Annotated in this window: 41 protein-coding genes and 1 tRNA gene; 20 read left to right on the forward strand and 22 right to left on the reverse strand. The window is 70.7% G+C overall.

The annotated features are described in order from the left end of the window. Position 1: 1 nt before the first annotated feature. Positions 2-1,615: a CpaF family protein gene (locus tag D7V80_RS16795; RefSeq protein WP_233585415.1), complete on the reverse strand. Its 1,614-nt coding sequence runs from the start codon at positions 1,613-1,615 to the stop codon at positions 2-4. Positions 1,616-1,746: 131 nt separating this feature from the next. Between D7V80_RS16795 and D7V80_RS16800 the strand changes: the two genes are divergently transcribed. The 5 genes from D7V80_RS16800 to D7V80_RS16820 all read left to right on the forward strand — a co-directional run bounded on the left by D7V80_RS16800 (position 1,747) and on the right by D7V80_RS16820 (position 6,839). Further along, positions 1,747-2,427: a uracil-DNA glycosylase gene (locus tag D7V80_RS16800; RefSeq protein ID WP_120589122.1), complete on the forward strand. Its 681-nt coding sequence runs from the start codon at positions 1,747-1,749 to the stop codon at positions 2,425-2,427. A 38-nt stretch (positions 2,428-2,465) separates the two neighbouring features. Further along, a complete protein-coding gene (locus D7V80_RS16805; RefSeq protein WP_120589123.1) occupies positions 2,466-3,095 on the forward strand; it encodes a TPM domain-containing protein in 630 nt (209 codons plus the stop codon). Beyond that, positions 3,092-4,732 (forward strand): TIM44-like domain-containing protein, encoded by a 1,641-nt coding sequence (locus D7V80_RS16810; RefSeq protein ID WP_120589124.1) that lies wholly within the window; start codon positions 3,092-3,094, stop codon positions 4,730-4,732. The genes D7V80_RS16805 and D7V80_RS16810 overlap by 4 nt, the downstream gene beginning before the upstream one ends. A gap of 2 nt (positions 4,733-4,734) precedes the next feature. Continuing rightward, positions 4,735-5,970 carry a hypothetical protein gene (locus tag D7V80_RS42790; RefSeq protein ID WP_233585417.1) on the forward strand — a complete coding sequence of 412 codons (1,236 nt, stop codon included), beginning with the start codon at positions 4,735-4,737 and terminating at the stop codon, positions 5,968-5,970. A 65-nt stretch (positions 5,971-6,035) separates the two neighbouring features. Next, on the forward strand, positions 6,036-6,839 hold the full coding sequence (locus tag D7V80_RS16820) for an acyl-CoA thioesterase II (protein ID WP_120589125.1): 804 nt from the start codon (positions 6,036-6,038) through the stop codon (positions 6,837-6,839). On the opposite strand, the gene D7V80_RS16825 is transcribed toward D7V80_RS16820, so the two are convergent. The 3 genes from D7V80_RS16825 to D7V80_RS16835 form a co-directional block, all read right to left on the reverse strand. Then, positions 6,840-7,565, reverse strand: a complete 726-nt coding sequence (locus D7V80_RS16825) for an endonuclease/exonuclease/phosphatase family protein (RefSeq protein WP_120589126.1) — start codon at positions 7,563-7,565, stop codon at positions 6,840-6,842. A 23-nt stretch (positions 7,566-7,588) separates the two neighbouring features. Then, positions 7,589-7,948, reverse strand: a complete 360-nt coding sequence (locus D7V80_RS16830; RefSeq protein WP_014393501.1) for a response regulator — start codon at positions 7,946-7,948, stop codon at positions 7,589-7,591. A gap of 148 nt (positions 7,949-8,096) precedes the next feature. Beyond that, a complete protein-coding gene (locus D7V80_RS16835; RefSeq protein WP_120589127.1) occupies positions 8,097-9,431 on the reverse strand; it encodes a Xaa-Pro peptidase family protein in 1,335 nt (444 codons plus the stop codon). Between the two features lie 274 nt (positions 9,432-9,705). On the opposite strand from D7V80_RS16835, the gene D7V80_RS16840 reads away from it, so the two are divergent. The 3 genes from D7V80_RS16840 to gyrA all read left to right on the forward strand — a co-directional run bounded on the left by D7V80_RS16840 (position 9,706) and on the right by gyrA (position 14,457). Next, the gene (locus D7V80_RS16840; protein ID WP_158616652.1) at positions 9,706-10,551 is read left to right on the forward strand and encodes a class I SAM-dependent methyltransferase; all 846 of its coding nucleotides are present in this window, start codon (positions 9,706-9,708) and stop codon (positions 10,549-10,551) included. Positions 10,552-10,611: 60 nt separating this feature from the next. Further along, a complete protein-coding gene (locus tag D7V80_RS16845; protein WP_120589129.1) occupies positions 10,612-11,376 on the forward strand; it encodes a tetratricopeptide repeat protein in 765 nt (254 codons plus the stop codon). A gap of 264 nt (positions 11,377-11,640) precedes the next feature. Continuing rightward, positions 11,641-14,457, forward strand: a complete 2,817-nt coding sequence (gene gyrA, locus D7V80_RS16850) for a DNA gyrase subunit A (protein WP_120589130.1) — start codon at positions 11,641-11,643, stop codon at positions 14,455-14,457. A gap of 84 nt (positions 14,458-14,541) precedes the next feature. On the opposite strand, the gene D7V80_RS16855 is transcribed toward gyrA, so the two are convergent. Further along, positions 14,542-15,171, reverse strand: coding sequence for a nuclear transport factor 2 family protein (locus D7V80_RS16855; protein WP_120589131.1), 630 nt, complete (start codon positions 15,169-15,171; stop codon positions 14,542-14,544). Between the two features lie 177 nt (positions 15,172-15,348). On the opposite strand from D7V80_RS16855, the gene D7V80_RS16860 reads away from it, so the two are divergent. Continuing rightward, entirely contained in the window at positions 15,349-16,404 is a 1,056-nt protein-coding gene (locus D7V80_RS16860) for an ABC transporter ATP-binding protein (protein ID WP_120589132.1), read from the forward strand. 93 nt (positions 16,405-16,497) lie between these two features. Continuing rightward, positions 16,498-16,791: a YkvA family protein gene (locus D7V80_RS16865; protein WP_233585419.1), complete on the forward strand. Its 294-nt coding sequence runs from the start codon at positions 16,498-16,500 to the stop codon at positions 16,789-16,791. Between the two features lie 3 nt (positions 16,792-16,794). Here D7V80_RS16865 and D7V80_RS16870 read toward each other — a convergent pair whose 3' ends face one another. The 4 genes from D7V80_RS16870 to D7V80_RS16885 all read right to left on the reverse strand — a co-directional run bounded on the left by D7V80_RS16870 (position 16,795) and on the right by D7V80_RS16885 (position 21,927). Further along, a complete protein-coding gene (locus tag D7V80_RS16870; RefSeq protein ID WP_120589134.1) occupies positions 16,795-17,433 on the reverse strand; it encodes a phospholipid scramblase-related protein in 639 nt (212 codons plus the stop codon). A gap of 42 nt (positions 17,434-17,475) precedes the next feature. After that, positions 17,476-18,624 (reverse strand): hypothetical protein, encoded by a 1,149-nt coding sequence (locus tag D7V80_RS41815; RefSeq protein ID WP_120589135.1) that lies wholly within the window; start codon positions 18,622-18,624, stop codon positions 17,476-17,478. Between the two features lie 103 nt (positions 18,625-18,727). Next, positions 18,728-21,442: a VIT domain-containing protein gene (locus tag D7V80_RS16880; protein ID WP_120589136.1), complete on the reverse strand. Its 2,715-nt coding sequence runs from the start codon at positions 21,440-21,442 to the stop codon at positions 18,728-18,730. Next, positions 21,439-21,927: a MerR family transcriptional regulator gene (locus tag D7V80_RS16885; RefSeq protein ID WP_120589137.1), complete on the reverse strand. Its 489-nt coding sequence runs from the start codon at positions 21,925-21,927 to the stop codon at positions 21,439-21,441. The genes D7V80_RS16880 and D7V80_RS16885 overlap by 4 nt, the downstream gene beginning before the upstream one ends. 117 nt (positions 21,928-22,044) lie before the next feature. Here D7V80_RS16885 and D7V80_RS16890 point away from each other — a divergent pair, with 117 nt between their 5' ends. Then, a complete protein-coding gene (locus tag D7V80_RS16890) occupies positions 22,045-22,536 on the forward strand; it encodes a DUF2721 domain-containing protein (RefSeq protein WP_120589138.1) in 492 nt (163 codons plus the stop codon). 97 nt (positions 22,537-22,633) lie between these two features. Then, positions 22,634-23,149, forward strand: a complete 516-nt coding sequence (locus D7V80_RS16895; protein ID WP_120589159.1) for a peptidylprolyl isomerase — start codon at positions 22,634-22,636, stop codon at positions 23,147-23,149. Between the two features lie 65 nt (positions 23,150-23,214). Here D7V80_RS16895 and D7V80_RS16900 read toward each other — a convergent pair whose 3' ends face one another. Next, complete coding sequence (locus D7V80_RS16900) at positions 23,215-24,036, reverse strand: slipin family protein (protein ID WP_120589139.1); 822 nt, start codon at positions 24,034-24,036, stop codon at positions 23,215-23,217. Further along, positions 24,033-25,367: a nodulation protein NfeD gene (locus tag D7V80_RS16905; protein WP_233585421.1), complete on the reverse strand. Its 1,335-nt coding sequence runs from the start codon at positions 25,365-25,367 to the stop codon at positions 24,033-24,035. The genes D7V80_RS16900 and D7V80_RS16905 overlap by 4 nt, the downstream gene beginning before the upstream one ends. A 247-nt stretch (positions 25,368-25,614) precedes the next feature. Between D7V80_RS16905 and D7V80_RS16910 the strand changes: the two genes are divergently transcribed. Further along, on the forward strand, positions 25,615-25,836 hold the full coding sequence (locus D7V80_RS16910) for a hypothetical protein (RefSeq protein WP_120589141.1): 222 nt from the start codon (positions 25,615-25,617) through the stop codon (positions 25,834-25,836). Positions 25,837-25,847: 11 nt separating this feature from the next. Beyond that, on the forward strand, positions 25,848-27,446 hold the full coding sequence (locus D7V80_RS16915; RefSeq protein WP_120589142.1) for an amidohydrolase: 1,599 nt from the start codon (positions 25,848-25,850) through the stop codon (positions 27,444-27,446). A 6-nt stretch (positions 27,447-27,452) separates the two neighbouring features. Here the strand turns inward: D7V80_RS16915 and nhaR are convergent, their stop codons facing one another. Beyond that, positions 27,453-28,352, reverse strand: a complete 900-nt coding sequence (nhaR, locus tag D7V80_RS16920) for a transcriptional activator NhaR (RefSeq protein ID WP_120589143.1) — start codon at positions 28,350-28,352, stop codon at positions 27,453-27,455. A 124-nt stretch (positions 28,353-28,476) separates the two neighbouring features. Between nhaR and D7V80_RS16925 the strand changes: the two genes are divergently transcribed. Then, positions 28,477-29,277, forward strand: a complete 801-nt coding sequence (locus D7V80_RS16925) for a sigma-70 family RNA polymerase sigma factor (protein ID WP_120589144.1) — start codon at positions 28,477-28,479, stop codon at positions 29,275-29,277. Between the two features lie 91 nt (positions 29,278-29,368). After that, positions 29,369-29,441 (forward strand) — tRNA-Phe (locus tag D7V80_RS16930). Between the two features lie 63 nt (positions 29,442-29,504). Here the strand turns inward: D7V80_RS16930 and D7V80_RS16935 are convergent. Further along, entirely contained in the window at positions 29,505-30,524 is a 1,020-nt protein-coding gene (locus D7V80_RS16935; RefSeq protein WP_120589145.1) for a radical SAM protein, read from the reverse strand. Positions 30,525-30,758: 234 nt separating this feature from the next. Here D7V80_RS16935 and D7V80_RS16940 point away from each other — a divergent pair, with 234 nt between their 5' ends. Further along, positions 30,759-31,616 (forward strand): flavoprotein, encoded by an 858-nt coding sequence (locus tag D7V80_RS16940; RefSeq protein ID WP_120589146.1) that lies wholly within the window; start codon positions 30,759-30,761, stop codon positions 31,614-31,616. A 42-nt stretch (positions 31,617-31,658) separates the two neighbouring features. Further along, positions 31,659-33,539 carry an ABC transporter ATP-binding protein gene (locus D7V80_RS16945; RefSeq protein ID WP_255417643.1) on the forward strand — a complete coding sequence of 627 codons (1,881 nt, stop codon included), beginning with the start codon at positions 31,659-31,661 and terminating at the stop codon, positions 33,537-33,539. 19 nt (positions 33,540-33,558) lie between these two features. On the opposite strand, the gene D7V80_RS16950 is transcribed toward D7V80_RS16945, so the two are convergent. The 8 genes from D7V80_RS16950 to D7V80_RS16985 form a co-directional block, all read right to left on the reverse strand. Further along, on the reverse strand, positions 33,559-34,752 hold the full coding sequence (locus tag D7V80_RS16950) for a hypothetical protein (protein WP_120589147.1): 1,194 nt from the start codon (positions 34,750-34,752) through the stop codon (positions 33,559-33,561). Between the two features lie 25 nt (positions 34,753-34,777). Then, the gene (locus D7V80_RS16955) at positions 34,778-35,842 is read right to left on the reverse strand and encodes a hypothetical protein (RefSeq protein WP_120589148.1); all 1,065 of its coding nucleotides are present in this window, start codon (positions 35,840-35,842) and stop codon (positions 34,778-34,780) included. Next, positions 35,832-37,127, reverse strand: coding sequence for a cupin domain-containing protein (locus D7V80_RS16960; protein ID WP_158616653.1), 1,296 nt, complete (start codon positions 37,125-37,127; stop codon positions 35,832-35,834). The genes D7V80_RS16955 and D7V80_RS16960 overlap by 11 nt, the downstream gene beginning before the upstream one ends. A 196-nt stretch (positions 37,128-37,323) precedes the next feature. Then, positions 37,324-40,032, reverse strand: coding sequence for a thiopeptide-type bacteriocin biosynthesis protein (locus D7V80_RS16965; protein WP_147447122.1), 2,709 nt, complete (start codon positions 40,030-40,032; stop codon positions 37,324-37,326). Further along, positions 40,029-40,571, reverse strand: a complete 543-nt coding sequence (locus tag D7V80_RS16970) for a 2OG-Fe(II) oxygenase (RefSeq protein ID WP_120589151.1) — start codon at positions 40,569-40,571, stop codon at positions 40,029-40,031. Before D7V80_RS16970 ends, D7V80_RS16965 begins: the two co-directional genes overlap by 4 nt. Before the next feature lie 62 nt (positions 40,572-40,633). After that, positions 40,634-40,903, reverse strand: a complete 270-nt coding sequence (locus D7V80_RS16975; protein ID WP_120589152.1) for a hypothetical protein — start codon at positions 40,901-40,903, stop codon at positions 40,634-40,636. A gap of 4 nt (positions 40,904-40,907) precedes the next feature. After that, positions 40,908-42,182: a JmjC domain-containing protein gene (locus D7V80_RS16980; protein ID WP_120589153.1), complete on the reverse strand. Its 1,275-nt coding sequence runs from the start codon at positions 42,180-42,182 to the stop codon at positions 40,908-40,910. A gap of 16 nt (positions 42,183-42,198) precedes the next feature. Continuing rightward, on the reverse strand, positions 42,199-42,666 hold the full coding sequence (locus D7V80_RS16985) for a hypothetical protein (RefSeq protein WP_120589154.1): 468 nt from the start codon (positions 42,664-42,666) through the stop codon (positions 42,199-42,201). Between the two features lie 313 nt (positions 42,667-42,979). On the opposite strand from D7V80_RS16985, the gene D7V80_RS16990 reads away from it, so the two are divergent. Continuing rightward, a complete protein-coding gene (locus tag D7V80_RS16990; RefSeq protein WP_120589155.1) occupies positions 42,980-44,023 on the forward strand; it encodes a sulfotransferase in 1,044 nt (347 codons plus the stop codon). On the opposite strand, the gene D7V80_RS16995 is transcribed toward D7V80_RS16990, so the two are convergent. Further along, positions 44,020-44,790, reverse strand: coding sequence for a hypothetical protein (locus D7V80_RS16995; RefSeq protein ID WP_147447123.1), 771 nt, complete (start codon positions 44,788-44,790; stop codon positions 44,020-44,022). The genes D7V80_RS16990 and D7V80_RS16995 overlap by 4 nt on opposite strands. 298 nt (positions 44,791-45,088) lie before the next feature. Here D7V80_RS16995 and D7V80_RS17000 point away from each other — a divergent pair. Next, the coding region (locus tag D7V80_RS17000; RefSeq protein ID WP_120589157.1) for an ABC transporter permease at positions 45,089-46,103 on the forward strand (1,015 nt) is incomplete at its 3' end.

Consider the following 46,103-nt stretch of genomic DNA (forward strand, 5'->3'; position numbering starts at 1 on the left):
CTCACGCCGCAGGGCGGTGGTTTGAGCTTCGCCGGGACGTGGCAGTGAGCACGGGGAAAGCCATGCGGAACCTCTGGAAGGTCGGCGCGCTGGGCGCGGTGTTCGGTGCGGTGCTCAGCGCGGGCGGCGCCTCCGCGAGCAGGTCCTCGGACACCTGCACCAGCGGCTCGGACGCAGGCGACGCGCGGGTGTCCTCCTGCTCCGCGAACGGGTTGCGCGTGGGCGGCGGCGTCTTGTCGTCGTCCTGCGGCGGTGGCGGGCGCGGCGGCAGCGAGGGGCGCAGCGCCGGGGCGGCCTTCGCGGGAGGCGGAGGCGCCGCCGGCTTGGGCGGGGTCGCCGCCGGCTTGGGGCCGCCGACCGGGCCGTCCGGGGCGGCGTTGCGGAGCACCTGCTCGAACCTCGCCCAGTCCTCCTTGAAGTGCGCCGGGTCCGGCAGCCCCTGCTCGCGGTGCTTCAGGGACGGGGCCCAGCGCAGGGTGTACGCCTCGCCCACGTGGAAGCTGGGCGGGGGCGGCACGCCGTAGGTGGCGGGGTCGAAGAAGGCGTCGTCCAGGTCGTCGAAGCCGTACGCGCGGGCCTTCTGGATGAAGTTGGGGATGATGCCGGTGGGCGCGTGGTAGCCCAGGATGTTCTCGTGCTCGTCCTTGGCGACGGGCGTGAAGACGAAGATGTCCTGGGTGCGGTACTCGCCCTTCTCCGTGAGGGGCAGCACCTCCGACAGGGCAATCGTCTTGCGGCTGCCGTCGTGGAGGCGCTCGCAGCAGATGATGAAGTTGATGGCGCTGGCCACCTGGGCGCGCACGGCGACCATGGGCAATTCCACGGACGACATGAGGCACAGGGACTCAATGCGGCGCAGCGTGTCCGTGGGCGTGTTCGCGTGCGTGGTGGCCAGCGAGCCGCCGTGGCCGGTGTTCATGGCCTGCATGAGGTGGAAGGCCTCGCCGCCGCGCACCTCGCCCACCACGATGCGGTCGGGGCGCAGACGCAGCGCGGAGTGCAGCAGGTCTCCCATGTCCACGGCGCCCTTGCCGAACTTGTCGGCGGGGCGGGATTCGAAGGCCACGATGTGGGACTGGTTGAGCTGGAGCTCGGCGGAGTCCTCGATGGTGAGGATGCGCTCCTCGTCCGGGATGAGGGACGAGACGATGTTGAGCAGCGTCGTCTTGCCGGAGCCCGTGCCGCCGGCCACCAGCATGTTGAGCTTGGTGGCGATGCCGGCCTCGATGAGGCGCGCCATGGGCTTGGTCAGCGACTTGAACTTCAACAGCGAGTCGATGGTCAGCTTGTCCTTGAAGAACTTGCGGATGGAGATGGTGGTGCCGTTGCGCGCGATGGGCGGAATCACCACGTGGATGCGGCTGCCGTCGGGCAGGCGCGCGTCCAGGCGGGGGCGCTCCTCGGACAGGGGGCGGCCCACGAACTGGGCCATGTTGCGCGCGGCGCCCAGCAGGCCTTCATCGGAGAAGGAGGCATCCGTCTTGATCAGCCGGCCCTTGCGTTCGATCCACACGTCGGTGGGGCCGTTGATCATGATTTCCGACACCGACTCGTCGTCCAGGTAGGGGAGGACGGGCTTGAGGAAGGCGCGGAGCGACTCGGTGTACATCGTCATGGCGGGCGCAAGGCTAGCGCGCTCCGGCCCGGGCCCCAAGCTCCCGCCTTGAGTGCCTGCTCGCTTTCCGGTGCGGCGGGCCGCCTCAGAACGCGCGCCCTGGTCTAGGGTGCGGCCCTGGGAGGGACACAATGAGCCTGGCGGACGGATTGCCCGAGGATTGGAAGGAAGTACTGCATGACGCCATCCACGCTCCGTCGTTCAAGGAGCTGGAGAAGTTCGTGCGCAAGGAGCGCCAGGAACACACCGTGTTCCCGTCGGAGGAGGACCTGTTCTCCGCGTTCCGCTTCACTCCCTACGCGGACGTGCGCGTGCTGCTGCTGGGCCAGGACCCCTACCACGGCCCGGGTCAAGCCCACGGCCTCGCCTTCTCCGTCCAGCCCGGAGTGCCTCCTCCGCCCTCGCTCGTGAACATGTTCAAGGAGCTCCAGAGCGACGTGGGCGCGCCGAAGCCTCGCGACGGGTCGCTCATCCCGTGGGCGAAGCAGGGCGTGTTCCTGCTCAACACCGTGCTCACCGTGCGCCAGGCCTCCCCCAACAGCCACGCGAAGCACGGCTGGGAGCCCTTCACCGACGCCGTCATCCGCGCCGTCAGCGCCAAGGAGGACCCCGTCGTCTTCCTGCTCTGGGGCAAGCCCGCTCAGAAGAAGAAGGCCCTCATCGACGCGAAGCGCCACATCGTCCTGGAGGGCGTGCACCCCTCGCCGCTGTCCGCCAGCAAGGGGTTCTTCGGCAGCAAGCCGTACAGCACCACCAACGCCGCGCTGAAGAAGCACGGCCAGCACACCATCGACTGGGAGCTGCCCTCGTAAGAGCGTGTCGCCTGGGTTGGCTATAGTGCCCGCCCACGATGGCCACGACCTTCCTCGAAGACGCCGCACGCACGCAGGCCGCCGAAGCCGTCGCGGCCATTGAGTCCCAGACCGCCGCGGAGGTCGTGGTGTCCGTGCGCCGCGCCTCCGGCGACTACGCCCACACCGATGCCCGGCTGGGCGCGGCCGTCGCCTTCGTCATGTTGCTGGTCCTCCTGTTCATCCCGCAGGAGGTCCACCTCTTCGCCTTCCCGCCCGTCGTGCTCCTCTCCTACGCCGCGGGCGTGATGGGGGGCCGCCTGCTGCCGTCGCTGCGCCGCGCGCTCACCCCGCGCAAGCTCCAGGAGGACTCCGTGCGCACCGCCGCGAAGGCCGCCTTCACGGAGCTGGGCGTTTCGCACACGTCGCGCCGCACCGGCATCCTGGTGTTCGTCTCCCTCTTCGAGCGCCGCGTGGAGGTCGTCACCGACTACGGCGTGGACACCTCGCTCATGGGCGCCGAGTGGCAGGAAGCGCTCACGCAGCTGTCCGCCGTGCTGTCCGCGTCCCCCGCGCCCGAGCCCTTCTTCCAGGCCCTGCGCCGCGTCCAGGCACCGCTTTCGCGCGTGCTGCCCCGCCTGGAGGATGACGTGAACGAGCTGCCGGACATGCCAGGAGCCGTGGCGTGAGGCGCTCCCATTCCGTCCTCCTCCTCGCCGTCGCGCTGTTCCTGGGGCTGGGCCTGGCCTCGCTCCCCGACGCCGAGGCGCGCCCCGGCGGTGGCAGCTCCTATCGCGGCTCCAGCCGCGGCTCGTCGAGCAGCCGCGGTTCGTCCAGCAGCCGCAGTTCGTCCAGCTCCAGCAGCCGGTCCTCCTCCTTCGGCTCCAGCAGCAGCCGGTCCTCCTCCTCCTACAGCTCCGGCCCCCGCGCCTATAGCTCCGGCGGCTACAGCTCCGGTGGCTCGTCGTCCTCGGATGGAGGCGGGGCGTTCGGCGGCTTCTGCCTGCTCATCGTCGTCATGGGCGTGGTGGCCATCGTCGTCATGAACGTGAAGTCGGGCGCGGGGCAGCAGGACTGGAGCACCACCACGCCCCATGCGCCTCCGCCGCCCCAGCGCCAGGGCTCGCTGCGCACGAAGCTCGCGCGCCTGGCCCGCGTGGGGCCCAAGGGGTCGGACGGGTCGACGCAGCCGTTGGATCCGGAGTTCTCCATCGTCCTCTTCGAGGACTTCGTCTATTCGCTCTTCGCCCGCGTGCACGAGGCGCGCGGCGGCGGCCGGCTGGACACGCTGGGCGGCTGGCTGTCCGACGGCGCCATCGCGTCGCTCCAGCGAATGGGCACCCCGGACGCGGTGAAGGCCGTGGTGGTGGGCGCCGTCACGTACGAGGCCGTGGAGGGCATCAGCGCGAACAGCCAGCGCGTCCGCGTCGTCCTGCGCTTCGAGGCCAACTACACGGAGGTCTCCGCCGGCTCCGAGCAGAGCTGGTACGTCGCGGAGGAGTGGCTGCTGGAGCGCGACGCGTCCACGAAGTCCCGGGCGCCCGAGGACGCGCGTGCGTTCAAGTGCCCGAACTGCGGCGCGCCGCTGGAGTCCGTGCACGGCCACAAGTGCTCGTACTGCGACACGGTGGTGAACACCGGCGAGTTCGACTGGGTGGTGACGCGCGTCGCTTCGCAGGAGCGCGAGCGGCGCGGCCCCCAGCTCACCGGCACCACGGAGGAGCAGGGCACGGAGCTGCCCACCGTCAAGGACTCGCGTGCGCAGGAGCGGCTGAACGCGCTCTTGCATGACGACCCGGAAGCGACGCCGCTGGCGCTGCGCAAGCGCCTGGAGTTCATCTTCCACGAGATGCAGACCGCGTGGGCCGCGCGCGAGTGGAAGGGCATGCGGCCCTTCCTCAGCGACAACCTCTTCCAGACGCAGCTGTACTGGATCAACGCCTACCGTGAAGCGGGCCTGCGCAACATCACGGAGAACGCGCACATCACGAACATCGTGCTCGCTCGGGTGACGCGGGATGCGTACTTCGACGCCGTCACCCTGCGCGTGTTCGCGTCCAGCCTGGACTACACGGTGCGGGACCGGGACGGACAGGTCGTGGGCGGCAGCCGTTCCCGGGAGCGCGCCTACAGCGAGTACTGGACGCTCATCCGAGGCCGGGGCGTGCGGGGCAAGCCCTCCACGCAGAAGCAGTGCCCGTCGTGCGGCGCACCGCTGTCCATCAACATGGCGGGCCACTGCACGCACTGCCAGGCGCGCGTGACGTCCGGCGAGTTCGACTGGGTGCTCAGCCGCATCGAACAGGACGAGGCGTACCAGGGCTGATCATGCTCACGCTCCATGGGTTTTCGTTGCTCGGTCTCCTCGTCACGGCCACGCCGGCCGCCTCGGCTCCACAGTCCTTTGGAGCCTGGTTCGATGCGCGTGCGAAGGCGGAGAAGGCCTTCGTCCGCGAGCGCTTCCAGGTGGATCTCGACGGAGATGACCGGGATGACGACGTCGCCTGCTACGTCTTCGAGACACCCAAGGAATGGGTCACCACCGCGCCTGTCATCCTGGTGGGGCTCGCCACCGGTGAGCGCTTCGCCTTGCGCGGCCAGGGGCTGGGCCCCGGGTTCGCCGAGTGCCCGAGGGCTCTCCTCCCGAGCACGATGAATCCCCTGAAGATCCTGCTCATTGAGATGAGCGCACCGACGGGCTTCCGGGCGGAGGCATTCCTCCGCTTCGACAAGAAGGGGCCTCTGCTGACGAGCAGCAGGACCCTTGATCAGCGCCACATCCGGATCGTGGACCTGGTGCGGCAGGAAGCGGAGCTCATCTCCTTCGAAGCGTCCAACGCCACGCCCACGGACGGCGGCGACATCGATTCGGGGCAAGAGTCGCCCCCCGTGCGGTCCTCCGCGATGCTCGCCTCCGGCACGAAGGTTCCGGCGCCCCCCGCGCCGGTCTGGCCGAGCTGGGGCCAGAAAGATTGGGCAGGCTTCTCGGATGCGAACCTGAAGGTGCAGTGGCTGCGCAAGGGCGACGGAGTGACGCTCATCGCGACGCTCCAGGACGACCATCCGGTGCCGGCCACCGACACCCGCGTGAAGGCCATCCTCGCGGCGGATCACCTGGAGCTGTGGTGGCGCGAATGGAATGCGGGCTCCGCGCGTCCGGTGCGGTTGGGCGTGGCGCGCACCGCCGACGGCAAGCCCGTGGCCACCTGGCTCCAGCCGCCCGACCGCAAGGACACGCCGCTCCCTCCCGTCCGGTGGACCGCTCCTGACCGGATGGAGGTGGACCTGCCCATCAGCTGGATCCGGGGCAGGACGCCGGCGGAGACCCTCCCCAGCGACCTGGAGCCGCCGTCGGAGCGGACGGAGCTCACGGTCGCCTTCTCCGACAATGATGGCAGGGGACCGGAAACGCTCCTCTCCACCACCCCAAAGCGTCCTGACGGGGAGACCTTCAGCTTCCTCTTCATCGCTGAACCGGACTGTCCCTTCCCCCGGTTGAGCAAGCGCGTCCTCCAGTGGGTGCCCGTCAGTCAGGGCACCACGCTGCGTGAACTCGTCTGGTAGTGCCAGCCGACCGGGCGTGGATCCCCCAGGACATCTCCGCCGGGAACACTAGGATGCGGTGCATCATGACCGCGCCCTTCCTCGCCGCCACCCTCGTTGAACCGCTGGAACCCGGGCATTACCGCTCGCGCTATGAGGCGCCCTGGTATCAGGGCCGGGGTGCGTACGGCGGCGTGGTGGCGGGACAGGTGCTGCGCGCGCTGGAGCACCAGCTGAACGATCCCCAGCGGCAGGTGCGCTCGTTCACCGTGCACTTCTGCTCGCCCGCGGCGGAGGGCGTGGCGGATCTGCACACGCGCATCGAGCGCGCCGGCAAGTTCGTCACCCACGCCACCGCGCGAGTGGAGAGCGGCGGCGGCGTGGTGGCCGTCGCCACGGCGACCTTCGGCGCTGCTCGCGGTGGAGCCCCCGAGTACATGGACTTCGTCATGCCGGAGGTGCCCGCGCCCGGGACGCTCACGCCCGTCCCCGATGACGTGCCCATGCCGGACTTCTGCCGCTTCTTCGAGTACCGCTACTGCGTGGGCTCGCCGCCGTACTCGGGCGGGCCCGAGGCGGAGGTGGGCGGCTGGCTGCGGCCTCGCGTCCCCACGGCGCTGGACCCGGCGCTGTGCGTGGGGTTGATGGATGCGTATCCGCCGTCCGTGCTGTCGCGGCTGGACGGCTTCCGCGCCGCGGCGTCCGTGGACTTCAGCGTGCAGTTCTTCCAGACGTTCCCGGTGAAGGGCATCGCGCCGGACGCGCACTACCTGCGCACCGGCCGCTCGCGCCAGGCCGCGGACGGCTACACGGAGGAGACCCAGCTCCTCTGGGCGGAGGACGGCACGCTGCTCGCGCAGTGCCGTCAGCTCGTCGCCGTGCTCGGCTGATCAGGACACCAGCTCGGCCACCACGGCGTGGTGGTCGGAGACGGCGTCGGGCAGGCGCGCGTAGCGGGTGAAGCGCAGGGCGTGGGAGATGAGCACCTGGTCCAGGCGCTGACGCGCGTTCGGAACGGGATACGTGGGCTCGCCTTCGGAGGGCGTGTGCAGCCCCAGCTCCGCGCAGAGGCGGGCCACGGGGCCCTCCACGCCCTCCGCGTTGAAGTCGCCCATCACCACGCGAGGCCGCTCTGGCCGCTGGCGCAGGGCGTGGATGAGCTGGTCCACCTGCCGCCGCCGCACCGCCGAGGAGAACGGATCCAGGTGCAGGGACACGACCTCCGGCCCGGGCTCCCCGGCGAGCGTGGCCACGACGTAGCCCTTGTCCACGCGCCTATCGCGCCCGAAGTGCGCCGTGTCGCACGACTCCAGCGGCTGCCGGCTCAGCAGCGCCGTGCCCTGCGCGAACAGTCCCGGGACGCCGGAGTGCACGCCGTGATGCACGTGCGGATAGCCGGCCTGCTCCGCGATGCGGGCCACCTGATCCACCCGTCCGCTGAAGAGGCTGGACCGGTCCGCCTCCTGCAACGCCACCACGTCCGCGCCTTCACGGGCGAGCAGCGCCGCCACCCGATCCAACGTGCCCAGCAGCGCGGACCGCCGACGCAGGAAGGGCATGGGCACGGCGAACGGCGCACCGTGCGCTACGTTCAGGGTGAGGACCTTGAGTCGCACGGTGCCGGTGCGCGCGGAACGGCTCAGGCGGCGATCTGCTTGCGCAGCAGCCGCGTCAGCTCCGCGGGGTCCACCGGCTTGGGCAAGAGCTCCGCGCCGTAGCGGATGGCCACGGGCAGCAGGTCATCCAGGTCCGAGTGGCCGGTGAGGAAGATGAACGGCGCGCGGCACTCCTGCAGCTCGCGCATGGCGACGAGCACGTCGGAGCCGTTCATGTCCGGCATGTTGTAGTCGCACAGGATGGCGGCGACGCCGTTGAGGTCCAGGTGGAAGGCCTCGGCGGGGGACTGCACCGTGAGCACCGTGTAGCCCGCGCCCCGAAGTGTGTCCCCCACGGTCGCGAGCACGAAGAGGTCATCGTCGATGACCAGCACGGTTGGCATGGGCGGTCCTCCCGCGCCTGAGCGGCGCGCCGATGCGCGCGAGTGTATCCGAGCCCGCGCGTCCGCGCGCCACGCCCCACCGGGCAAGTCGCCGGGGTCGAGACCGCCCCCGTCGTAGGGTGTGGGCGCGGCGGGCCCACCAGGGCCCTCAGTGTTTCGAGGGCGTGACAGGGGACGGGATGAGGATGAGCTGCTCCTGGGGTGGGTTGAGGTACTCGGCGCCGGTCTCCGTGATGACGGCCATCTCCTCCACGGAGATGATGCGCAGCGCGTCCGGGCTGCTGCCGTCCTTCCATGCGTAGAAGCCGTCGAAGGCGAACACCTGCCCGGGCTGGAGCTTGCGCAGCGCGGAGCCCGAGGGCGGCTTGCCGGACGCCGCGCCGGACAGGGCGGGGCCCGCGTCATGGGCCCAGTAGCCCACGGGGTGGCCGGTGCCCCACATCACGGGCTCGGAGCCCGCTTCACGCATCCAATCGCGCTGGGCCTTGTCCACGTCGTAGCCGCGCACGCCGGGCTTCATCGCCGCGAGCGCGATGCGGCTGCCCTTCTTCGACTTCTCCCACTTCGCCAGCGCCTCCGCGGGAGGCTGCGTCTGCCCCGGCGCCAGCACGTACGCGAAGCGCTGGATGTCCGTCACCCACGTGCCGCCCACGCGGATGCCGAAGTCCGTCTGGATGAAGTCCCCCGGCTGGATGACGCGGTCGGTGGCGTTCGAGTGCCCGCGCGTGGGCCCGCTGTTCACGTTGGGGTTCTGGTCCGGCTGCCACCCGTCACCCACGCCCAGCTCCGCGATGCGCTTCTTGAGGAAGCGCGCCACGTCCGAGTCCCGCGTCTTGCCGGGCACCACGGTGCGGTACGCCTCCTCCTCCAGCTTCGCGGTGATGTCCGCGGCCTTGCGCAGGATGTCCACCTCCTCGGGCGTCTTCACGGACAGCCACTCGGAGACCAGGTCCTCGGAGGACACCAGCTTCTTGCGCAGCGCGGGGGACAGCGCCGCCTCCAGCTTCGCGCGCTGCGTGGCGGACAGGCCGTCCGCGATGGACATCCGCTCCGACGAGTTGATGGCCACCTTGGTGGGCTTCGCCTTGGTGAGCCGCGCGGCGATGAGCGCGTGCACGTCCTCGCCGCGCGCGAAGGCCACCACCTCGTCCACCACGCCCATGTCCCGGAGCGCGGTGGCCTCGCCCTCGGGGGAGAGCGCGGTGGAGCGCAGCGTTTCACCGTCGCGCAGGAACAGGAACGCGGCGGTGCCGCCAGCGTTCTCCCCTCCCACATGGCTGGCGAGCGGGTCGTTGTCGTTCTCGCGGCAGAGCACCACCCACGCGTCCACGCCCGCGCGGGCCATGGCCTGGGGCAGCAGCTTCTGGAGGCGCTCCTTGCGCACGCGAGGCCACGCGCCTTCCGCGGCGGGCACGGCGGGCGCGGCTTGGGCGAGCGAGGCAAACAGCAGGGCGGAGAGGAGGACGGGCCGGACACGCGTCATGGATGCGCTCTTCCTGGTGGGGGAGGGCGCGGATTGTTTCACGACCGCACGGCGCGGCAACCCACACGCCGTGCACCGCGCGGGCGCTTCACCTGGAAGTCCAGGAATCACAAGAGACATGTCCGGGACGTGGGCCTGTTCGTGGATGGACGCGGCCCTGCCCCCGGGTCGCGGGCACGGATGGCTGTCTGTCATTGCGTCGGGACCGCCGGGAGGGCGCGAACGGCGCCAGGGCTTGCGAGCGTGCGCGTCGTCTCCAACCCCGGAGTCGCACATGCGTGTCGAAGAACCGAGTGCCGCCGCGGAGTACGTCCTGGGCAACGAGGACCGGGAGCTGCGACGGCTGATGCTCCAGGCCCAGGTGTACGCGCCGCTGACGGAAGGAGTGCTGCGCGCGGCCGGCCTCAAGCCCGGCATGCGCGTGCTGGACGTGGGCTGCGGCGTGGGGGACGTGTCCTTCCTCGCCGCGGAGCTGGTGGGCCCCACGGGCGAGGTGGTGGGGGTGGACCGCGAGGCCCGCGTCCTCGCCTGCGCCCAGCGCCGCGTCGAGTCGCGCGGCCTGCCCCACGTGCGCTTCCAGCAGAGCAGCCTGGAGTCGCTGCCCGTCGGCGCCCCCTTCGACGCCATCATCGGCCGGCTGGTGCTGATGTTCCAGCCGGACCCGGTGACGTTCGTGCGCCGCATGGCGGAGCACCTGCGCCCCGGCGGCGTGCTGGCGATGCATGAGCTGGAGCTGGCGGCCATGGGCCTGGCGCACCCGAAGCTGCCGCTGTTCAACCGCGTCTGGGGCTGGATGCTGCCCACCTGCGAACGCGTGGGCATCAAGGTCCACATGGGCATGGAGCTGGTGTCCACGCTGCGGCGGGCCGGGCTGGTGGTGGATGACGGCGTGGTGGGCGGACGGCTGGGCGTGACGCCGGACGCGGAGACCACGCATGCCCTGGTGGAGACCGTGCGCACGCTCCTGCCCCACATGGAGCGGCTGGGCGTGGCGCTGGCCATGGAGGTGGACATCGACACGCTGGCCGCCCGCCTCACCGCCGAGCTGCGCGCCAACGGCGGCGTGCTGGTGCCCAGCCTCATGGTGGGCGTCTGGGGCCACCGTCCAGGCCCTGTCTGACGCCGCCGTCTTCGCACGACTTCACGAGCGGCGGGGGAGTGGGTCGCTTAGAGTGGCCTCATGGCAAAGACGGCATCCCGCAAGTCCCCCGCGAAGGCCAAGAAGCAGCCCGCGCGCCCCGCCGCGCCCGCGAAGACACCGGCCCGGCCGGTGAAGGCGAAGGTGGAGAAGGTGGAGCCCCGCCGCGCCTCCGCGTCGTCCCCGAAGCCCCCCGTGCTGGAGGCCGAGCCCGTCTTCGACTCCGGCCCCGTGGCCGACCCCCGCGAGTCCGCGCCCAAGAGCCTGCCCGCCGGTGAGCCGAAGGGCCGGGTGCTGCCCTTCGAAATCGACCCGGCCCAGCTGGAGGCCGGCTTCCAGAAGCTCCGCGGCGAGCTGGTCCACTGGACCAACAAGGGCCGCTACACCAAGGTCCGCTTCAAGTTCCGGGGCAAGCAGCTGCTGCCCGACCTGCCCCTGGCCGCCGTCGTCGCCGCCGAGGGCCTGTCGTTCTACTGGGGCGGCATCCTGCGCGTGCTCGTGGCCAACGTGGTGGGCAAGAGCGTGTTCGAGGTGGAGCTGGTCAACGACGCGGACAAGCGCGTCCAGGCGGGCCGCGAGGCGCTCCTGTCCGGCGATGTGGACCAGGCGCTCACGCTGTTCCGCGAAGCGCTCGCCATGGACCGCGACAACGCCAGCGCGCACCTCAACGTGGGCGTGGCGCTGAAGCTCCGCGGCGACCGCGAAGGGGCGCTCGCCGCGTTCGAAACCGCGAAGGCCAGGGACCCCGAAGGCGGTGTGGGCGCGGAGGCCGAACGGCTGGCCGCGAGCCTCCGCCCGAAGACGTGAAAAACGGGCCTGGAAAACGGGCCCGGAATGGCCTGGAAACGGCCCCGGAAAACGGCCTCCGGTGGGGCTGAAAACGCACCGCCCGGATGTTCCATCCGGGTGCCCCGGAAAGGCCTCTTCCGACCCCTGGAACCGGGCGGGCGGGCAGCCGTGGCGAATCCCCCCTGTTTCCCTTATTGACTGAGGGAAATCCGGGGGTTACGAACACTCTCCCATCGGGCGGAGCCCCCCACGTGAGGGGCCCGTCCGCACCTTCCAGAGCCCATGGCTGACGACACCACCGACACGCCGGCAACGCCCCCCGCGCCCCCTCCGTCGAGCGGCGCCGGAGAGCTCATTCCCATCAACATCGAAGACGAGATGCGCCGCTCGTATCTCGACTACTCGATGTCCGTCATCATCGGCCGCGCGCTGCCAGACGTGCGCGACGGCCTGAAGCCCGTCCACCGTCGCGTCCTCTTCGCGATGAACGACCTGGGCAACCTCCACAACCGCGCCTACAAGAAGAGCGCGCGCGTGGTGGGTGACGTCATCGGTAAGTACCACCCGCACGGCGACTCTTCCGTCTACGACGCCATGGTGCGCCTGGCGCAGGAGTGGAGCCTTCGCTACCTGCTGGTGGACGGCCAGGGCAACTTCGGCTCGGTGGACGGCGACTCGCCGGCGGCCATGCGTTACACGGAAGTGCGCATGGAGCGGCTGGCGGAGGATCTCCTGGGGGACATCGACAAGGAGACCGTCGAGTTCGGCCCCAACTACGACGACTCGCTGGAAGAGCCGCTCGTCCTGCCCGCCAAGTTCCCCAACCTCCTCGTCAACGGCAGCAGCGGCATCGCGGTGGGCATGACCACCAACATCCCGCCGCACAACATGACGGAGGTCATCAGCGGCACGCTGCACCTCATCGACAATCCGGGCTGCACCGTCCTGGACCTGATGGAGTTCATCGTCGGCCCGGACTTCCCCACCGCCGCCATCATCACCGGCCGCGAGGGCATCCGCCGCGCCTACGAGACGGGCCGCGGGGCCATGACCATCCGTGCGCGCACGGAGATCGAAACGTCCAAGAAGGGCGACCGTGAGGCCATCATCGTCACGGAGATCCCCTACCAGGTGAACAAGGCCCGGCTCATCGAGAAGATCGCCGAGCTGGTGCGTGAGAAGAAGCTGGAGGGCATCAGCGACATCCGTGACGAGAGCGACCGTCAGGGCATGCGCATCGTCATCGAGCTCAAGCGCGATGCCATCTCCCAGGTGGTGCTCAACAACCTCTTCTCCATGACGCAGATGGAGACGACGTTCGGCGCGGTGATGCTGGCCATTGACGGCGGGCAGCCGCGCACGCTCAACCTGAAGGAGCTGCTGGACCGCTTCATCGCGCACCGCCGCGACGTGGTGACGCGCCGCACGCGCTACGAATTGCGCAAGGCGCTGGCGCGCATGCACATCGTGGAAGGCCTGCTCGTCGCGCAGGACCTCATCGACCTGGTGGTCAGCCTCATCCGCGCGTCGCGCGACCCGGATGAAGCGCGCTGGGGCCTGATGAACATCCTGTCGCCGGAGCTCTACACGCGCGAGCGCTTCCAGAACCTGGAGCGCATCGACTACGCGAAGGCCAAGGCGCAGATGGAGCTGCTGGTCAGCCGCGCTCGCAACGAGGAGCCGGCCTACGGCGGCCTGGAGCACAAGTACGAGGGCGCGGGCTTCAGCGAGGACCAGGCGCAGAACATCCTGGAGATGCGCCTGCAGCGCCTCACCGGCCTGCAGCGCGAGGAGCTCTTCAAGGAGCTCCTCGGCCTGGTGCGCGACATCGCGCGCCTGCGCGACATCCTCGCCAACGAGAAGAGCCTGCTCTCCGTCATCAAGGCGGAGCTGATGGAGATCCGCGAGCGCTACGGCGACAAGCGCCGCACGGAGATCACCGGCGCGGTGGATGAAATCACCAGCGAGGACCTCATCGCGGAAGAGACGATGGTGGTCACGCTGTCGCACACGGGCTACGTGAAGCGCTCGCCCCTGTCGGAGTACCGCGCGCAGAAGCGCGGCGGGCGCGGCAAGACGGGCGCGGGGACGAAGGAGGACGACTTCGTCACCAAGGTGTTCGTGGCCAGCACGCACGCGTACCTCATGCCCATCACCACCAAGGGCAAGCTGTACTCGCTGAAGGTGCACCAGATTCCGCAGGGCAGCCGCACCTCGCGCGGCAAGGCCATCGTGAACCTGGTGCAGTTCGGGGAAGGGGAGCGGCTGGCGCAGGTGCTGGTGACGCGCGACTTCCCGGAGAACCGCTACGTCTTCTTCGTCACGAAGAAGGGCGTGGTGAAGCGCACGGACCTGAGCGCGTTCGAAAGCGTCCGCGCCAGCGGCATCATCGCGCTGGGCATCGACGAGGGCGATGAGCTGGTGGGCGTGATGATCACCGACGGCACCAAGGACATCCTCCTGTCCACGGCCACGGGCATGAGCATCCGCTTCAAGGAAGAGGATGTCCGCTCCATGGGCCGTCAGGCCTACGGCGTGAAGGGCATCACGCTGGAGGACGGCGACGAGGTGGTGGGCGCGGACCTCCTGGACAAGGAGCCGGAGGAGGGCCAGGCGCCCGCGGAGCAGAGCAGCGCCATCCTCACGGTGACGGAGAACGGCTACGGCAAGCGCACCGAAGGCGCCGAGTACCGGCAGCAGGGCCGTGGCGGCAAGGGCATCATCGACATCAAGACCACCGAGCGGAACGGCCGCGTGGTGGGCGTGGTGCAGGTGAAGGACAGCGACGAGGTGATGCTCGTCACCAACGGCGGCATGCTCATCCGCATGAAGGTGAAGGAGATCTCCGTCATCGGCCGCAACACGCAGGGCGTGCGCCTCATCGCGCTGGAGAACGGCGAGGAGAAGGTGATGGCCATCTCCAAGCTGCCCGAAGGCGAGGAGTCCGAGGAGGAGGAGACGGAGGCCACCTCGCCGGTGGAAGGGGCCGGCGCCGAGGGTTCCGCGGAGGCCGCGCCGGTGGAGGAGTCTTCGGCGGAGGCTCCGGCGGACGAGTCCGGTTCGCCCGGCTCGGAAGGTGAGCCCGGCTCGGAAGGCTGAGCCAGGCGGTAGAAACACGGGAGGGCCGGGCACGGGACGCGGGATGCGCGCTCCGGGACCCGGCCCTCTTCGTTGGTGCGGGGGCTACTTCTGGGTGAGGTCCTTGGGCACGGTGAGGCCGGCGGTCTTCTCGTCGATCCAGAAGATGTTCATCACCCACCAGCGCTGGCCGTCGTTGAAGAGCTGGATGCTGTTGACGCCCTTGGCGATGAGCGGCCCGTCCTGCGTGCCGCGCGCCTCATAGGTGCTCATGACCTGCGCCAGCGCGCCGAAGGCGTGCGTCTGCCGCGCAATCTCCTTCTCGAAGAAGCCGTGCGTCGCGGTGCTCTCCTGGCCCCACGTCACGTAGTCCTCCGGGGTGATGGGGCGGGCCGCCAGCGTGGTCGCGCCCGGCGGCTTCGCCAGCGGGATGAGCTGGGCGCCCGGATAGAAGAGGGAGCGGAAGCGCTGCCAGTCACGAGGCGCGCCCGCCGGTCCGCTGATGACGTCGTAGAGCGCCTTGAGGATGGCGTCCTGGGACTTCACGTCCTCGGGCTTCGCCTTGGGCAGCTGGGCGAGCGCGGCCTGGGTGCGCTCCGCGGAGGCCTTGATGGGGTTCGGCTTCTCCGGAGCGGCAGGGGCCGCGGCCTTGGGCTGCGGCGGAGGCGCAGCGGGGGCCTGGGCGAAGGACGCGGTTCCCAGCAGGACGGCACAAGCGACGAGCAGGCGCGACATGGGGACTCCCGGAAGAGGGGAAGGGCGGAGAGCCTAATCCCACGGCGCGGAAGCACTCGCTGGGATTCCCGTCCGCGGCGCACCGCACGAACCTGTCCGACAGTCGGACAGGTTGGGACCGGGCCGGGCGGCCGGTGCTTGGCCCGGCCGGTGCCGCACCGTAGTGTGCCCGCCGTCATGGCCTTCCTCTCGCTCGATGCCCTCACCCTGAAGTTCCTCGGTGCCGCCGCCCCGGCGGTGCGGGACGTGTCGCTGGCGCTGGAGCCGGGGGACGCGGTGGCGCTGATGGGCACCTCCGGCTCCGGGAAGACGTCCCTGCTGCGGCTGGTCGCGGGCCTGGAGCAGCCGACGTCCGGCACCATCACGCTCGCGGGCCGCGTGGTCGCCGGGCCGGACGTGTTCGTGCCCCCGGAGCAGCGCCCCCTGCGCCGAGTCCTCCACGACGCGGAGCTCGAATCCGGCCTCACCGTGCGCGACGTGGTGATGGGCGTGCAGCCCAGGGGCGAAGGCCTGGCGCACGCGCGCGGCCTGCTGGCGCTGTTCCAACTGGAAGACCTGGAAGGGCGCGCCTGCGGAACGCTCTCCCGGGGACAGCGGCAGCGCGTATTGCTGGCGCGCGCGCTGGCCTCCGGGACGAAGCTGCTGGTGCTGGATGAGCCCTTCGCCGGCATGGACGCCGGCCTGCGCGCCAACATCCTCGGAGAGTGGCGCCGCGTGCTCAAGGCGCGAGGCGCCGCGGTGCTCTTCGCCACGCACGACGTGGGGGACGCGCTGGCCTTCGCGGACCGGCTGGTGCTGCTGCGCGCGGGCACGGTGGAGCAGCAGGGCACTCCCGAGTCCGTCTACGAAGCGCCGCGCAGCGCCTTCGCCGCGTACTTCCTGGGCGGCACCAACCTGCTGCCCGGTTCAGGCTTCGGCCGCGTCGCGCGCACGGCGCTGGGCAACCTGCCGCTGAGCACGGAGGCGCGCGGCGAGGTGATGCTCTCCCTGCGCCCGGAGGCCCTGCGGCTCGTCCCCGACACGGACGGCGTCGCGGTGGGCGGCGCCCTTCGAGCGGAAGTCCTGGAGCGCGCCTTCCGGGGCGCGCACGTGGACTTCACCGTGTCCTGCGCGGGCATGGCGCTGGTGGTGCGCGCCGCCTCCTCGGCCCCCTTTCGCGAGGGCGGACGCGCCCGCCTGGAGGTCGCGGGCCGCGCGGACGTGCTGGAGGAGACATCTGGCGTCGCCCGCTAGTGCACCAGGCGTGCAAGCATCCGGCACGAATGGTGCAATCACCCGCGTCCCCCATGCGTAGGGAGGGGTATGAACATCGCAGGCCTTCGAGGAATGGGAACCCGCTTCTTCCGCTACGTGCGCGACCCCCAGGTGGCGACGTGGCGCAAGCTGGCCGGGCTGCTGGCTGTCCTGTACTTCGTGTCGCCCGTGGACGCGATTCCGGACTTCATCCCCGTGGTGGGCTGGCTGGACGACCTGGGCGTGCTGTCCGCCGCCGCGTTCTTCATGGTGCGCGAGGTCCAGCGCTGGCGTCCCGGCACGCTCGCCGGTGAGCCGTCGTTCGACGGACTCCCGCGCGACGAGGAGGGCCGCACGCGCGAGCCCACGCTGCGCCGGCACTCCTAGCCGTCAGTCGTTGCCGCCGCGGCGGTCCTCGAAGTGCACGAAGTCGATGAGGAACGTCGCGGCCACCACCAGCGTCCGCACGTGCGGGTCGTGCAGGCCGTTGAACCGGACGCCGAAGTTGTCGGCATCCGTGAACATCTCCTTGCCGAACCCGCTCCACTTCTTCGCGATGGTCCCCACCTCGCGCCCCTGCTGCTCCACGTTGAACGTCCACGGCCTGAAGAACGGGCCGCTCAAGTGGGCCAGCTCTTCGTCGTTGGGCCCGAGCACGTCATAGGCGCGGGTGAAGAAGCGGAACCGCTGCTGGATGGCGCCCAGGTGCCGCCCCTCGCCGTCCTCCACCTCCAGCCGGGACAGCCAGAAGCGCCACGGGCGGCGCAGCCGCAGGAGCGTCTCCCCGCTCGCGGACTTGAGCTCCATCGTGAAGGGCCGCTTCGCCTTGAGGAAGCCGCGCAGGAGGAACAGGCCCAGCCCGCTGCCCACCTCGCCCGCGAAGAAGAGCGTGTGTCCGTCGTCGCCCACCACCTCGTAGCGGTTGCGGCCCTCGAAGCCGGTGAGGATTTCGCCCCACTCCTTCACCTGCCGCACGCGCAGCGCGTGCTCGTCACGCAAGAGGGTCAGCGCCTGGGACTCGACGGGCATGGGCGGCTCCGGAAGCGGCGGAACGAAGCGGACAGCTTAGGGCTAGAACTGGCCCATCACCGCCAGTCCCAAGCCGCCGTGACGTCCCAGCGTCGCCGGGATGACGGACACGGTGGGGACGTCATTCGGCGCATCGAAGTCCCGCGTGAGGAACGTCGCGGTCCCCAGGCCGGCCAGCACTCCCACGGCGGTGCCCACCAGCAGCGCGTCTCCATGGTCGCTGTCCAGTGCCAGGAACATCGCGCTCAAGCCCACCAGGCCGCCCAGGATGCCACCCGCGTCGATGAGCAGCACCCGGCCCTGGGAGATGTCCAGATTGCGTGACACCAGCGCGAAGGTGAGCAGCCCCGCGCCCACCACGCCCTGCTCGATGGCGATGAAGTCGCGCGTCTCACCGCTCTGGGTGGCCATCAGCAGTCCCGCCACCACGCCCGCCCACAGACCGCCGGAGTTCGCCAGCGACACCTGGCCCGCGGTGGGCCGCGCGAACTCCGCCACCAGGATGCCCAGGCCCGTGAAGCCCAGCGCCCCCGCCATCACAGCCCCCGTGGAGCTCTCCCCCTCCAGGTCGAACGAGCTCTGGGACGCAAGGCCGTAGCCGAAGCCCCACACCGTGCCGGAGTTGATGGCCGCCGCCTGGCCCCGCGTCAGCCCGTTCCGGGTGGCGAGCATCGAAATCGCCGCCCCCGCGCCGCCGCCCAGGAGCGACACCGCCACGTACGCGCGCCCGTCATGGCAGTTGGCGATGGAGCACAGCATGACGCCCTGGGTGATGCCGTGCAGCGTCTGCACGACGGTCAACGACGCCCGGGCCTGCTGCGACGGTCCCTCCTTCGAAGTCACCCCTGGCTCCGCCACCACCGGCCGCGCCAGCGTGTCCCGCGCCAGCCGCGCGCCCGGCTCCAGCCGCGTCCGCGCCAGCCGCGCCAGCTCCGGCGCGTACGGATGCCCGGGACACACCAGCATCACGCGCTCCAGCAACTCCAGCGCCTGGGCATCCTGTCCGCGCACCAGCGCGTCGAAGCCCGCCGCGTAGTCGGAATCGGCGGCGCAGGCCTCCTCGCTCGCCACGAGCGGCGGCGCGGAGACAGCGCCCGAAGACGTGACGGCGGGAGGTGTCGTGCCTTCCCGGGGCGAAGGCCCGGGCTGTGCTGCGACGAGGACGGCCAGGACGAAGGGCGCGAGGACCATGCGAGCGCCCACCCTAGTCGACCCCCGCGGAAGGACGGGAGACCCGGGACCCCCGGTCCTCCCGGAAGGGAGGCACGAGGTCCGGGTGACGCCTCTCGGAGGCCTACCGCGTCGCCAGCGTCTCCATGTGCTGGCGGAGCGCGGCCATGTCCCCCAGCCGCCCGTCCAGGCCGGGAAGGGGCTTCGCGGCCTGCTCGATGCGGCCCCGCGTGCGCGGCCCCGCCGCCACCAGCCACGCCACACCCAGCGCCAGCTCCGCCACGTCCGGCGCCTGGCCCAGCTGCGAGGCCAGCGCGAGCAGCGCGTCCACGGCCTTCTTCACCTGCGCGCCGTGCAGCGGGTGGCTGCTGGTGATGCCCTCGCGCAGGAGCACCAGCAGCACCCGCGCGGTGGCGCGGGCCTGGCGCACCGGCTCCGGCCCTTCACCCGTGCCGGCCCACAGCCCGTTCGCGAGCTGCTGGCCCAGGAGGCCGCCCACGTCCTCGGTGGGAATGGACGCGTCCGCCACGGACAGCGGCTGGATTTCCTCCTGCTCGTAGAGCACCTCCTCCTTGCTCTTGACGACGCGCTCCAGCTCCGCTGCGGTCTCCAGGACGCGAGAGGCCTTGGACGGCCTCGCCGCGGACATCAGCCGGTCGAAGAGGCCGCCCTTCTCCTTCTTCGCGTTCTTCGCGGACTCCTGCTCCATGGGCGCGGCCCTGCCACCCATGGGCCCGGAGCCATCCGCGAACTCCGCCTGGAAGGAGGACCCGGTGGTGGGCTCCGGTCCCAGGTCGCGCGCGGGAGCGGGCGCGGAGGGGGCCATGCTCGGAGGAGGTGGGGGGACCGCGCCGCCCCGGGAGCGGCCCGGTGCCGCCCCGGGCCTGGGCATCGGCTTCGAGGCCATCCGCTTCAGCTTCTCCATGGGCGCCCGCGCCGGCGACATCGCGTCCACGAGCCCGCCCTCCGGCACGGATTCGTCATCCATGTCCCGAGCGGCCTGGTTGAACATGCTCCAGCCCGCGGGCGCGTTCACTGGCACCACGCGCGTGTCCGGCGTGCCGGACGCGCGACGGTCGCCCTGGCGCTCCTCCACCACCACGAAGGACGTGTACTGCGTGGCCAGCTGGTGCTCGATGGCGAGCCGCACGATGCGCTCCTTCATCGCCTCCGCGCGCCGGCCCACCAGCCCCGCGTCCATCCATCCCCGGATGCGCTCGGCGGCCCACAACTTCTCCACCACCGGCCGCTCCGACTGCGCGGGCAGGTCCAGCCGCACCGTGAGGGAGAAGGGCTCCCGGCCCGACTTCCCCTTCAGCGTCACGCTGCCCGTGCCCGCCTGCGCATAGCGCCCGAAGAGCGTCCACGGCGTGCCGTCCACCAGCGGCGGCAGCGTGGCCGGTGCCAGCTCGCTGGTCTCCACGCCGTCGAAGCGCACCTCCAGGTCGGTGACGCGCGGCGCGAGCGCCCGCGAGAACTGCGCCACCACCTTCTCGTCGATGCGCTCCCCCGGGTGGATGAACTCCACCGCGCCATCCGTGCGCCGCGCCAGGTCGCGCAGCAGCGCGTCGCTCACGTTGGTGCCGATGCCGAACGAGAACACCCGCCCCGTCCCGCGCGCCGCGAGCACCGCGTCGAGGATCTCGCTCTCGTTGCCCACCTGGCCGTCCGTCAGCAGCACCACCACGCCGTCCGGCGCGGCCTTCATCGCGGCGACCATCGGCTCCAGCAGCTCCGTGCCGCCATAGGCCTTCAGCCCCGCGACCCACGCGTCCGCCTGCTCCAGCGTGCGCTGGGTGAACGGCACCGTCTGCGCGGAGAAGGAGCGGAACGAGTTCTCGAACGCGATGACGTTGAAGCGGTCACCTTCACGCAGGTGGCGCAGGCACAGCCGGAGCGCGGCCTGGGCCTGGGGCAGGCTGTCGCCGGACATGGAGCCGGACGTGTCCACCACGAACACCACCTCCTGCCGGGGCGGCGTCGTCGCCAGGTTCAGCAGGTCCGGCACCACCGTGAGCGCGAACGTGCCAGGACCTTCCGCCTTCCGGTGGGTGACCACGGGCGTGAGCATCACGTCCGGGTTGGCGTTGCGCATCGTGAGCACCACGTCCCGGTCCAGCGCCACCTCGTTGCCCGCGAAGTCCTTGTGGAACGAATCGCGCTGGAGGTTCACCCGCATGCGGGTGCCTTCCTTGGTGACGGTGATGCGGTGGGACGGGCTCTCCACCACCACGTCACGGCCCACGTCGATGAGCAGGTCCATGCGCAGCCCGTAGTCCACGTTCATGCTCGTGGGCGGGGTGATGCGGTCCGCGTCCGGCACCCGCGTCGTCGGGGCCGCGCTGCCGTGGCCGGTGCGGTCGCCGTGCACCGCGCCGGGGATGTACCGGGGCGCCACCAGCGTGGGCAGCATCCAGCGCACGCTGCCCTCTTCGGAGGTGAGCGTCTGGAGGAACTCCACCTCCACCAGCGTCTCCTCGCCCGGCAGCAGGTTGCCCACCTGCGCGGTGAAGACGTTGGCGCGCTCCTGGTCCAGCAGCGCCGCGCCGTGCCCTTCGGTGATGGCGTCGTCGTAGGCGCGGAAGGCCGCCTCGCGCTCCTTCACCACGCCGGCCACGCGGCGGCCCGCGCACGTCATGGAGAAGGCGCTGAGCGTCGCGTCGGAGGGCAGGGGGAAGGTGTAGATGGCCTCCACCGGCTTCTTCTCGTCGTTGCGGTAGCGCTGCGTCACGCGCACCCGCGCGTGCCCCCCGAGCAGCTCACCGGAGACTTCCACTCCCTGCAGGGGCACCTGGGCCCCCTCACGCGTGAACAGCCCACACTTCGCCTGCTCGTTCATGACAGCGTTCCTTCCTCGGACTCCTCGATGAGGGCGCGCACCCGCTCCGCCAGCGCCCGGACCTTCGCTTCCGCCTGCTCCGACACGTGCAATTCCAACCCCGGCGCCAGGAGCCAGCGCTGGTAACGCGCCACCTCCACCGTCGGGTCTTTTCCCGGCCGCTTCGGGGGCATCCGGGGGACGTCCTCCGGTACCGGCGGCGTCCCCGCGCCCACCGGCGTCTCCGCCAGCCGGCGCAGCTCCTCCGGCGACAGCCGCAAGAGCTCCGCCTGGATGGCGTCCAGTGGCAGGAACCGGGCCTGGAGCACCCGGATGGCCTTGAGCCGCACCCGGTGCTCCTCTCCGTAGACCGTGTCCGGCCCCTTGAAGGGCGGCGCGGGCAGGAGGCCCCGCTGGACGTAATAGCGGACCGTGCGAGGCGAGACGCCCACCTCCTCCGCCAGCGCGGCCAGCTTCCACTCCGTCTGTGTCTTGGGCGTGCTCACGAACCTGACAGTAGGTTGTGACAGTTGAACTGTCAAGACGTCGGTGGTGATTCGTCAGTAGTGCTGTCGTGATGTGGGAGGTGGCGGCCGGGCGGGCGGTGGGACAGAAGGGGGGCCATGAACGTCGGCGTGGACGGCCTGGACCCCTCCTCCATCCAGCTCATCGGCACGGCGGTGACGCCCGCGGTGATGGTGTCCGGGTGCGGCATCCTGGCCACCGGCCTGGACAATCAGATTTCGCGCATCACCGCGCGCATGCGGGACATGGTCCGGGAATGGCGCACGCTGCCAGCGGGCCACGCGCGCCGCTCGCTCCTGCGCGAGGAGGTGGCCATCATGGACCGCCGCCACGCCATCCTCGCCCGGGCCATTGGCTTCACCTACGCGGCGCTCCTGTCCTTCGTGGTGACGTCGCTGCTGTACCTGCTGCGCCGCAGCGTCGCGGTGCCGGAGGGGCTGCCGGTGATGTCCTTCTCCCTGGGCGTGGGGCTGTTGGGCTCCACGGCGGTGCTGGCCCTGGCGTCGCTGCGCTTGAGCCGCCGCGCCATCACGCTGGAGGGCGCGGAGCTGTTCCGCGACGGGCAACCGGGCGGCCCACCGGAGGCCTGAATTTGTTCCGCAGCGCACGCGAAGGTGCTAGCGGGTGCCCCGCAGGACGCGCGGGTCTGGTACGTCCCGCCCAACCCTCACCGTGGAGCACGTGAACATGGCAAACGCCAAGGTCTTCTTCGACATGTCGATTGGTGGCCAGCCCGCCGGCCGCATCGTGATGGAGCTGTTCTCCGACGACGTTCCCAAGACCGCCGACAACTTCCGCGCCCTGTGCACGGGTGAGAAGGGCATTGGCAAGAGCGGCAAGCCGCTGCACTTCAAGGGCACGCCCTTCCACCGCGTCATCCCGAACTTCATGTGCCAGGGCGGCGACATCACGCTCGGCAATGGCTACGGCGGCGAGTCCATCTACGGTGAGAAGTTCGCGGACGAGAACTTCAAGCACCGGCACACGGGCCCGGGCGTCCTCTCCATGGCGAACGCCGGTCCCAACAGCAACGGCTCGCAGTTCTTCCTCACCACGGCCACCACGTCGTGGCTCGACGGCAAGCACGTCGTCTTCGGCAAGGTCGTCGAGGGCATGGACGTGGTGAAGAAGATTGAGTCCGTGGGCAGCCAGTCCGGCGCGACGAGCAAGCCCGTGAAGATCGAGGACAGCGGCCAGCTGTAATCCCACCGCTGCGTCTCACCCGACAGGTCCATCCGTGCCTCGCGCACGGGTGGACCTTCGTCGTTTCAGGACAGCCCGTGGGACGCGTCCTCGTCCTCCTCCTCGCGGGCCTCCTCCGGTGGACGGGGCCGCGAGGGCATGGCGCCGAACGCGCGCAATATCTCCAGGGGGATGGGCAGGATGGTGTGGTTGCCGCCGCCGGTGATCTCCACCAGCGTCTGCAGGTAGCGCAGCTGGAGCGTGGCGGGGTTGCGGCTGAGCACGTCCGCGGCCAGGGAGAGCTTCTCCGCGGCCTGGTGTTCGCCCTCCGCGGCGATGATCTTCGCGCGGCGCTCGCGTTCGGCCTCGGCCTGCCGCGCGATGGCCCGCTGCATCTCCAGCGGCAGGTCGATGTGCTTCACCTCCACGTTGGAGACCTTCACGCCCCACGGGTCCGTGCGCGCGTCGAGCACCTGCTGCAGTTCGTGGTTGATGCGCTCGCGCTGCGACAACAGGTCGTCCAGCTCCACCTGGCCCAGGATGGCGCGCAGCGTGGTCTGCGCAATCTGGCTGGTGGCGTAGAGGTAGTCCTCCACCTGGAGCACGGCCTTGTCCGCCTGGATGACGCGGAAGTAGACGACGGCGTTGACCTTCACGCTGACGTTGTCCTTGGTGATGACGTCCTGCGGGGGCACGTCGCGCGCCACCGTGCGCAGGTCGATGATGACCATCCGCTCGACGAAGGGGATGAGCCAGCGGAAGCCCGCGCGCTTGAGGCCCACGTAGCGGCCCAGCCGGAAGACGACGCCGTTCTGGTACTCGGTGACGATGCGCACGCCGGAGATGAAGAGGAGGAACAACAGGGCCACGGGGAGGAGCCACCCCAGCGCTCCGACCAGTTCGTTCATGGCATCTGCTCCGCGACGGTGAGGGTGAGCCCTTCCACGGCACGCACCACGACCTGGGCGCCCTCGCGGATGGGAGTGAAGGAGACGGCGCGCCAGCGCTCGCCGTGGACGAACACCTCGCCGCCCGAAGGCGTGACGGGGGCCAGCGCCGTGCCGGCCTCGCCCACGAGCCCCGCGTCGCCGCCCCGCTGCGGCAGCTTGCGCGTCTGGGCGCTGCGGTACGCGATGAAGGCCGCGGTCCCCGCGAACACGAGCGCCGTGGGCAGCATCACGCCCCACGACAGGCGGAAGGACGGCTCCACGAACCAGCCCGGTTCGAAGCGGTCCACCAGGAACACGCCGCCCAATATCAACAGCCCCACGCCCGCCGCGCCCAGGAGTCCGCTGGTGACGAACAGCTCCGCGAGGATGAGCCCTACGCCCAGGAGCATCAGCACCAGCGCGCCCGAGCGCACCGGCAGCGTCGCCGAAGCCATCAACGCCAGCACCAGCGCCACGCCGCCAATGAGCCCCGGCGCCACCGCGCCCGGATGGGACAGCTCCACCACCAGGCCCAGCGCCGCGATGAGGAACAGCAGGTAGATGAGGGACGGCTGCGCGAGCGCATGCACCACCCGCTGTGACAGCCCCGGCTCCAGCGACACCACATGGGCCTCGCGGGTGGCGAGCGTCACGGTGTCACCGCCCGCCACCTCCACGCGGCGGCCATCGACGGCGGAGAGGAACCCGGCCTCGGTGGGAGCGACGAGCTCCACCACGCGAAGCTCCACGGCGCGGTCCGCGGGGACGCTGGCGCTGTCGCGCACGGCGGCCGCGGCCCACTCCGGATTGCGGCCCCGCTGCCGGGCAATGCCCTCCGCGAAGGCGACCGTGTCGTTCTCCACCTTGCGGGCAAGCTCCTCGCCACCCACCTGCTCCACGTCCTCGCCCCCGAGCCCCACGGGGTGCGCCGCGCCGATGTTCGTCCCCGGCGCCATGGCGCTCACGTTCGATGCGAGCGCGATGAACACGCCCGCGCTGCCGGCACGCGAACCGGAAGGCCCCACCCACACGAGCACGGGAACGCGCGAGCCCAGGAACGCGCGCACCACGGAGCGGGTGGCCTCCAACGAACCGCCCGGAGTGTCCAACCGCACGAGCAGCGCTGACGCTCCCCCGTCCTCCGCGCGCTTCACGCAGTCCGTGAGGTACGCGCCCGAGCCGGCATCCACCACGCCCTCCAGCTCGCACCGCGCGACGAAGGACGGTGAAGCGGGGGCCGCCGGAGCGGCGAGGCCCACGAAGAGGAACGCCAGGAGCCAGCCCCAGAGGACGTGACGGCGCCAGCTCATCCTGTCGACGTGGTCCCGCATGTCCGCCCCCGAATGCGCGCTCCTCGCGCACACGCACTCGGACAACGATGTGCATCGGATGTTCGGATGACCGGCTCCTGAGACAGGGGGCCTGGAGGGCATGCGGGCAGGGAGGGCCCGGCGCCCCGCTTGTGCATCCAATCCTGGACGTTGAAGGGGATGCGCGTTGCTGGAGGAGGACGCACCTCCTTAGGTTCAGTCTCTCGCTCTTCTTCCAGGAGGTTTCATGCGCCGTGCCGTGCTGCTCATCGCTGCTCTGGGCCTGTCCGTTGCTGGAGCGGTGGCCTGCAAGACCACCCAGCCCCCGGGGACGGAGGACCAGATGCCCATCCAGGGGCCGGACACGGTCCGCGAAGAAATCCAGAACGTGCCCAACGAACCGGCGGGCCCCGCGGGTCCCGTCAATGCGCCGGACGTGGACGGTGGCTTCCCCGAGGGCGGCGGGTAGTCTTCCGCGCCATGACGGCGCAGACCACGGTCTACAGGGCGGAGCGCGTGTGGACGCTCGATGCGGAGCGTCCGCGCGCGGAAGCATTGGCGGTGCATGACGGAAGGTTGCTCGCGGTGGGGACGCTCGCGGAAGCGCGCGCCGCCGCGGGTCCTGGCGCGCGTGAAGTGGATCTGGGCCGCGCCACGGTGGTGCCCGGCCTGGTGGACGCGCACGCGCACATCCATGGCCTGGGGAAGAGCCTGACCACGGTGCGCCTGGAGAAGGCGCCCTCGGTGGAGGACGTCCTCCAGCGTCTGGCGAAGGCGCCCGCGTCGAGCTTCCAGGGGGACTGGCTGCTCGGCAAGGGATGGGACCAGAACGAGTGGCCCGGGGCCGCGTTCCCCGGCCGTAAGGACCTGGACGCGCGCTTCCCCACGACGCCGGTGTTCCTCATGCGGGTGGATCATCACGCGGCCTGGGTGAACGGCGAGGCGCTGCGCCGCGCGGGCATCACGCGGGACACGCCGGATCCGCCAGGAGGCCGCATCCTCAAGGACGCGAACGGCGAGCCCACCGGCGTCCTCGTGGACAACGCGATGGACGTGGTGGAGGCCGCGATTCCCGCGCCCACGCGTGAGCAATTGGAGACCCGGTTGCGAGCCGCCCTGGAGCGGTGCGCGCAGGTCGGGCTCACGGGCGTGCACGACGCGGGCATGGACCTGCAGGCCTTCCGCACGTTGCAGGCGTGGGACGCCGCGGGGACCTTGCCCCTGCGCGTGTACGCGATGGCGGCGGGGCAGGGTGAACAGCGTCACGCCTATCTGGAGCAGGGGCCGTGGCAGGGGCGTCACCTGTCCATGCGCTCGGTGAAGTTCCTGGCGGATGGAGCGCTGGGAAGCCGGGGCGCGGCGCTGCACGACGACTACAGCGACGAGCCCGGCCAGCGCGGCCTGTTGCTCCTCTCACCCGAGGAACTCGAAGCGCGTGCACAGGCCTTCATGGCGCGGGGCTTCCAGGTGTGCATCCACGCCATTGGAGACCGTGCCAATACATTGGTCGTGGATGTCCTCCTGCGAGGCGCGGAGCGGACGGGCACGCAGGCCCTGCGTCACCGGGTGGAGCACGCGCAGATCCTGCGGCTGGAGGACATCCGGAGATTGGGCGCGGCGGGCCTGGTGGCCAGCGTGCAGCCCACGCACGCCACCAGCGACATGCCGTGGGCACAGACGCGGCTGGGGCGCGAGCGGCTCAAGGGCGCCTACGCCTGGCGCACGCTGAAGGACGCGGGCGCGCACCTGGCATTGGGCAGTGACTTCCCCATCGAGAACCCGGACGTGCTCGCGGGACTCTACGCGGCGCGTACGCGGCAGGACGCGAAGGGCTGGCCGGAGGGCGGCTGGTATCCGGAGGAGCGCCTGAGCGCGGCGGAGGCGCTGGAGGGCTTCACGGTGGGGCCCGCGTGGGCGTCCTTCGAGGAGGCGCGGCGCGGAAGGCTGAAGCCCGGCCTGGACGCGGACTTCGTCGCGCTGTCGGAGGATCCGCTGGAGGGCCCCGCGTCAGCGCTGGTGGACGCGCGCGTGCTGGCCACGGTGGTGGCGGGCGCGGAGGTGTTCCGCGCGGCCGGGTGACGCGGCTCACCCGCCGAAGATGTGCGAGCGCGCGGCTTCCGCGATGGCGACGACGGCGGGATGGCGCAGGCGGCGCTCCACGGTGATGGCGTAGAAGCACTGCTCGATTTCGTCGGTGTGCCCGATGGCGGTGACGTTGAACTGCCGCTGCACCTCGGCGTCGATGATGGAGGGCATGGCGAAGATGCCGTGCCCCTTCTGTCCGAAGGCCTGGAGCAGCGCGCTGTCATCGAAGTCACCGGCGATGAGGGGCCGGATGCCGAGCCGCTCGAACCACAGGTCCAGCGAGCGGCGCACCGACGACTCCTCCGACGGCAGCAGCATGGGAGCGCCGTCGAGCGAGCGTGGGAAGTCCTTGCGCAGGTGCGCGAGCGGCTGGGCGGCGAAGAACGTCACGCCGCACTTGCCCAGCAGGTGGTTGAAGGACCGGACGCTGACGGGCTCGGAGCCGGGCGCGTCCGCGAGCACCACGTCCAGCTCATGCAGCGCCAGCTGTGCGAGCAATTGGGGCAGGGGGCTCTCACGGCAGATGATGCGCAGCGAGGGGCCGGCATCCAGCGCGGGCTTGAGCAGCTGCTCGGCGACGAGCTTGGGGATGACGTCGAGCACGCCCACGTTGAGGCGCAGCTGCTGGCCGGTGGGCAGTCCGGAGACGACGTTCTTCAGCTCGTTGCCCAGGCGGAAGATTTCATCCGCGTAGCGCATGACGGTGCGGCCCACGTCGGACAGGACAAGCTTGCGGCCCTTGCGCTCGAAGAGCTGGTGGCCCAGGGCTTCCTCGAGGAGCTTGATCTGGGCGCTGATGGTGGGCTGGGCGAGGTGCAGCTCTTCACTCGCCTTGGCGATGCTGCCCGCCCTCGCAACCGTCCAGAAATAGAGGAGATGGTGGTAGTTGAGCCACGCCATGACTTAGGAATAACCGAAGGTTTTCATCCAAACTAGCTAATTTTCTTAAGTGTCGCCTCCGCTTATCTCTACGTCCGTCACCGCGCGATGGGTGCGCGGGGGACTGCTTGGGGAGGTACGCGTCATGGAAGCCATCTGCGAGGAGCTCGAGTCCACGGTGGAGGGTGTGGAGACCGAGGTGGACTCGGCGGAAGTGGAGATGCGGGTGCGGGGGCACCTGGAGCTGGTCCGCCGGCTGGCCTGGAAGTACCGCTGGACGGGCCTGTCGCTGGAGGAGCTGATGGCGGAGGGCAACGTCGGCCTGGTGGAGGCGGCGCGCCGGTTCGAGGAGCGGGGAGTGCCGTTCGGCGCCTACGCGCAGCAGTGGATCCGCGCGCGCATCCGGGCGTACGTGTCCCGCACCTGGAGTGTGGCGGGGGGCCGCGCGCCGTGGATCGTCTTCCAGCTCCGCCGCGAGCGTGCACGGCTGGAGGCCCGCTGGGGCGAGGGGCACCCGGAGGTGACGAAGCGGCTGGCCGAGGCGCTGGGCAAGAAGGAGGAGGACGTGGTGCGGGGGACGGACGCGCTGGCGAAGGACGTGTCCCTGAACGCGCCCCTGGGGCTGGAGGGGGACGTGACACGGCTGGACATGCTGGAGTCGGAGGAGGACTCGGCGGAGGAGCAGGCGGACCGGGGGGCCTGGGCGGAGAAGCTGCGCCAGAGCGTGGCGGCGGCCTGGCCGGAGCTGGACGCGAGGGAGCGGGCGCTGGTGAAGGAGCGGATGCTGGTGGAGGACGGGGTGAGCGCGGAGTTCCTGGCGAAGCGCTTCGGGGTGACGGCGGTGCGCATCCGGCAGATCGAGCAGGGGCTGCGCCAGAAGCTGCGCCAGCGGCTGACGGCGGGCCGCACGGCCTGGGACAGCGAAGCGCCCCGGCTGGCGGCCTGAGTGTCGGGCGAGGAAGAGGGGTGGCGGAAAAGGGGTTGACGTCGCGGGCCAGTAACCGTAAATCGGCGCTGCCGCTCGCGGTGCGCGGTACGCCCAAGTAGCTCAGTCGGTAGAGCAGGGGACTGAAAATCCCCGTGTCGGTGGTTCGATTCCGCCCTTGGGCACACCAGTACGAAGAATCTGAAGGGCGTCGGACTCCGGTCCGGCGCCCTTCGTCGTTCATGGCGTCAGCGGCTCGCACGCTCCGGTGCTGGATGCGCTGCACGCGCACCAATGCGCGCCTGGTCTTCCTCGCTCCCGAAGCGCAGGTCGATGCGCCGCACCGCCGCCGCCCATTCCTCAACGGTCCGCGCTCCATCCAGCATCGAGCGGACGAAGGGATCTCCGCGCCGCTCCTGGCAGCGGCTCCACAGGAGCTCGGGTGGCTCGCTCAGCAGGTTCCCGACGGCGCCTTCGTAGGACGGCATCGCTTGCACGTCGCCGTCCGGCTGGATGTACCAGCAGCCACGGCCTGTCTTGAGGCTGAAGTTGCTGGTCGTCTGGACCACCACGCCCGGTGGCGCGAGCGCCTGCAGCCTCGCGGTGACCGCCGGATCGTCCAGGGCGTGCATCTCGTCGTCGGTCAGGAACTCCTGGCTGGCGAAGGTCTCCCGCGTCGCCAGCCCCGAGGGCGCGACGGCCCCCAACACCAGGTGGCGAAGCCTCGGGAAGCGGGGCGCCACCTCCGTGCAGAAGCGCTCGAGCTGGTCGTGATTGCTGCGGACCACCACGCATTCGATGTCGAGCCGCATCCTGCTGGAGGCGTGCTGGTTGAGCAGCTCCAGCGCCGCCAGGGTCCGGACGAAGCTGCCGGGACGTCCCCGAATCCTGTCGTGGACGTCCGCCGTCGCGCCATCCAGGCTGACATGGACCTCGTGAAAGACTTCTCCGAGCCGCCGCGCCAGCGCCTCGGTCATCCCCCAGCCACTCGTATAAAGGATTGTCTGGACACCGGCATTGGACAGGCGTTCGGCAAGCCCTGTCAGTCCTGGGACGGCGAGCGGCTCCCCGCCAGAGAATGTCACCTGGCGCAAACGCATGGAGAGCAGGACGTCGACCAGGTGCTGCATCTTCTGGGGCGGGAGCTGCCGGGAAGGGCGCCTGCCGGACTCGGAGTGGCAGTGAGTGCAGAGCAGCGGGCAACGGTATGTCACAAGCCAGACGAGCGCGCGAGAGTACGGGCTGCCTTGGGTCACTGTCTTTTGCATGGGCTGACAGCCTGGACCGAACAGGTGGAGAGACGCGGAGGCCCTCGCGTTCGCGGGAGCCTTTCAGGGTTGGCTGGATTCGAAGCAATACGCTAGAAAGCATTGCCATTGTAGGGGGGCCGGAACGTCAGTGATTCGGGGTCCGGCCATCTCCAAGCTGACAGGAAATGTCTGCTCAGGGCAGAGCGGGAGGTCGTCATTCCCATCCAGGATGAGTGTTTCTATGTTCGCAACATGGCCTGCACCTTCCTGCGCCGCTCCGACGGGTGTCTGGTCGTCTCCGGGCGTGAGGCACTGGAGTTGCGCCGTGCCGACGCGGCGATCGTCGCGGAGTTGATCCGTCTGGTCTCGGTGCCGCTTTCTGGCCGCGAGCTGCGCCGTGGCGCCTCGAAGCTGGAGAACGGCCCTGCCGTGCTGGAGGCGCTCGCGAAGGCCGGCTGCCTCACCGAGGGCCGGACCCTGGACGCGCTGGACGCGAAGTCCTCCCCCCGGCACAAGGCGCGAGGACAGCTGCCGCTCGGCAACGTCGTGTTCGGGCTGACCGGGGCCGTGGCCAGCGCCTACATGCTCCCCTCCATCGCGCGTCTCCAACCTTTCGCCAGGAGGATCGACGTGGTGGTGACGCGAGCCGCCCGGCCCTTCGTGGCGCCCGCTGCCTTCGAGGCCCACGGCATCCAGGTCTGGGGAAGCGCGTCCGCGCGCCGGGGAGAGGTGCGGGTCCCTCACATCGAACTCGCCGACACCGCCGACCTTGTCGTTGTCTGCCCCGCCTCCGCCCACGCCATCGCCAGGCTGGCCCAGGGGGCCTGCTCCGACCTGGTGTCGCTCGTGGTGACCGCGACCCGCGCCCCCGTCATCGTCGTGCCCTCCATGAACGAGGCCATGTGGGACCATCCCGCGGTCCAGCGCAACGTGGCCCGTATCGTCGCGGATGGCGTCCAGGTCGTGGAGCCTCACCGGGGGCTGGAGGTCGCCTGGCTTGCGCGGGGCGCGCCTCCACGTCTGGGCTTCGGGACACAGGGGCTGCTGGACGGGGCCATGCTCGCGACCTTGACGGCCGTGGCCGCCAGCAAGCCTCGGACGCGGGCGTGAGTCGTGGATGGGCGCTCATCGCGCATCAAGGAGGGTTCCCGGGTGGCTGTCTTTCCCTTCCAACGGCTCTTGCGTGACGGACGCCTTCGCGTCCGGTCGCTCGCGACGGTGCTCTCCCAGGTGCGTGCCACCGTCCGCCTCGCCTGGGAGGCGGACCGGGCCTCCATGGTGTGGAGCGCGGGGCTGACGCTGCTCGCGGCGCTGTTCCCGCCGGCCATCGTCTACGTGGGAAAGCTCGTCGTCGATGGGGTCCTGGCCGCCGCGAAGACCCGGAGCGAGGCCCTCTCCTCCCACACCTTGTGGCTGGTGGCGCTGGAGTTCGCGCTCGTCCTTGCCTCCGCCGCCCTGGGCCGGCTCATTACGCTCGTCCACGAGGTCCTCCAGGCGCGCCTCACCACCGCCACCAACCTCAAGATCCTTCACAAGGCGTTGGCGTTGGAGCTGCGCCACTTCGAGGACCCCCAGGTCCACGACACGATGCAGAAGGCGCGGCGGGTGGCGGACAGCCGGCCCCTGGTGATTGTCGTGAACCTGTTCTCGACCGTGCAGCACGGCGTCACGCTCGCGAGCTACGCGGCGCTCCTCCTGGCCTTGTCGCCCTGGAGCGCGCTCATCCTGGTCGCGGCGTCTCTGCCGGCCTTCTTCGTGGAGGCACGCCTCGCCCGCGAGTCGTTCGAACTCCACTCGGAGCGCGCGGGGGCCGCGCGGCGGCTCGACTATCTGGAATGGCTGCTCACGCGGGACAACCATGCCAAGGAGGTCAAGCTGTATGGCCTGGGCTCCATCATCCTGGACCGCTACCAGCGGTTGGCCCGGTTGTTCTACGAGCGGGACCGGAAGTACGAGCGGCGGCGTTTGTCCTTCGGGCTGGGCTTCGGGGCGCTGTCCATCCTCGCCTTCTACGGGTGCTATGCGTTCGTGGTGGCCCGGACCGTCATGGGCGCCCTCACCCTGGGGGAGATGATTCTCTATATCGCGGTCTTCCGGCAGGGGCAGACGGCGCTCCAGGCGACGCTGCTGTCCATCGGGTCCGTCTACCGGGAGTCGCTCTTCATGTCGGACCTGTTCCAGTATCTCGCGGTGCCCACGGACCAGGAGGGCGCGCGCGTGCTTCCCCCGCGGAGCCCGGTGCGGGGGCGGGCCCAGACCATCGAGTTCCGCGACGTGTCGTTCCGGTACGCAGGACAGCAGGGTTGGGCGCTGCGGCACGTCAACCTGACCCTCCCCGCGGGGGAGAAGCTCGCCGTCGTCGGGGAGAACGGGGCGGGCAAGAGCACCTTCGTGAAGTTGCTGCTGCGCTTCTACGAGCCGACGGAGGGGTCCATCACCTACGGCGGCGTCGACCTGCGGGACATGGACCCCAGCGACCTCCGCTCCCGCTTCAGCGCGGTGTTCCAGGACTTCGTCCGCTACCAGTTCAGCGCCGCCGACAACATCGGGCTGGGGGACACCCAGCACTGGCAGGACGCGGCGCGGATCCACGCGGCGGCGGAGAAAGGCGGTGCCAGCACGCTCATCGAGTCGCTGCCCCGGAAGTTCGACACGCTGCTGGGCCTGTGGTTCGAGTCAGGCCAGGACCTGTCCGTGGGGCAATGGCAGAAGCTGGCTGTCAGCCGCGCCTTCATGCGCGACGCGGAGGCACTCATCCTGGACGAGCCGACGGCGAGCCTCGATGCCCGCGCCGAGCAGCGCTTCTTCGAGAGCTTCCGGGCCCTCGCCGAGGACCGGACCGCGCTCATCATCTCCCACCGGTTCTCCACGGTGAGGATCGCCGACCGCGTCGTCGTGCTGCACAACGGGGAGATCCAGGAGCTGGGCTCCCACGAAGAACTGCTTCGCCGTGGTGGACAGTACGCGCATCTCTTCCAGCTCCAGGCGGACGGCCACGGCGACGAGCCTGCTTCGGGACGCGCGGGGAGCTGAGCCCGCGGACTGCCCGGCCTCAGCTCAGCGGCCCCCGGAACGTCCGGGGCACATAGTGCAGGAACAGGGACGTGGAGCGGCAGCCCTCGGGGAGCGTGGGGCGGGCGTGGGGGATGTCGCAGCCGCGGTAGAACGCACACTCGCCCGAGGTCTGGTGGAGGGTGCCCGGCCTGCCGCCAGGCGGACTGAAGACGAGCGGCCAACTGCCGGGCCCCGTCCGGCCTGACGTGAAGTCGACCAGCAGGGTTCCGCTGAACTGGCACTGCGCCCGGTCGGTGTGGCGGGCGAGCCGCGCGCCGGGCTGGTAGCAGCCCAGGTAGTTGTAGGAGGGCCGGGCTTCGACATCGAAGAGGTTCGACACGACGCCCGCGAGCTGTTCGTGGAAGAAGCTGGAGACCGGGTCGTTGTGCCGCACGTAGCGCAAGCTCTGGGGGTCTCCCAACACCAGCAGCCCGCTGCTCACGAGGCCGCGGTAGTAGGCGCGGAGGGCTTTCATCTGCGCGGGGTGGAAGAGTCCCGCCATGTTGGCATAGCCCCGGTGCTCCAGGAGGATGCGCGCGGAGTCGAGCGCGTAGCGCCAGGTGGCCCGCTCCCGGGTGAGCTCCTCCTGGGAGAGGAGGATGCGCGCGGCCCTCAGCGCCTGGAACTCCCGGGGCGTGAGCGTGGGCGCGGGTCCGCCAGGCCGCAGCCGGGTGCAGGCCCCGACAAGCCAGTCGGGGACCTGGTGGACGGCGGTGATGCCGGTGACGGCATCGCGCACGAGCGCGAGCGGGAAGCGCCCGGTCAGTCCAAGCAGGCCCAGATGGCGCTTCTCCCGAGGAAGCCGCGGGGGCGCCGTCAGCAGCTTGAAGCCCGTCACCACGATGGTGCCGGGCGCGAGACGCGGCTTGCGGCCCGCCGCCGGGAGGTCTTCTCCCAGGAGACAGCCGAAGCGCGGGGCCTGGGGAACCTCCGAGGGCGGGACCAGGTATCCGGCCTCGCGCAGGACCGACACCTCGGTCTCGTCCAGCTCCAGGCGGCCGCGGCCGTGGCTCCGGGCGCTTTCCGCCAGCGTCCGGAGCGACTGGAACAGCCGAGGGTGCAGCCGGCGGTCGATGGCGGTCGTCAGCCTTCCTCTGCCGGGAAACGGCGCGGAGACCCGGAGCCCGACCGGGGCGGAGCGCTCGCGGGTGAGCTCGATGGATGCGAAGGGGTTGACCACGAGGTTGGACACAGCGCCTCCTTGATTTGGGCCGCTCCTAGCGGATCCGCCTGCGGTGCCGGTTCAGCAGCCGGTAGGTCGGCAGGGCCCATTGCTTGACGGCGCCATGGACGGCGGGGCCCGCGATGCGCCGCTTGAGCGCGGTGTCCGCGATGAAGCGGCGCTTGCCCCGCGGGTCCTTGGAGTACACCCGCAGGCTCTTCTCGATGCGCGCCCGCTCCGCCCGGGTGGGGTGGACGCCAAACGCATCCATGACCGCCACCAGCCGCTCCAGGTCGATGTCCTCGTAGTTGAGCAGGTGGGCCTTCGCATCCGCGCTGTCAGCGGCCACTCCGCAGAAATGGCTGACGGCTCGCGCGCAGTACTCCTCGCGCGTCATGGCGTCCACGGTCCGGGGACCCCAGCCAAAGTACCGTTTGACCTGCTCCGGTGTGGGCCGGTCCATCCAACCGGAGGGGCGGGCCATGTTGGACACCACGACGTCCACGGGGTCCCGGTAGATGAAGAGCCACGGTACGTCAGGCCAGAGCCTGCGGACGACATCCAGACGGACGGTCTCCAGACTGGCGAACTTGATGAAGAGCCGGCGGTCGTGCTTCGTGCGGCGCCGGCCGAAGACCTTGACCAGACTGCGAAGCAGGGCGTCCCGCTCCGCCTGCGCCGCGGCGGCCGCGCCCCGGGGCCTGGGGCCCGGCACCGAGCCCAGCAGGAGCGACGACAGGACGTCGGGCTCGCCGGGGACGAGGGTGCCGTCCAGGCAGCGCAGCGCGTTCTGCACCAGCGTCGAGCCGCACCGGGACATGTGGAAGATGAAGCCGGAGGGCGACAGCCCGTCGATGGCTTCCGCCACCTGGTGGACCGTGGCCGGACTGGTGACGTTGCGCCCGATGCGCGGATGGCGCTGGAGCAGGAGCGCGATGGACTCGTCGTAGAAGGGCCCTTCCTGGAAGCGCCCCGCCTCGTTGATCCATTCGATGCCGCGGGGCTCCTCGGCCAGACGGTCCCAGGCGGGAATCCACCCCTCCCAGAGCGCCGCCATGGCGCTCCGGGGCGGCGGGGGGATGGGATGCACCAGCTTCGCGCCCATGGAGTCACCCGTCATTGGACGACACGATGTGGAACAACCCCTCGTGGGTCAGCCGGCGCACGAGCGTCACCCGGCCCTCGTCATCCAGGGGACCCGGAAGCTCACCCACCTGGAAGCGCGGCGTCCGCAAGATGAAGCGCAGCGCCTCGCCGAAGTCCGCCGGCACCGACACGGCCCGCTGGCCGAACTGGAGCGTGGCCTTGCCGTCGCCTTCGCGGTAGCGCATCAGGGGCCCGAACCGCCGCTGGACCCGACTGCGCGCGTGGACACGGGGCGCGTCTTCCTCGGAGCCCAGCGTCAACCCCGACACGCGCGAGCGGCTCCTCATCAGGACCTCGACGACCTCGGAGACCGCCGCGTCCGGGTCGAGCGACTGGAACAGCGCCTCACCCAGCCGGCGGAACTCCCCGCGCAATTCCTCCCAGGCGGCGCTGTCGCTGGCGAAGCCCGGAGGCAGCCCGCGGCGCAGGCGGGGCTCCTGGTGGGCCCGCTGGAAGACGGCGGAGGCCAGGCAGTCCGCGTAGGTGATGGACTTGAAGCCCACCGTCAGGTGGAGCGAATGGCCGCCATCCGTCCGGGCCTCGTGGACATGGCCCCGAGGCAGGTAGAGCAGGTCCCCCGGCTCCAGCGTGAAGCGCTGGGTCGGCGACGAGTTGTCCACCTGCGAGGGTTGGTGGCGCGTGACGCGGAAGCGCTGGGCGTCCTCCAGGTTCTCGAAGCGGAAGGGCGGGACGTACTCGAGCGGCAGGTCCACCGGCGGAGGGCTCAGGCTCCACGTCTTGCGGCCGGCCACCTGGAGCACGAGGACGTCGTGGCGGTCGAAGTGGGCCTGCACCCCCTGGGACCTGGCCGGTGAGCAGTAGAGGTTGACGTTCACCGGCGCGCTGAGGCGCTGTTCCAATGACAAGCACAAGTCGCGGATGGAGGTCGAGAAGCGATGGGCCGCGTTCACCCGGAGCGTGCTGCCGGCTTCGTAGCCCGCCTGGAGGAGCTGTGCGTCGGGGGCGCGGGTCGGGTCCTTCATCCTGTTGCGCGGCAGGTCGGAGCGCAGCAACTCGACCGCGGTCGGGTCCAGCGCGAGGGCCGAGGCGACCAGGTGGTCGAGCCCGGCCTGGGACAGCAGGGGGGCGTAGAAGTCCGGCTGGCCCCTGGAAAGACGGTAGAAATGCTTCTCCCAATAGTCCGCCAGGAAGGCCTCTGGCGTCAGGTCTCCGAGCAGCGCCTCCAGGCTTGGGGCATAGCTGGCGGGTGCAAGGGCTTGCCGCCGCGGGGTCCGGGCGGAGCGGAGTCTGGGTTTCACGGGAGAGGGCGTCGGGCCTGGCGGGAGGGTGGGTGGCAATGCAAGGCTTTCCCAGGCGGATGGAGGACCCGGGCAATCATTGTTCTGGTGCTGGGTGTCTGACAAGTGGAAGCGTGAAGGGTTTCCGGGGAAATGACCCGTCGTTGAGCCGTCATGGTAAAGAATTACGGAGACGACGGCCGGGGGTGATTGCCATTCAGCGCGAGGATTGGGGTTCGGCGCGCATCCGGGCCTGGAGCAGCGTTTCCGCGAGGGCCTGTGCCACGCTTTCCTGTCCCCGCCGTGAACCCAGCCGGCGGTTCGCGGCCATGTGCGTGAAGGACAGCGCCTCGCGAGGTCCCGCATTGGGAGTGGCGTCGCGCCATGCCCGCAGCAGCTCCACCAATGCCTGAGGGGGGGCGTCCCGCCCCAGCCGTTCCAGCAGGTCCTGCCGGGCGCGGAGCCGGCGGATGAGGGGCGCGACCTCGGTTCGCCGGGAACGCTCGCGGCACGCGGCGGCGCCCGCGGCACGGCCCAGGAGCAGCTCCAGGTAGGCGGCCATCACCGCTCCCGTTTCGATGAGCAGCCGCTCCGGCTCCCTGCCCGCGCCCCAACTCCCGAGCGCGGAGTCGCTGTCCCAGGTGAAGACGCGGAGCGCGGCGTCCAGCGCGTCGGCGCCGCCGTAGCGGAAGGTCTCCGGGCGGAAGGTCTCCTGGCGGACGTCCGTGGCGCCGTGCTCGAGCGCGAGGTCGAGCAGGGACTCGAAACGGTCGAGAGGGGACTCGCCACGCCAGCGCAGGCGGACCAGCCGACGGGGCCCTTCCTGGAAGCGGACGTAGTGCCAGTCACCGGGGCTGGCGGGGAGCATGGGGCGCAAGGCGACGAGGAGCCTGCGCTGCGCCGCCTCATCGGCGAAGAGGGTGAAGGAGCGCCACTGCCGGTGGATCCGCGTCCCGTCGGTAGGGGGCCTTGGTTGGCGCGGAGCCGGGGCGGGCCGCCGGTGGCGGAAGCTGGGGACCACCTCGCACACCACTGTCCTTGCGGTGGCCTCTTCCAGCCAGGGCGCCTCTTCCAGGTAGCAGGAGGCCGCGGGGGACCGGCTCGCGCGGAGGAGCTCCGCCCGTCCCCAGTGGGACTCCAGGTCGATGGGAAGCCGCCGCTCGTTCTCCACGAGGCAGACGACGCGGGGGACGCCATTCGCCTCGCGCCAGTCGCGCAGGGCCCCGGCGCGCTCCCGCGAGTACGGCCCGCCGGGCCGCCAGCGCGCCAGACAGAGGATCTGCCCCCGCCAGGTGAGGCGCGGCAGCCGGGGAAGGTTTCCGAGTTCCCGCCAGTCGAAGCCTCCCGGATGGCGCGCGCCCTCCATCGCCAGCTCCAGGAGCAACCTCGCGACGCGTGGGCTCGCGCGGGGGGCCAGCATGTGACCCTGGTGCAGCACCAGCGGCGTGCCGTCGCGGAGCGCGAAGACGAAGCCCTCCGGCGCCGCCCGCACCATCACGTCCTCGGGGCGGAGCCGCCGTCGGGAGGCCATTCGGGGAGCGCCGTTGCAGATGACCTCGCTCGACCAGGCATGCGCGGCCCAGCGCAGCGAGGGAGGCGAGTCCGCGCGTGTCCAGACCACCTCCGCGTGCAGGGCTCCCCGCTCCCCCTCCCAGGTCCGCTGGTGGCCCAGGACCTCGTCGCGGAAGGTCTGGGGCAGACACCCCAGGAACCTCCCGAGCGAACGATGCGGCGCGCCCGAGCCGTGCAGGCTCCCTGGGACGAGCGTGAACGCTCCCCGCTCCAGGTCGGCCTGGCTGGAGGCGACGAGCAGACAGCCCGCCTCGAACCCGTCCGCGACGGGAACCTCCCGCGCGGCGGGGGCGGCGAAGCGCGAGAGCTCGTCATCCTCGAGGACGGCCCGCCCCCCGGCGGCCATGCCCCGGTGGTACACGGTGGCCAGCCATCGGGCACGGGCCTCGTCGGCGGGTGACGGGGGCTCCAGGTCGGCCTCCCATGGCGCGGGCAGTCCGCTGATGAGCGGATCCGCCAGCTCCGCGGCGCAGACCCATTCGTCCGTGAAGCGGTCCCGGAACAGGCGGTGATAGGTCCGGAGCCTGCGGGCGCTGTCGGGGAGCGACTGGCACGACAGCAGCGCCAGTGCCCGGTGGGCGATGGCCCGCCGCACCGATGCCGGCAGGGGGACCGTTCCGGCGACGACCGCCGCCGTCACGCCTTGGAAGGAGTCCACTTCACCGGGCTTCAGGAACCGCTCGGTCAGCTCTGGCTGCGCGACAGGGTCGAGCAGCCGCACCCGCACCAGTTGTTCCTGGACGGGGGAGCGCTGGCGGTCTGGATGGATGCCGCGCAGCTCGCGCCACAGCTCTTCGCGGAAGTCGAGGAGCGCCTCTTCCTGGGAGTGCGCTTCCGCCGCCACGATGCGGTTGCCGCGACGGGAGAGGACGCGCTCCGAGGCCAGCACCCGGCGGTGTCCGGTGTTCGCCTGGAGTCCCGCGACGCGAATGGGCAGCGCGCGGAGGTCCGGCCAGCAGCCCTCCGGTGCGTCGAAGCGCGCCGCCGCCGCCCACGCGAGCAACCCCACCGGTGTGCAGCGCGAGGCGGCGCGCAGCAGGTAGCGCAGCAGGGCGCCCCGGGCGGCGTCATCCCGCCCCCCGGCCTCCCAGTGCTGGAGCAGTTGGGGGCTGGCCGTGGCGATGAGCGGGCGCAGCTCCGGACGCTGGAGCTGCTCCTCCAGCCAGGTGTGGAGCGCCGCCGCCTCCTGGCCCGGGTCGTCCCGGGCCAGGGCCTGGAGCTCCGCCAGGAGGCCCGGAGCCAGGGCGGGCAGGCGCAGCGCGCCGTGCACCAGGGACTCCAACTCCAGTGCCCCAAGTCCCAGCCGCCTCGCCATCCCGGCCAGGGACGCCTCGGGTGCGGCCCCTGGCGTCACGGGCCCTCTTCGGGCTGCGTCGCCAACCACGCCACGAAGACGAACTTCTCCCCGCGCGAGACCCGTTCGGCGCCATGGAGCAGGCTGGAGTCGAAGAGCACGGCCATGCCGCCATGCGGTTGGACGCGGATGTCCAGCTTGGGAAAGGCTGTCTCTCCGCCGTCGAAGTCGTCGTTGAGGTAGCAGACGATGGACAGGCGGCGCTTGCCGCCGGGGCGGTCATCCCGGTGGAGCCGGTAGAAGTCGTTCACGCCGTAGCGGACCAGTTGCAGCGGCGTCAGCGTGAGGTGCCTCCAGGGCAGCCAGTCCGCGCCAGCCAGCGCCAACTGGAGCCGCTCCCGGAAGTCCGCGAAAGCCTCCGGGAGGACCTTCTCGGTCAGCACCCGCGCCGAGCGGACCTGGGGCTTGAGCACCTTGCCCTCCCGGTTCAGCACCGTCGCGGCATCCCACTCCGGGGACTGCTTCGCCAGCGCCACGATGCGCTTCGCCTGCTGGCGGGTGAAGAGCTTGCCCAGGGCGATTCCCACCTCCAGGGGCATGAAGGGCTCGACCTGCCGCGAAGGTCGCGGCGCTGGCGCGCGCGAGCGTCTTCCGGCCGCGCTCACGGGCGCCCCCCCTGGCGTGGGCGGCCGCGCCCACGGCTCCGTCCCCGGGGGGGCTCGGCGCTGGGCGGCACCGTCAGATAGAGGGTCCGCGGTGCCTCTTCCTTCATGTGCAGCGCAATCCCAGGCGGAAGGTCGACACCGAGCACCTCCTTGATGACACGCCGGGGGGTCGCCAGCAGCTTCATGCGGAAGAGGGGATCGGCGCGCGCGCGCCGGGCGATCGCGACCTTCAATGCCTGCCATGGGCTTTCCCAGTGCCGCTCCATCCCGTCAGTCCTCCTCTGGGCGCAAGGCGTAGAGCAGGCCCTCGCGGGTCAGCCGGCCCACCAGCGCCAGCCGGCCCTCGTCATCCAGTGGCCCCGGTAGCGCCCGCACCTGGAAGCGGGGGGTTCGCTGGATGAACCGCAGGGCTTCACCGAAGTCCGCTGGCACCGACACGGTCCGTTGTCCGAACTGGAGCCGCGCCTTGCCCGCGTCCTCGCTGTAGTGCAGGAGTTGCCCCGCCCGCCGCTCGACACGGTCCTGGAGGCCCAGGTGGGCCGCGGCGTCCTCCGCGCCCAGCGTCATCCCCGTGAGCTGGCCGCGCTTGTGAAGGAAGGCCCGGGCGATGTCGGTGACCGCTGCCTCCACGTCGAGCGCCTGGGGCAGCCGCTCCCCCAGCCGGCGGAGTTCCTCGTGCACCTCTTCCTGGACGGTGCCTCCGAGGAGGAAGCCCGGCGGCAGGGAGCGGCGCAGGGCGGGCTCCCGGTGGGCCAGCTGGTACAGGGCGGACGCCAGGCAGTCCACGTACGTGAGCGTCTTGAACCCCAGCGTCAGGTGGACCGAATGGGTGCCATCCGCGCGCGACTCGTGGACGTGGCCCCGGGGCAGGTAGAGCAGGTCTCCCGCCTCCAGCACGAAGTGCTCGGTGGGGCCGTCGCTTGCCGCCGGCTGGAACCGGGGGGTGCGGAAGCCGCGCGAATCCTCCAGGTCCTCGAAGCGGAAGGGCGGGACGTACTCGAGCGGCAGGTCTGTCTCCCGCGGCGACAGGCTCCACTTCCGCCGGCCAGACACCTGCAACACGAAGCAGTGCCGGTCGAAGTGCACCTGCGCCGTCTCCGAGCGGGCGGGGGCGCAGTAGAGGTTGACGTTCACCAGCGCGCTGAGCTCCTGCTCCAGATGTCCCCGGAGCTGGCGCAGCGGGCCCAGGAACCGGTGGGCCGCGTTGACGCGCAGGGTGTTGCCCGCGTCGTAGCCTTCCTGGAGGCGCTGGGCGTCCAGGGGACGCCCGGCATCCCCCGGCCGCGCGCGAGGCAGCAGCTCCACGCTGGTGGGGTCCAGCGCGAGCGCGGAGGCGATCAGATGATCGATCTCCGCCCGGGGCAGCAGCGGCGCGTAGAAGTCCGGCTGCCCTCGGGAGAGGTGGTAGACCCGCTGCTCCCAGTGGTCCGAAAGGAAGGCCACTGGCGTCAGGCCTCCGAGCAGGGCTTCGAGGCTCGGAGCATGGACGGGAGGCGCGAACGCTTCCTGCCGCGCGACACGGGCGGAGCGAGGTCGGGGCTTCACGGAGGGGAGGGGCGCCCTAGCAGGACGGCGGGTTGCTGTCGCCGGGGCAGTCCTCGGGGCAGGAGGGCGGGTAGTCGAGGCCGCTCTGGACGACCTCGATCTCCAGGGCCGTCAGCTTGCGCTCGCTCCTGGGAACGATGATGTAGAGCTGCTGGGGCGTCTCCTCGAAGGGCTGCAGGCGCAGCCCCTTGGGCAGCGGATAGCCCACGGCCTCCTCGAAGGCCGCCTCCGGGTGGGCCAGCAGCTTCTTGCGGAAGTCCGGGTCGTTGCGGGCCCGCGCCTTGAGCAGGGGCTTGAGTTCGGCCCAGGCGAAGACCGGCTCCGCGGCCAGCTGCGGCGTGACCGTGCTGCGGGAGCGCGTCACGACGGACTTCGCGCGCTGGCCGCGACCCTGCGCCGCCGCGGGCTTGATCATCTTCTGGGCGGTGCGGGTGGCGGACTTCGAGGACGTCGTCGTGGTGCGCCTGCCTGTCGTGCTGGCCATGATTCCTCCGGGCACTTCGTTTGTGTTTGCGTGTCCCGGGTGACCCTTCCAATCACTGAAGGCAGGCGCTCACCCGGCGCGCCCTGCATCAAAGGCAAGCTACACAGGCGCTGTCGTGGATTGCAAGGGCATTGGGCTTTATTTTGAAGGTTTGGGTGGATTGAGGGCAATCATTGCAAAATTCCGCCAATCCTGGCGTGGATGGCAGGCATTTCCCCCGGGGGCGCGCCATGGCTAGAGTTCGCGCGTGGTCGCGTCTGTCCAAGCAAGTCCTTTCATCTCACCCAGTCCCTTCGCGCAGGTGTCCTCTCGAATGAGCGCCCAGATCCAGCACCCCCTGCCCATGCCCTCCCGCGCCGTCATGGCCAGACTCTGGAAGGGCTGGCTTCCGGCCGCGGTCCGGTTGGAGGCCGACGTCCCTCGCGTGCTGTGGCTCCAGGCCGGGGAACACTACGAGGAAGCCCCCTTCTACCGGCACGCGGTGGAGGCGCTGATGCGGCGTGAGCCGCGCATCACCCGCAACCGCACGAGCCTGGGGACGGTGAACCTGGTGGGGGACGTCCTGGACGCGCTCAAGCCCTCCGGGTTCATCTTCCACATGTCCCGCTGTGGCTCGACGCTGGTCCAGAACGCCTTGCGGTGCCTGGACGGAAGCATCGTCCCTGGCGAACCGGAGCCGCTGTGCACGCTGCTGACGCCGTACTCCCCCAGCGTGTGGCCGGGCGAGCGCGAGGACTGGGAGGCGAGGCGCGACGCGCTGCTCCGCAGCATGGTGCGCATCTTCGGGCAGCGGCGGCGGCCCGGGGACCGGCGATACTTCGTGAAGTTCACCAGCCGCAACAGCGTGCAGCTCGACGTCATCCGGAGGCTGTGGCCGGACGTGCCGTGGCTCTTCGTCTACCGGAACCCGGTCGACGTCATGGTCTCGAACCTGTCGCGGCCTCCGGGCTGGATGCGAATGCCCGCGGACTGGAAGACCCTGCACTTTGGCTGGAGCGGGGAGCAACTCGCGGACATGACGCCCGAGGAATACTGCGCGCGGGTGGTGGGGAGCTTCTGCTCGGCCGCGGCGCGAAGCGCGGACGGGCGTGCCTTCCTGCTCAACTACGAGGACATCGACCTGCCGCGGATCCGCGCGGTGATGGAGGCCTTCGGCGTCCGGCCCACCCGGGCGGAGCAGGCGCGCGTCGAGAAGAGCCTGCGGGTGTACTCCAAGGACCCCAGTGGCCAGCGGGCCTTCACCGGGGACACCGCCCTCAAGCGGCGCGTCGCGGGACCGGCGGTGGAGCGCGCGGCGGAGCGCTGGGCGCTGCCAGCCTTCTCCGTGCTCGACCGGCATCCCCGCCGGATCCGCTAGCAGGTCCGGACGCGGTCGAGCACGCCGGGAAAGCTGGAGGCGCGCGAAGCAGGTGCCTTCAGGTAGGCGAAGTTCGACCGCCGGTCGTAGACCCGGCTCAGCAGCGCCAGCAGTTGCAGGTAGCGCTTGTGCAGGCGCAGCCCCTGGGTCGCGGTGGCGCTGGGGTGCCATCGGTCCGCGTACGTGTCGTCCGCGAGCGAGGCGCGCCTGAACGGTTCCAGGAGCGAGGCCAGTCCCCGGAGGAGGGCTTCGACCCTCGGCCGCAGCGCCGGCTGGTTCGCGTGGGCCCTCAAATAGAGGATGAGCGTGGGGTAGGTGACGGCGATGGAGGGCTCCACCCGGACCTTGGCCACCTCCAGCCGCTCCACCAACCCAAAGGAGGCCGGCGTCGCGAAGACCCCGCGAATGAGGCCGGACAGGGAGTCCTCCAGCGCCTCCTCCGGGAGGTACAGGTTGATGCGCAGCAGCCCCTTCACGTCCACGGGGGCGCGGGTGAAGGCCTTGATGATGTCGGGGCGCCGCCGGGCGATCTCCGTGCGGGCACGCCGGGGTGACAAGCGCTGGTCCAGCGCCGCCAGGGCGGCTTCCGCGTACTCCACGCTGCGCAGGTTGGTGCGCCCGTCAATCTGCCGCCGCCATCCCTCCAGCGCCTCCTCCAGGGCGGGGAACGGGCCGTCCCCCGTGCGCGCCGCGAACTCGCGGCAGCACTCGTGCAGCAACAGGTTGGCCTGGTTCAGGGGCGCGTTGAGGACGCGAACCCTATCCATCTGCTGTTCAGCGTCCGTGCCGGCGGGAAAGAGGATGAATGTGAAATTGTTTGGAATGGGTGGAATGAAGAGCTGGGAGTATCCCGTGAGCCCGAGGATCGCCGTGCGTTGCGCGACGCGGAGTGGGTGCATGGGAATGGCCTGGAATTGAAAGCGGTTGCGGGCGGAATGAGGGAGGATTCAAGGGCTTGTGTCCTCCATCAAATGCTAGCGTATCGAGCGTGAAGAGGCCCTTCCAGTCCTTGACAGGGTTTCCGCCGCCGCCAGCAGCCCGGAAGAGAAAGGACACGCGCGCGCCATGTGGTGGGATGATCTGAAGCAGGACGTACGATTCGCGGCACGGACCCTGCGGCGTGCTCCCGGCTTCGTCATCATCGCCGTGCTCTGCCTGGCGCTAGGCATTGGAGCCAATGGCCTGGTCTTCAGCGTGGTCAACGGCGTGTTGCTGCGCCCGCTGCCCTACCCTGACCCCGAGCGGCTGGTGGTGCTGGGGGAGCGCAACGGCGGGGGGATGGTGTCCTGGCCCACCTTCCTGGAATGGAAGCAGCAGACCGCCGCCTTCGAGCGGATGACGGCTTTCACGGAAGGGGGTGTCATCCTCTCGGGGGAGGCCGCGCCCGAGCGCCTGATGGCCACGCGAGGCACCGCGGACTACTTCGCCGTCCATGGGGTCGCGCCGCTGCTCGGGCGCACCTTCGAGCCCGGGGAGGACCTGCCCGGCCGGGCGCCCGTGGCGGTCCTGGGCGAGGCAATGTGGCGGCGGCGTTTTGGCGCGGACCCCTCGGTGCTGGGCCGGACGCTGATGGTGGATGGGGTGTCCCGCACGGTGGTGGGGGTGATGCCGGCCTCGTTCTCCCAGGAGATGGACGTGTGGCTCCCCCTGGAGCCCCCCGCGGACTCGGAGGCGCCCAATCGCAGCCACATCCTCACGGTGCGCGCCCGGCTGCGGAATGGCGTGTCCGTGGAGCAGGCGGACGCGCTGCTCAAACAGCTGGCAGCGCGGATGGAGGCCCTGTACCCGGCGGCGCAGAAGGGGCGGGGCGCGGCGGTGCTCTCGCTGTCCCAGATGGAGACCCGTGCGTGGCGCACGCCGCTCCAGGTGCTGCTCGGCGCCGTCGGGCTCGTCCTGCTGATTGCCTGTACCAACGTCGCGAACCTGTTGCTGGCGCGCGCGGGTGCCCGTCAGCAGGAGCTGGCGATCCGCGTGGCGTTGGGGGCGCGGCGGGGCCGGCTTGTCCGGCAGTTCCTCGTGGAGAGCCTGTTGCTGGCGCTGGTGGGAGGGGGGCTGGGCGTCCTGCTCGCAGGGTGGGGAC

Origin of the sequence: Corallococcus sp. CA054B (genome assembly GCF_003611625.1) — a bacterium.
Lineage (GTDB): Bacteria > Myxococcota > Myxococcia > Myxococcales > Myxococcaceae > Corallococcus > Corallococcus coralloides.

Bases quoted from the DNA above. Each gene is read 5' to 3' on its own strand.
- D7V80_RS16795 (WP_233585415.1), bottom strand. From the start codon at position 1,615: ATGACGATGTACACCGAGTCGCTCCGCGCCTTCCTCAAGCCCGTCCTC.
- D7V80_RS16800 (WP_120589122.1), top strand. From the start codon at position 1,747: ATGAGCCTGGCGGACGGATTGCCCGAGGATTGGAAGGAAGTACTGCAT.
- D7V80_RS16805 (WP_120589123.1), top strand. From the start codon at position 2,466: ATGGCCACGACCTTCCTCGAAGACGCCGCACGCACGCAGGCCGCCGAA.
- D7V80_RS42790 (WP_233585417.1), top strand. From the start codon at position 4,735: ATGCTCACGCTCCATGGGTTTTCGTTGCTCGGTCTCCTCGTCACGGCC.
- D7V80_RS16820 (WP_120589125.1), top strand. From the start codon at position 6,036: ATGACCGCGCCCTTCCTCGCCGCCACCCTCGTTGAACCGCTGGAACCC.
- D7V80_RS16830 (WP_014393501.1), bottom strand. From the start codon at position 7,948: ATGCCAACCGTGCTGGTCATCGACGATGACCTCTTCGTGCTCGCGACC.
- D7V80_RS16835 (WP_120589127.1), bottom strand. From the start codon at position 9,431: ATGACGCGTGTCCGGCCCGTCCTCCTCTCCGCCCTGCTGTTTGCCTCG.
- D7V80_RS16840 (WP_158616652.1), top strand. From the start codon at position 9,706: ATGCGTGTCGAAGAACCGAGTGCCGCCGCGGAGTACGTCCTGGGCAAC.
- D7V80_RS16845 (WP_120589129.1), top strand. From the start codon at position 10,612: ATGGCAAAGACGGCATCCCGCAAGTCCCCCGCGAAGGCCAAGAAGCAG.
- gyrA (WP_120589130.1), top strand. From the start codon at position 11,641: ATGGCTGACGACACCACCGACACGCCGGCAACGCCCCCCGCGCCCCCT.
- D7V80_RS16855 (WP_120589131.1), bottom strand. From the start codon at position 15,171: ATGTCGCGCCTGCTCGTCGCTTGTGCCGTCCTGCTGGGAACCGCGTCC.
- D7V80_RS16860 (WP_120589132.1), top strand. From the start codon at position 15,349: ATGGCCTTCCTCTCGCTCGATGCCCTCACCCTGAAGTTCCTCGGTGCC.
- D7V80_RS16865 (WP_233585419.1), top strand. From the start codon at position 16,498: ATGGGAACCCGCTTCTTCCGCTACGTGCGCGACCCCCAGGTGGCGACG.
- D7V80_RS16870 (WP_120589134.1), bottom strand. From the start codon at position 17,433: ATGCCCGTCGAGTCCCAGGCGCTGACCCTCTTGCGTGACGAGCACGCG.
- D7V80_RS41815 (WP_120589135.1), bottom strand. From the start codon at position 18,624: ATGGTCCTCGCGCCCTTCGTCCTGGCCGTCCTCGTCGCAGCACAGCCC.
- D7V80_RS16880 (WP_120589136.1), bottom strand. From the start codon at position 21,442: ATGAACGAGCAGGCGAAGTGTGGGCTGTTCACGCGTGAGGGGGCCCAG.
- D7V80_RS16890 (WP_120589138.1), top strand. From the start codon at position 22,045: ATGAACGTCGGCGTGGACGGCCTGGACCCCTCCTCCATCCAGCTCATC.
- D7V80_RS16895 (WP_120589159.1), top strand. From the start codon at position 22,634: ATGGCAAACGCCAAGGTCTTCTTCGACATGTCGATTGGTGGCCAGCCC.
- D7V80_RS16900 (WP_120589139.1), bottom strand. From the start codon at position 24,036: ATGAACGAACTGGTCGGAGCGCTGGGGTGGCTCCTCCCCGTGGCCCTG.
- D7V80_RS16905 (WP_233585421.1), bottom strand. From the start codon at position 25,367: ATGAGCTGGCGCCGTCACGTCCTCTGGGGCTGGCTCCTGGCGTTCCTC.
- D7V80_RS16910 (WP_120589141.1), top strand. From the start codon at position 25,615: ATGCGCCGTGCCGTGCTGCTCATCGCTGCTCTGGGCCTGTCCGTTGCT.
- D7V80_RS16915 (WP_120589142.1), top strand. From the start codon at position 25,848: ATGACGGCGCAGACCACGGTCTACAGGGCGGAGCGCGTGTGGACGCTC.
- nhaR (WP_120589143.1), bottom strand. From the start codon at position 28,352: ATGGCGTGGCTCAACTACCACCATCTCCTCTATTTCTGGACGGTTGCG.
- D7V80_RS16925 (WP_120589144.1), top strand. From the start codon at position 28,477: ATGGAAGCCATCTGCGAGGAGCTCGAGTCCACGGTGGAGGGTGTGGAG.
- D7V80_RS16935 (WP_120589145.1), bottom strand. From the start codon at position 30,524: ATGCAAAAGACAGTGACCCAAGGCAGCCCGTACTCTCGCGCGCTCGTC.
- D7V80_RS16940 (WP_120589146.1), top strand. From the start codon at position 30,759: ATGGCCTGCACCTTCCTGCGCCGCTCCGACGGGTGTCTGGTCGTCTCC.
- D7V80_RS16955 (WP_120589148.1), bottom strand. From the start codon at position 35,842: ATGACGGGTGACTCCATGGGCGCGAAGCTGGTGCATCCCATCCCCCCG.
- D7V80_RS16970 (WP_120589151.1), bottom strand. From the start codon at position 40,571: ATGCCCCTGGAGGTGGGAATCGCCCTGGGCAAGCTCTTCACCCGCCAG.
- D7V80_RS16975 (WP_120589152.1), bottom strand. From the start codon at position 40,903: ATGGAGCGGCACTGGGAAAGCCCATGGCAGGCATTGAAGGTCGCGATC.
- D7V80_RS16985 (WP_120589154.1), bottom strand. From the start codon at position 42,666: ATGGCCAGCACGACAGGCAGGCGCACCACGACGACGTCCTCGAAGTCC.
- D7V80_RS16990 (WP_120589155.1), top strand. From the start codon at position 42,980: ATGAGCGCCCAGATCCAGCACCCCCTGCCCATGCCCTCCCGCGCCGTC.
- D7V80_RS16995 (WP_147447123.1), bottom strand. From the start codon at position 44,790: ATGGATAGGGTTCGCGTCCTCAACGCGCCCCTGAACCAGGCCAACCTG.